Origin of the sequence: Nonlabens sp. Asnod3-A02 (assembly GCF_045063755.1) — a bacterium.
GTDB classification, from domain to species: domain Bacteria; phylum Bacteroidota; class Bacteroidia; order Flavobacteriales; family Flavobacteriaceae; genus Nonlabens; species Nonlabens xylanidelens.
This window is the reverse complement of the sequence record NZ_JBEFOC010000008.1, coordinates 579,217-636,887: the sequence shown is the minus strand read 5'-3', so window position 1 is coordinate 636,887 and position 57,671 is coordinate 579,217. Positions and strand designations below refer to the sequence as shown.

Sequence of the window (57,671 nt, the reverse complement as noted above, 5' to 3'; positions counted from 1 at the left end):
TCGTAAATCATTCTGAGACAGTATCTGAAGTAAAAGATGCCATTTTAGGAAGTGATGATGTAAAGGGAAATTTACTGGATAAAGTAAAAGACTTTGCAGACAAGTATAACATCAGCTCTGAGGACATCAAGAACCTGAGTATCGCAAACATTTTGAACAACCTACACGGTAAATCAAATGATGGTGATGAGAAAAACATGCTGAGCAACTTGTTGAACATGGCAAAAGGCATGGGACTTTCTGGTAAAAAGCTGGGAGATATCTAAACAACCAACCAGTAAGGGCGGATCGCATCCGCCCAATTACTGTAAAGACGCATGCGATGCGTCAACAACACGCATGCGATGCGTCAACAACACGCATGCGATGCGTCAACAACACGCATGCAATGCGTCAACAACGCACATACAATGGGTCGAACAAGCTAAGCTAGTATGAAGCAACATAATCGTAAATCAATACGTCTCAAAGGACATGACTACACATCAGTAGCAAGGTACTTTGTGACTATTGTAATACGTAATCGGTTGCATCTATTTGGAAAGGTAATTGATGGAAAAATGATACTCAATAAATTTGGAGAGATTGCGGCTAAAGAATGGCAGCAAACGCTAAATTTAAGAGACAACGTATCCCTGGGAGCATTCATGATCATGCCAGATCATATTCATTTTGTCATTCATATAGAACAACAAAGAATACAAAAGGAATATACTGCAGAAGAGTTGGAACGCAGAGCAAGAGCAGTTGCAGGAAAACACATGAATAAACCAGGTTCTTTAGGAGCAATAGTCAGAGGATATAAAGGTGCTGTGACCAGACAGGTTTTAAGTATCATATCAGAAAATCAGAATAATGAATCGACCTTGAAAAATAGCGAGCTTATGGACATCCATAATCGACTGAGAGCTGAAAAAACCATATGGGTACGCAACTATAACGAAGCTATCATCAGAACTCAAAGACACTATGACAATGTAACCAGATACATCAATGATAATCCAAAGAAGTGGGATGAAAATCTAAAACAGAAACTGGATCTAGACTGATGAAAAGGCGCATGCGCCGCAATGAAAGGGCACATGCGATGCACCCCAATACTGAGAAGGCGCATGCGATGCGCTACTAACTAGAAATCAATGGCAGAAAAAGATATAAAAGATACTACACAATTAGACTCAGGAACTTACGAGATCATCCAGAGCCGTTTGCTCAAGCAAAAGAATGACTTGCAGCAACGACTTAATGAGCTTAATGAAGAACGTAAAAAGGTCTTCGGTTCTCTAGAAACACGACTGATTGCAAACGACCGCGTGAATACAGAAAATAACTGTATCGCCCGTGACATCGTGACCATCGGTAAATACAGCATCTTTGGGTACAACGTGCATCTAGGATTGCGCACTGAGATGCAATTGAGTGATGTTTTTAGTATCTATGAGTTTGATCGTGACGGTGTGGATGGTGATGCGTTACGCTTTCGCGAAAGCGGGAACAAATTAAACCTCATCACAGATCCTATTTTTCAGACTGATTTTGAAAATCTGTACAAATACTATCGCAACACGATATTTTCCAAGTTTGCGATTATGGGGAATTACCTGCATATGGTATTTCAACTTAGTGATTCTGTTACGGATATCAAGACTTTTAAGTGGTTGATAACTGATGATGGTTTACAATATGTAGACAATCGTAGTGAGCATGAATATCGTTTTCCAGCTCAATATGGTTTCCAGTGGAAAGAAGCTGGACGCGATAATCAACGTGCTGGTGTGCATGGACATGTATCGATTCTAGACAAGGTTTTTGTAGAAACTATAGGTGGTGATTTAACCATAAAGGTTGAAGATAATACCGACGATGGTCAGGGAATTTATCGTGAAGATGTAGAACACCGCGACCAGACACTAGATGACGGGCAATATCGTTATGCCGATTTAGGCAATCTTATTGTTCTAGAAATAAAACCGTTTCAAGAAGAGCCTCGTTATTTTGTGTACAACCACAAGATTAAGGAAGTAGAACGCATCAATAGTATTGCAGAGGCTGCAGTATTGCTACCAGATGATCAAGGTATTATTTTCCCGAGTGGTTATTACTTGCAAACTGGAGAGTATAACGTATTCCCTAGCGATGCTGGTAAATTAAAATTTCAGCAAAGAATCGCATCACCTAATGGTGAAGATCATTTGTATGTATTTTATAATGCCGCACAGGGATTGTATGTACTCATGTCTTACAATGTGATTGATCAAACAGTAAAGACACCTATCGTTTGTAATGGATTTACGATTCTAGAACAAGGTGAGTTGTGTTATTTCCGCACAGAAGATGAACAGACCAAGCATCACATGATGCAAATATGGCAAACACCATATTTAAAAGGTAATATCATGCCGTCTGAGCATCAAGACACGATGTTATTTAAGATAGGTAACAAGGATATTGTTAAAGCCATGGCGCAGGCAAATGAGCTGCTCACGCTTCTTAATAAAGAAGATAGTTATGGTGGTTTATATGATGACATTGCACGTTCTTCAAAAGATATTCTAGATGCCTATTACTGGTTGCCTGAAGAGGAAACTAAACAAATTAATCTACCTCTTAACGAGATCAACAAAGCGTCTAACGCAGCAATTGACGAGTTTGAGAAAGTAAAACAGCTGCGCAAACAAGCAGCTGCAGATACTAGAGATATTTCTAAAAAGGCAGATGAGCTTTTTGGCAAAATAAAAAGCACCTCATTTAAGTCTATCAATGATTTTGTAGAGCTACTGACTCAGCTGCGCAGTTTGCGAGGTGAAGCCATAGGTCTTTATGAAATACGTTATGTAGATACCGATTTCATCAAAGGAATCGAGGAGCAAATCGTAGAACAAAATGAAGTAATTTCACGTCGTGCAGTTACTTTTTTACTCGATGATAAAGCACTCGCTCCTTATCACGATGCTGTTGCCGAAAAGCAAAAAGCACTAGACGACACAAAAAAAGTGATCGAGATTAAAAATCTTGAGAAAGAAGTGAATCAAATTGCTGAAGATCTCGAGCTTTTAATAGACATCGTTTCTAATCTGGAGATAGAAGACACTTCTCACTCTACTAAGATTATTGAGAACATATCGTTGATTTTTGCCACCATAAATCAGGTAAAAGCGGCGATTAAGAATAAAGTAAAAACCGTAGGTAAAAAAGAAGCGCAAGCAGATTTTGCCGCACAGTTAAAGCTGATTGACCAGAGTATTATCAATTATCTGGACATTGCAAACACACCAGAAAAGTGTGATGAATTTCTTACCAAAGTTTCTATACAACTAGAGGAGTTAGAAGGGAAATTTGCCGATTATGAAGAGTACATTACAGAGATTATAGGCAAGCGTGAAGAGGTTTACGCTGCTTTTGATAATCGTAAAAGTAGTCTGGTAGAAGCGCGCAATAAAAAGGCGATGGCATTTCAAAATGCTGCAGAGCGTATTCTAAAAGGTGTTCAAAAAAGAGCACAATCATTAGATAGCGTTACCGAAATCAACGGTTATTTTGCCAGTGATTTAATGATCAATAAAGTGCGCGACATCGTCGTGCAATTAAAAGATCTCGATGATGCCGGAAAAGCCGAAGCGATTGAAACAGCGCTTAAAGTGGCTCGTGAAGATGCTTTGAGAAAACTCAAGGATAAGAACGAACTTTATGAAGATGGTGATAACATCATCAAGCTAGGGAAACATAAATTTGGTGTTAATAAACAGCAGCTAGACCTGACCATTGTATTTAAGGATAATGCGCTGTTCTATCACCTAACAGGAACTGACTTTTATCAAGAATTGCATAATGAGATTCTCACACAATCTCAAGGAATATGGAATCAAGATTTAGTTTCTGAAAATAACCAAGTCTATCGATCTGCCTACCTCGCCTACTCTATTTTTAAATCTGGAGATAAAGAAGCTTTAAGAATAATGAGTCCGGCAGATTTGCTGACAACTGTTCAAGAAATCGCGAGTGGTAACTATTCTGGTGGTTATGTAAAAGGTGTTCATGACCATGACGCTGCTCAATATTTAAGTGTTTTATTACATAAACACCATGATCTGGGCTTACTCACTTATGACCCAAATACGAGAGCGCAAGCACAGTTTTACTGGAATGCACTAGATACCAAACATCAATCTAACCTCAACCGTATATTAAAAAGTGCTGGTGAGGTATTATCTGTTTTTCCAGATAGTAAGGAGTACGACTTTATAATAGAAGAACTAGCTGATGAGATTTTTAAAACTTCTGAGTCTGCTAATAGTTTATCTATCGCAAGTTACTTATTCAATGAACTTAAAGACAATGATCATTTCACAGTAAGCACGAGCGCTATTCAATTAAAAGAAGCTTTTGAAAAGAAAATAAAATCTCAAAATGCCGATTTAAAATTTAAGAAAAGTCTAGAAGCTTGTGAGGACGAGAAGTCTAAAGTGGAACTGGTGAGACATTGGGTTTCCGCTTTCGCGAAAGCGGACTCAAAACAATCTTTACTGACATATGTAAACGAATGTGTGGCAAACATACTTTATGGAGAGCTGACAGCTGATAAAACAGTTGCCATCTCACCTAGTGAAAACATCAATGGATTAAAAGGGTCGCACCAGACGATTGAAGAAGGTGTGTTTGTGTTTAATTATCATGAGTTTGTACATACACTAGAGCACTTTACAACGATAAAAGTACCTGCTTATGAAACCTTTAGAAAAGCAAAGCAAGAGGTAACTGAAGAGTTAAAAGAGTCCTTGCGATTAGAAGAATTTAAACCACGTGTATTGAGTTCTTTTGTCCGTAATAAATTGATCGATCAAGTATATTTCCCACTAATAGGTGATAATCTTGCCAAACAATTAGGTACGGTAGGTGATACAAAACGTACCGATCGCATGGGATTATTGCTACTCATATCACCACCAGGTTATGGTAAAACAACCTTGATGGAATATGTAGCAAACCGATTAGGCTTGATATTTATGAAAATAAATGGTCCAGCGATAGGTCATGAGATTACATCAGTCGATCCTGAAGCAGCAACTAATGCAGCAACGAGAGAAGAGCTTAAAAAGCTGAATCTTGCTTTTGAAATGGGTGATAATGTGATGTTATATCTAGATGATATTCAACACTGTAATCCTGAGTTTTTACAGAAGTTCATCAGCCTGTCTGATGGAACACGTAAGATTGAAGGAGTTTATAATGGAAAGCCGAAGACCTATGATTTACGTAGTAAGAAATTTTGCGTGATTATGGCTGGTAACCCATATACTGAAAGTGGAGATAAGTTCCAGATTCCAGATATGCTTGCTAACCGTGCCGATATTTATAATCTAGGTGATATTATAGGTGATACAGCTCATTTATTTGAATTGAGTCTCGTAGAAAATGCACTGACTAGTAATCCTGTATTGCAACAATTGAGTAACAAGCATTTTGATGATGTGTATGCGCTTATAGATCGTGTTCAAAACGGAGCAAGTGATAATGAGTTGAAAGGAAACCACAGCAATCAAGAAATAGCAGATTATATAGCTGTACTTGAGAAGGTATTAAAAATACGTGATACCGTTCTTAAAGTGAACCAGACCTACATCGCAAGCGCAGGAATGGAAGACACTTACCGTACTGAGCCTAGTTTTAAACTACAAGGTTCTTACCGTGATATGAATAAACTGGTCGCTAAGGTAGTTCCTATAATGGACGATAAAGAGTTGCAAACGCTCTTATTATCACATTATGAAAGTGAATCACAAACCTTAACTAGTGCTGCTGAAGCCAACCTGTTGAAGTATAAAGAACTCGTCAACACCATCACTACAGAAGAGCAACAACGATGGGAAGACATCAAAGGGATTTTTGCCAAGAACAATAAGCTTAGCGGTCTAGGTGGACAAAACCAGATGTCTCAAGTCCTGAGTCAAATGATGGATTTTACCGAGAATCTAGAAGGCATTAAAGAAGTGTTGAGGAAAGGGCTTAGTAAGTAATATATATGAAGCTAAGACCACTTAAAGTATTGTTTTATAGCCTGTAATCAATAATTTACGAATGATTGATAATAGAAATGCTAAGAGAATAAAAACCTCTTAGCATTTTTTTTTGCTTTAAATATTCTTGAATAGCATATGTTAAAGGTGTAATTTTCGCAAAAATATCAATTCATTGAAGAAAACATTACTTTGCTATTCTATCCTATGTACAGCTTTTATTAAACTAGGTTATAGCCAGACCAAGACACCAACAACGTCTCAAAAAATTGATACTGTTTACATTAAGTCTGCACGTATTTCTACTACAGCACAAAAATTACCTGCAGCGGTATCTGTTTATCAAGCAACAGATGATGATGCAACAAGACAGCAACTTTCTCTACAAGAATACACACAACAGACTCCAGGTGTTTTTACTCAAAATGCCAATAATTTTGCTCAAGATTTAAGGGTTTCTATGCGTGGATTCGGTGCGAGATCTGCTTTTGGGATACGTGGAATAAAATTAATAGTAGATGGGATTCCTGAAACTACACCAGATGGTCAAGGACAATTAGACAATCTTAACTTGGGAATTATAGACCGTATAGAGGTTTTAAAAGGACCTAGTTCTAGTTTATACGGTAATGCTTCAGGTGGTGTTATCTCTATTCAAACTATAGATCAGATAGAAAAGCCTTTCTCTACCTGGAAAGTAACTGCCGGATCTTATGGATTTCAAAATTTACAAGCTACAGCTGGAATTAATGCCGGAAAAGCAACCTATATATTCCATGGTAATTATGTAAAGTCAGACGGATACAGAGATCAAAGTGGTTTTGAACAGTATAATGCTAACGTAAAAGCTAATTTTAAATTAAGCGAGAAGTTTACTTTAAAGGCTTTACTTAATTATAGTGATTCTCCACAAGCTGATGATGCAGGTGGTATCAATTTAGCCTCAGTAGAAGAAGACCGAAGACAAGCAAGAGACCGAAATGTACTTTTTCAAACAGGAGAAACGATACAACAATTTAAAGCTGGACTAAGTGCGATCTGGAATATCAATACAAATACCACTGCAGAAGGTTATTTGTTTTATAACAATAGACAGTTTGAAGGGCGATTGCCTTTTGAATTTGGAGGTCTGATCGATTTAGGAAGGGATTATGTAGGGCAAGGTGCAAACATCACTTATTCAAAAGGGAAAAACACTTTAAAAGCAGGATATGATTTTGGATATCAAAATGACGATAGACAACGTTTCAGAAATCTAGAAGGTATAAAAGGTGAGCAAACTCTTGATCAAAAAGAGCGTTTTACAAGCCTAGGTATATACGTTACCGACCATTTAGAGCTTGATAAATGGTATCTTACTGGAGGAATTCGTTTAGATTATAACAAACTTACTGCAGTAGATGAGTTTTTAGACAATGGTGACGATTCTGGTGACATCACATTAAATTCTTTAAATCCTAGTATAGGTGCTAGTTACGCTTTCGCGAAAGCGCACAACGTATATGCAAACATTGCTACAAGTTTTGAAACTCCTGCATTATCAGAGTTATCTGCAAATCCTACTGGTGATCAAGGGTTCAATGAAAACATAGAAGCGCAAAAAGCTATTAATTATGAAGTAGGTATCAAAGGAAAATTAGCAAAAGGATTAAGTTATCAAACGGCTATTTTTTACATCGATACAGAAGATGATTTAGTCCCATTTGAATTGGCTGCTTTTCCAGATCGTACTTTTTATAGAAATGCAGGAAAAACTACACGTAAAGGTATAGAAGTTGAAGGAGCATATGCTTTTACAAAAGCATGGTCACTTACTGCTGCTTACACATTTTCTGAATTTAAATACAGTGACTTTGTGGTAGATGATGTAAACTTTGATGGTAATTTATTACCTGGTATTCCAAAACACTTAACAAACATAGGATTACAATATCAGTCTGAAAAAGGCTTCTTTGCTACCGTCCAAGCATCACTAGTAGGTAAGCAATATGCAAATGATAGTAATGAAGCTACTGTTGATGGATATGAAAATATCAATTTTAGAACTAGCTATAGTTTTACCTATAAGAAGATTGGGATAAAACCTTATGCTGGTTTAAACAATATACTTGATCAAGAATATACAGATAACGTAAGGATTAATGCTTTTGGCTCACGTTTTTATGAGCCTGCTCCAGGTATTAATGGTTATGGAGGGATAGAGGTACGATTTTAAGTAAATTTCCCATATCTTATTTTAAATTGAAAAATGCCAAGAGAATGAGATTCACTTGGCATTTTTAATACGACTTATTTCTATAAACTATTTAAAGAGCTTCTATTTGTTGTGTAGCTTTTGCAATACTTTCTTCTCTATTTACATTAGAAAGATCTGCTTCAATGAAAGTGACATCTGTAATGCCTAAAAAGCCTAAGAAAGTTCTAAGGTATGGAGTTACAAAGTCTACCTCACTTCCTACAGGAGTACCACCAGTAGAAACGACTACGTATGCTTTTTTATCTTTTAATAGACCTACAGGACCTTCTGGAAGGTAGTTGAAACTAATTCCTGCTCGAGAAATTAAATCGATATAAGTTTTTAAACCTGCCGTAACACCAAAGTTATACATAGGTGCTGCGATAATGTAAGCATCTGCTGCGGCAAATTCTAGTGCTAGTTCATTACTACCTGCGACTGCTGCTTTTTGAGCTTCTGACTGTTGATCTGCCGGTGTGAAATAACCCATGTAACGGTCTTGGCTACCTAAGGTAACTTTATCGTCATAGTAAAGATCTCTTTTACTAGTTATTTCATGTCCTTGAGATTCTAATTTATTTTGCAACACATCAAGTAGTCCACGACTTACACTCGCTTCTTTTAACGGACTGCTATCTATTCTAAGTATATTCATAATGTTGTAGGTATAATATTTGTATGTACAAATAAAAGAATTAATGATTAAAACAAAAAGAAAATGTTTGTTAAAAATTAACGGTAATAGATTTCTAAAACAACTATTTCCCTCTATGAGTTCTCATTTGCTGATAGAGGGAAGAGATTCTTTTTAGACAGCTTTCAACATATTTAAAAGATCATTTTCTGTATCTTTTCCCTTGTTCTTGTTGTACCAGTTTTGTAATTCTTCTTTGAATTCTGGAGAGAGAACACCTTTTGCTGCTTTTTCATCTGCAACTAATTGTGTAGCCGTAGTAGGTCGTGGTCCCCATGTAGTAACTGGTAAACCTGTCTCTTTATTTATTAAAATAAGCTTTGCTATAGAACGACCTCCATTAGTTAGAAACTCATCCATTAAATCTAGATTATCATCCCTTAAAACGACTCTTAGATCTACACCTGCAGCTTGCGCTACTTTATTCATCATGGGCATCGTTTGTGCAGCATCACCACACCAGCTTTCTGTAATGATTAAAAAATATACCTCTTTATCAAATGCCGTTAAAAATTCTTGATTTTCGGGAAGAATCTTCATGGTCTTATCCAGACGTTTCATACGCTGGTTGTTAAGCATCGTATAATTAGCTAGTGCTTCAGTAACCTCAGCACCTGTGTTGGTATTGTTCTCGGTATGTGTTGCTACTAGATCACGATATTCTTGATAAGAAATTGAGTTATCTGTAGCTGTTTTTATGATTTGTTGTAATTCCATAGTACAAAAGTAAGGCGGCAAGTAGTTTAAAAAAGGTGACAAAAGTCACAAGCTATGTTACATTATTCCCTGAGACTATATCTAGTAATTTAATTTACAAGTTCTAACGTAGCGTTGTAAATGCTTTTATTTTCCATTTTTGCTTTAAGATAAGCATAGAAACTCATGATAAAAATATCTTCTCGATCTACTGTTTTATAGGTAAATGCAGCAGTGACTTTATTTTTAAAAGAATCTTCTGTAATATGAAAAGGATGTTCAAAGTATAAACGTAATAAACTCATAAACGTCAGCACACGATCTTCTTCTAAATCGAGCAAACGCGATCTAAATTTCTTTTTAAAACTACGCATCTTGGACTCAACTAAATCTGGCTGATTGAGTTCCATATAAATCAATATTTCTAAAACATTTTTCTTGAGCACCCACAATAGATTTTCCTTTTTTTCATAAAACACATCGCTATGCATAAATGAATTTATAACACGTCTCGCCTCCTGAGGTTGCCCTTGTTGAAATAAAAATGTTGCATGTGCCAGTCGTATTCTTAAAGATATTTTTTTAAAGCTACTCACCTCTTCTATCGCCTTTGCGGCATTACCTGTATAATTATAATTGAGTGCTTTGAGAAGCAATACACGCTCTTCAAATTGTTTTTTGTACTTCCCTTTTTGTTTTATGATCTCTAGATCTAACTCCTTTATTAATAATTGAGATCTATTAAAATCTTTGTTTCTAAAACAAGAACCTGCCATGAGGTATAATATCTCACAATGGTAATACAAATGCTTTGCCGCCTGCTGCTTTTTCAACTCTACTATATCATAGATGTGATTTATAAAAATATAAACCCCAGCATAGTCAGACTTTAAAGTTGCCGCTTCTGTAGCGATATTCATTAATTGATATAGAGATTTAAAAGAAAGGTGTTGATCTATAGAAATTTGGAAAAGATCTAACTGTGTTTTAATGACCTTATAAACATTTACAGGATGTGTCTTTAATGCTTTTTGCACCGTTGCATAGGCCATCACCAGTCTAGATTCTGCTAGATATCGTTTTTCATTTTCTTGATAAGCTTTTATCGTTTCTTCTAACGACATCACATCATTTAAATGCGCATATTGAACCTGAGTATAATAAATCTCTTGCAGGACTACATAAGATTCTAACGCAATAGCCATAGAAACGGCCTTTTTAAGCGTTTTAAAACCTAATTTATACTGTTCACGCTCTAAGAATATACGAGCTGCTAGCACCAGTTTAAAAAGCTGCATCTCTTCTTGTGACTCACTGGCAAAACCATTTATAGCTATAAAATCTATAAGGCTCTCTTTTAAACGGTTTTTGAGAGCGTGCAGGGCGTTTTTATTAGGTTTTCCATAGATTTTTATATCGAGATCTACTCTTGCACCTTGTTGTATGAATTGGAATAATGCTATGTTCTTTACATCGGTACGTTGGTTTCTCGCTTTCGCGAAAGCGAGAAAAGCACTCACCTCATCGCTATTAAATGAATTAATAAGCCTAATTAAATCGTTCATATAAAAAACTTAATCTGTTGTTTTACTGCAATATATGCTTAACTAAATACTTTTCAATCGTATGAATTAGGCAAAAGTAGGTTATTTACAAGTACGAACTCATCACATATTTGCAGCATCAAAACAAAACAACATGGAAAATCAAGTTAATTACAACACCGAAAAAAAAGAAGTTAAAACAACAGAAGCATTTACTGGTAAACCGACAGCAGCATTTATAGCCGCATCTTGGACAGCACTGTTAGTAGGAATGGTTTCTTATTGTATAGGATTATGGAATGCAGAGATGTTGCTCAATGAAAAAGGGTACTATTTTGTGATCCTGCTCTTCGGTTTATTCTCTGTAATATCAGTGCAAAAAGCCGTGAGAGATAAACAAGAAGGCCTGGCCGTGACCGATATCTACTACGGCATCAGCTGGTTTGTGACTATCGCATCTATCGTTTTATTAATCATCGGACTTTGGAACGCCGACTTACTTTTAAGTGAAAAAGGATTTTACGGTATGTCATTTTTATTGAGTCTTTTTGCAGCCATAGCCGTGCAAAAAAACACGAGAGATGTCAAGTTTATTGATGAGAACTGGGCTTCTAACTAGTTATAAATTCAGAGTTAATTGAGAATAAAAATCTAAAAATATTATTTCTAGTAAATATTATAAGAATGGAATTATGAGGCATTTGAAAATTTCTAATAAAAAATCAATATTATTTGCGACACTAGTGATAGTTTTAAATCTTCTAATTGGACATTTCTTCGCTCCTAATGGTATTATCTTAACACCAATAACATTGATTATATCAACAGCAATAATAGTATTCTATTCTGAGCATCTCAGGCCGAAAAATTTGATCCTAATAATTTTAGGTTTGATTATTTTGCACGACGTTGGAATGAAACTATACTCTGGCGGTATACACGATAGACAAGGATACGGCTTGTTACATTTTTTCTTATTTATTGGGCTTGTACCAACCTACATAATGACGATAGTTGGGATATTTAATAATAGACAAGCTCAACTGCCCGAAAAGATCATATCACTACTAATTTTTCCTTTGATCATAACTGGATATATATATCTTTTTAGTGACTTAGGGTTGGGGCGACAATATTAGTATGATGGCAACTATAATGGCAAAATACATCACCACAACATATGACGAGATTAAAAACATTATTAGTTGCTAGCATCTTAAACGCGCTATTCTTTATCTGGGTTTACATGACCCACGTCTTTGAGATTAAATGGACTATTTCAGGAGTCATTCATGAGCTGCTCATGATACCTATGCTATTGCTGGCACCGGTTTTAGTTCTTCTCTCTGGGATTCAGATCTATAAAAATGGAAGATCTACTTATAATGTGATTGCGTTGAGTATTTCAACAATCGTACTCTTAGGAATCATTGCTTTGTTCTTAAAGGAATTTATGTAACAGAACCGGCTCGTGTCTAATAACGAGCCTGTTTTGATGACAGGAACGACCTTTTCTTATGGAGAGGTCGTTTTTTATTATAGATATAGTCAACCTCACAGGTTTTAAAAACCTATGAGGTTTGGCGGTGATTAGATTTCCAGTATTGGTTTTTACTCATGCACCAGCCACTATGTACTATAGATATTTCCCAAAAGGTGAAATCGTAATTTATTTAATACGATTAAATATATTATCTAACAGCTCATCTATAAATTAGACAATGCCAAGACAAACACTTGGCATGTCAATTTTAAAAAGCTTTAATTCGTAATACCATAGAGCGATTTTAGTGTTACTATTTCGCTGGAGTTGTTTAGATCTACAAAATAATCCAGCTGCCATTTTTGAGTACGTATGGCAGTGGCATTTAATGGGGTATCCCAAATAGGATATACACGTATGGCTCGTTTGCCTTCTTTTTTACTTGTCGATATAATTCCCTTTTTAATAAGAACAGATTTAGGGAAGACAAACTGACCTAATTTATTTTCAATTCTTACATTGACCACAAAATAATCAAAAGAGTCTGTGTCATCAAATGGTGCTATAGGTCCAGCTCCTTGACGTTTCCAGAAGGTCACAAACTGACCTGTTTTTTTAGGAGTGATTTTAGAACTTCTGGAAATAATCTTTAATTCGTTAAGTTGAAAGGTACAGGCTTCGTATTCTTTGCTTTCTTTCTCTTCTTGATAATGGGATAGCTTGAGACCGCAATTATCGTAGATGTCTTCTTTAATTTGTTTGAAATTTTTATTCAATCTAATTGTATTTATCTATTCATAGGTGCGGACTTAAGTCCTCACCTATCAAAAAAATTTCTCTTTTTATACCAGTTGAAATCGCTTTCCAGGCAAAGGTTTAACGACACCTTTTAACTCCATGCTCATGAGTAAAGAGGCTACTTTATGGACTGGTTGTTTAATGTTTAGAGCAATTAAATCTAGTAATTCTTCTTTGTGTTCTTTCAGGTAGCGGTAGATCAATTTTTCGTCTTCAGTAAGTTCTACAAAGAGCTGTTTTTGCACCGCTACATCGCGTTCCTTCCATCCTAGAATATAGGGAACATCGGCTGTTTTTGTGAGCATGTGTGCTTTAGACTGTTTTATCAACTCGTTACAACCTATGGCATATTTATCATTCACACGACCTGGAACTGCAAACACCTCTCGATTGTAACCGCAAGCAAGGTCTGCAGTGACTAGTGAGCCGCCTTTTGAAGCGCTTTCTATAACCACAGTCGCCTCACTCATTCCTGCGATGATTCTATTTCTACCCAAGAAATTCTTGCGATCAAAGTTATCTGTATGCCAAAAATCGGTAATAAAACCACCGTTTTGCAACATCTCTTCATTGTGCGCGGCATGATTGCGTGGATAGGTTTGATTTAATCCATGTGCCATTACCGCAATGGTTTGTAAACCGTGCTCTATCGCCATTTTGTGCGCTAGAATATCGACTCCATAAGCATAACCACTAATTATGATAGGTTTTAAAGGTGCTATCTCTGCAATAAATTTTTCTAAAAATGCAGCTCCATTACTCGTAATTTGTCGTGTACCGACTATACTCAGCGTGTATGGATTATCGAGGTTTATGTTTCCTTTTTCAAAGTAAATGATAGGCCCATCTACACAATATTTTAAACGCTCTGGATAATCTTCATTATAATAAACACGGTACTTAATTTTATTCTCTTCTATGAATTCCAGCTCCTTTGCTGCTTTTGCAAACAGACCGTCTTTGTTTCTTATAAATTGAGCCTTCTTCTCTCCTATTCCTTCTACGGCAGCAATGTCTTTGTATTGCTGTTCAAAAACTCCAGTCGCATTACCAAAGGTTCTGATCAATCTTTTGGCCATAATATCACCTATTAACGGTGCTTTTTTGAGTGCTAGTAGAGAAAGAAGTTCTTGTTGGTCCATGATAAAAGTAAATTTAAATCTAAGCTAAAATTTAAAAATCACAGCATTAGATGCGATAAATGAAATTGAATTTAATGTTATTTATGCTTTCAAGTATAGAACAGACATCTTCAGCCTTTCCGACCAAAATTCGTTTCACTCATTTTGCCCACCTTTCCTTTTCTAAGGAAAGGAGTTTTTATTTAGTAAATAATTTATAAAATCTATCTCTATAATTGAGAAAGTTTATGAACCCAATTATTCAAAATCTCTTTACGAGAAAAGTGCTTTACAACATATTCTCTCGCTTCTTTTCCCATGGATTTTCTCAAATCAGGATCAAGTCGCCATTTTTCTAATTGATCTACTGCAGTTTGTACATCTGGTTTAGAAAAATAAAGTCCTGCATTTGCATTTTCCATTACTGTTTTTACTTCGCTTGCTTTGTTTCCAAGAATTAATGACGGTTTTTCACTCGCCATCATGCCTAACAATTTTGAGGGCATTACGGTATCTAGCACTTCTGTTTTTTGGAATAGAAAATGGGCATCTGCACTGCACAATAAATCTGATAAATCCTCAAAAGGAACTGGATCGTAAAAATCGATGTTTTCTTGTTGAATGCTTTCTTTTAATTGCTGGTATTTTGCTCCAGCACCTACAATTATAATCTCATAAGATTGTTGTGGTAACGCTTTCGCGAAAGCGAGAAAATAATCCCAATCCTGTTTATCACCGACGTTACCGCTATAAAGAAGTTTAAATTTATTACTTTTTAAGTAATCATGTTGCTTTGCCGTAGCTGGATTTACCTGACTCTCATCAATCCAGTTGGGTAAATAATAAGTAGGCTGGCTAGTTTTGGACTTTAACTTATCAATCATGTTATGACTGATCGTGCTTATAACATTTGCTTTATTGAAAATGCGACGTTCAATACCAAATAAAAAATTAAAAATAAACTTTTTACCACCACTAGAAAGTCCTGATTGCAATGCTGCGTCAAATTCAAAATCCTGAATATGAATCCAGTTTTGAGCCTTGTGTTTTCTAGCATGGTAATTACCTAACCAGGCGCTAGCTGTAAACGGCACGATAGAAATTACAAGGTCTGTATGCTTAATCTTTCTCAGGTTGAAGAAACTCCCTTTAGTAAAACTTAAAATATGAATTACACGCTTTAAAAAAGTAGGTTGTTCTGGAACGTACTGTTTGTAACGATACAATTTTGCTCCTTTATGATCTTCTTGAATGTAGTTAGGCCTATCTCGATATTCCTGAGCGATTTTCCATTGTGGATAATAAGGAAAGGCTGTAACAACGTTTACTTGCGCGCCAGTATCAATTAGTGCTTCTACCATTTGAGTAGAATACAAACCGATGGCAGTATCTTCTGGTGCATAGTTAAGACCTATGAATGTGATGTGTTTTTCTTTCAAGGTTATCTATCTTTTATCACTTGAGCTGGAGTGCCCAAACATATTTTACCAGATGGTAAATTTTTAAAAACACTACTGCGTGCGCCTACTAATGTGCCTCTGCCTATGGTAATCCCTGGAGCAACATAAACATCTGTAGCGATCCAGCATTGATCTTCTATAATTATTTTATGACCGTAAATATCAAAGTTTACAGCTTGTGGATCATGTGTTCCTGTGCAGATGTAAGATTTTTGAGAGATAACCACATGGTTTCCTATTTCTATTTCACCAAGACTATAAAGAACCACATCATCACCTATCCAGCTGTGATCTCCTATGCTTACTTTCCATGGAAACTGTGTTCTTACAGTAGGTCTAATAATGACGTTTTTACCAATTTTTGCTCCAAAAGCTTTTAATAAAAATCTACGCCAGCCATACATAAACTGCGGTGACCAAGCAAAAAGTGTATTTTGAACAAGCCACCATAATTGTACAGTAATCGCACCGCGACCACGGAAGTTGGGCGGTAATTGAAATTGGTCTAGCTGCTGGTAGTTTTTCAATATTGATTTGTTATGTTACAAATGTAAGTGATTGCTTAAGATTCTTTATATATCGCTTTGATGAAATGCTCCATTAAGATCCATTCTAGAACTCGTTTTCCATTATCATCAGGGTGGATTCCATCCCTTAATAGATCTTGTGGTTGAACTTGCTTATTCAAATCTAAAAACCGACGCCATTCTCCTCTTAAATCAATAAATCCAAAATTATATTCCATCGCGAGATCTTGCATTTTCAAGGATGTTCTATCTTCTAGATCAGTTAATTTTTTATTCTGTACCTCATCTTCAGGAAAAGAAAGGTGATGATTAAAAATGATCACGTCTCCATTAAAATTGTTTTTTAAGCCTTCAAAATACTCTTTTAGTTCACCAGTATCTGTGCCACCATAGGCATAGAAAAAAAGAAGATTTGCTGGTGAAGTGTAAATGTCTTCTTCAATAAATGGAAGTAATTGAGGAACTTGTATACCACCACGAGCAGTGTTTATAATCTCAAAATCTACATTAGGAAACTCATCTTTTAATTTGGACTTTACTCTTTTGTCATTAATCGTTTTAATAATAGACTGTCCATGAAACTGGATTTTAAATGATTTTTCTTCTCGTTAATCTTTTGTACTTAATAAAGCAGATCGTGTCGCATCGAGCTCTTGTGTTAAGCTCTGTGATGGTGAAATTTCAAACAACTGAAAATCCTCAGGCATAGAATCTGCACAGCCATGAAGTAACAAAACTAAAAGAGCTAAATACTTGAGGTATTTCATAGCATGGAGTTGTAAAGCGCTTCCCATTTAGGAAGATTAACTTTCCAAGAATACTGCTCTATGACAAAATTTCTTAGATTATTACCTCGATCATCACGTTGTGCTTCTGACCAGTTACTACTTTCTATTAAGACGTTTTTGAGTTCTTCAAAATTAGGATTGATTAAACTGCCGCCTCGATCATTCCACTCTTTTAACAATCCAGTCTGATAGGTAGTAATTACAGGAGTAGCCATCATCGCTGCTTCTAGATTTACCATTCCTACCACTTCAGAATAGCTGGGTGCAATAAATGCATGTGCATTTCTATACAATTGTTGCTTTTCTGCTCCTCTTACAGCTCCTAAAAATGAAATGCGAGCGTCTGTTTTTGCAAGTTCTTGTAATTGTAGGCTGTGGTCGTTTTCTGGACCAGCTATTTTTAATTCAAAATCTAAGTCTAGTAATGACTGAAATACGTTTATAAGAAGTTCTACGCCCTTTTTAGGGTGAATACGTCCTATGAATAAAAAGTAAGCCTTTGCGGTTTTTGAACGCGTTACAGGTTTCTCTATAGAAATAGCATTAGGAATACAGACTACTTCTGTTTTAGGAAATAATTGTTGCAGGTTCTTCTGCTCGTCTCGTGTTATGGCATGTATGTATCTCGCTTTCGCGAAAGCAGAACTAGCCAATATTTTAAAATACAATTTCTTTTTAAGTGCGCCTTCCTTCCACAACCATGGCTCGTACATACCGTGTGGACTTATTATGAACGGAATGTTTCTTTTTGCAGCAACTTTTGCAGCTGTATATTGAGCATGCATCCAGACACCATGTAGATGAAAAATAGAGTTTTCTGGAACTTCTGCAAGAAATTTTGTTAAACTGGAGGCGTGTAACCATGGTCCTTTTTTATCAAAAACTTTTACTTCACTATCGTCCACATCTGCTTCTGTGGCTAAAATCAGTGCTTCAGGAAACTTGCTATGAATATCTTTAACAACGGTGCGTACTCCACCACTCGCTCTAGAAATATCTTCTGTTATGTGAATCAGGTTTTTCAAAAGCTTATAATTTTATCAACCTTCTGAGGCCTTCTTTTTTCATAGTTATAATCTAGCATCAAAAATAAATTGATGAAAAAAGCAAAGAATAAAACACCATTTTCCCTTTCTAGTATGTTTTCAGAAAACATGACAACACAGTAAAAAAGTAGAATAGCTATGAAGAGATAATTTTTCCTTGAAAAGGCTCTTACAATATGGTATAATAGAAATGATGAGAAAAGAAGCAATCCTAAATATCCTACATAAAGAATAATCCCTGTATATTGATTATGAGAATTGTACCTATTATCTGCAAGAAATTTAGAATCTTCTTGATAGCAATTAATCAATTGATTTTTACCATCGCCTATTCCAAAACCGGTTATTCCAGCGTGTGGAATGACGCTAGAAACACATTTATAAATGGAGTACCTGATGTTAGTAGAATTAGTCATGGAAGCATCAGTATCTTGAACTTGTAACAACTCTGAGAAGCGTTCATTCACTTTAGGGTTGAAGATAATTACAGATACTAACCCTATTACACCAAGTCCAAAAACGATATATAACTTTATATTTTTGAACATTAAAACTAGATAAGCGGCAACTAGAATCAGTGCTATGATAGGACCTTTCTTGATCATTATTAATAGAAAAGCAATAAACACCAAATTCATAATAACTAAGACTAAAAGTTTTTTCCAGTTTAATCCTTTATGAACTAAGAAAAGAGAGAATATAATCGATACACATATGTGCATACTCAAATAAATAGGATGGATTTTCCATCCTGAAATATCTGATCTTATAATATTTACAAAATGCCGGATAACTTCATCAAAGCTATAATGTTGACTAAAAATAATGAAAGCTCCTATATTTAAAATGAGTGTAGCAATGATGTATAACCACATCAAATCATATCTTTTTGATAAAATATAGGTAATGGATCTCTTGCTCATACAGGCTATCACTAGAGGAAAAATAAGCAATGTAACTCCAGTAGATAATTTGCGCATACCATATGAAATGTCTTCTGTGTATGATAGACTTACTATATACATCAAAAATAAACTGGAATTAAGTAAGAAATAACCCCATTTAAACGGCTCTTTGTCCATAATCTTACTACAAACAGCTCCTATGGCATAAAAAGCAATGAACACAGGTCTTACTCCACGAGGAATTACGGGCATAAGAAACATAACCATAGTCAGGTAATATAATAACTGCGGTAATTTTGCTTTTAGCTTTTCTTTGAAACCCATACTTTCTGTTCAAAAATAAAATTAGATAGATTGATAATCATTTTAGGTATGACGTACAAACCTATTAAAGTTCCTATAAAGTAGGAATACCCATTTGTAAAATCTCCTCTTAGGAGGAATAACATATGCATTGCAAAATAGAAGGCTACGGCTTTTTTTAAATAATCAGAACTGTTTAACCATGTTAAGAAAAAAACTATGGAAATCGCTAAAATAAAAGCCATAAAAACAACCCCTAAAAGTCCAAAGTTCATATATCCTTCTGCCACTACTGGATTAGATAGATTTGCAAAGTAATAATCATATTTTTCAATTAAATGATCACCTACTATTATTCCTGAAGAATCTGGTTTTCCTTCCCAAATACTTCTCGGTATGAAAAATAACAAAGCGCTTAATAGCTGGAATCCGTAAAAAAGTCCATCTTCTTCTACTATTTCAATGACGATACCCATATTACAAAAAGCGTCGTAATTAAGCGACATAAAGCCCTTGCTTAAAGAACCTTTATCTATCACATTAGAAAATAAACTTGGGTTTTCAAGCATTTCTGAAATTCCATAATCCGAATGCGTAATAATCTGAGCCAAAGGGAAAAACACAATCATAATAACAAACAATGTTAAACTCATTTTTACATTGCTATTAAATAATCGTGGGAAAAACAAAAATAATAATAAGAGATAAATAGGTCCTAAAGCATTTCTTTTCTCTACTAATGGGTTTTTAAAGTATAATAATAATAATAACAGTATTCCTGTCAAAACCAAATTTATAATCCAAGTTTGCGTAGAAATCGCTTTTCGATCAAATACATATTTGCAAAGCACTATTCCAGCGAGAGGAATTATAAATAGAATCTTTTTTTGGATGAGTTGGGCACCTGGAGAAAAACTAGAGGGGATATACTCTGGCCTGGCAAGCTCTTCAATTATAAATGAAAAGGATATTGGAATAATTATGATCGAAATTAATATAATCAGTAAGATGTTCCTAAAGGACCTAATGACATTAGGTTCCAAAGGTTGATACAATACCTTTTTCTTCCTGATATAGCCTTTTGTTCCTACATAGAACAAAAAAAACGATGTATGGAAAATAGCGACTAAACCATTTGCCTTTAAGAATAGATGCTCTTTGTAAGGAAAGTAATGATCAAATATTCCATTTTCTAAAGGAGCAAGTATATTTGCCTGAGTGACAGGTGCTACTAAGAAAAAAAGAAAGCTAAAAACTATGTAGGCACTTAAGAAAGGACTGTAAGATTTTTCAATAAAAATATGGTAATATGTAATAAAAGTCAGTAATACTGCATTACCAAAAAACGCAAACCAGAGCTCAAGAGTAGCTTCAAAAGTTGCAAATAACAAAACCGTTATAAATAGATAAACAAATATGAATATATTTCTTAAAATCATTGGTGCAAGTTATGGCTAAGATAAAGATAAAACCTTCACCTTATCTCTATGTTTTAGAAATCTGTTTTAAATCTTTATAATAAAAATAGATCGCCATTAATAACATTACAAATTCAGTGCAAATCGCAGTTATCACTGTTCCTTGAAGTCCTAAATATGGCACTATTGAAAATCCTAAGGCGAGATTAAAAATGGTTCCTATGACCATCACATTCATTCTGTCTTTGAACAATTTCCTGGAAGGAGCGTAAAGATTAGTAAACAAAAGGGTTAGCCCAGTAAAAAAAGCAATCAATCCCATCCATTGTAATAAATTCACATTGTTATAAATTTCAGGATCTTTAAAAAGAAAATCAACAACCCAACCTCCTAAAAATACAATCCCTAGTAAACCTACTAAACCTATTGCCAATATTGATGGAATTAGCTTTTTCATCATTTTATTTTTCTGCAACAAATTTTTTCTAGACATGTAAGGATACATGGCTTGATAAAAAGGAAGATACATTTTTTTTGCAGCGATCATTAATCTATCAAAAGCACTAAATATTCCCACAACTGAATCTCCTACAAACAATCCCAAAACTAAACCATTAGCAGCAAATGTTAATTGAGATGAAATATCTGAAATGAATATTTGAAAGCTCTCTTTATAAAACTCTTTTGAGTCTTTGAAATTAGGCCATTGCCAGCTTACATAATTTAGACTAATGGTAAACATGGTAATTCCAGCTACCAAAAAACCTATGGAGTTAAAAAGTGGAACATAAGAATAATCTTCTGGAGAGGAAATAAAAACAAATAACAATACCGTAAATAGAATTTTTGCAACTGCATTTATGATAGTGAGAAGTTGCATTCTTTCTATTCCTTGAAAAAACCAGTCTGCTAGGATCGTCTGACCTATAACTACACCATAACTTAACAAATAAATATGCCATTCTACTCTAAATCTAGGTATAGCAAACACGAAAACGCACAACAATATAAATACAGCTATTAATAGAATCATTCTAGCCCAAAAAACTTTAAAATAAATGATAGAATAATCTCCTTTTCCCTCTTTAATTAAGGAAATTTCTCTGGTAGCGGTAGTACTAAAACCAAAATCTGCAAAAGCAATACAAAACGCCATTAAATATTGCGCTAGCATTACTAAGCCAAAACGCTCCAGCCCAAGATTACGTTCTAAAAATGGAATAATTAAGAAAGGTAGTATGTAATTAAGCGCTTGTAAAACTGTAAGAGCTCCATAGTTCTTAGCCACGGTTATTTCTTCTCCAGAAAGTTTTTTAGAAAGCTTACTCATGTAATGGTTGGGGTTACCTCTATAAACGCTAAAATAGCCTTTTTAGTGCGCTTACGAGTTCAAATAAGCCTCATACATCATCTCCACACCTTTTTCAAGGTCTATCTCATGCTTCCAGCCTAAATCATGTAGTTTTGAAACATCAGTAAGCTTGCGTGGAGTACCGTCTGGTTTTGAGCTGTCCCAATTGAGATTTCCTTGATAACCTACAGTAGATTTAATCATCTCAGCGAGGTCATTTATGGCTATATCTTCTCCTGTACCTATGTTAAGGTGCGTATTTCTTACTTCTTTATCATCACCTTTTACATGTGCAAAATCTTTGTTTTCCATAAGATAAACGCAGGCTTTTGCCATATCATGCGACCATAAGAATTCACGTTTAGGAGAACCGGTTCCCCATAGTGCGATGCCATTTTCTTTGATGCCGTGTTTTTGTAATTCCGCTTTCGCGAAAGCGAAACTATCACAACCTAAATCCTCCATTAAAGCTTGCTCATTTCCTTCCATAAGCAATTTACCTAGGTGCATTTTTCTAATCAATGCAGGAAGAACATGAGATTTTTCAAGATCAAAATTATCATTAGGTCCATATAAATTAGTAGGCATTACAGATATAAAATTGGTGCCGTACTGTAAATTATAACTCTCGCACATTTTAATACCAGCGATTTTGGCAACCGCATAAGGCTCGTTTGTGTATTCTAACGGTCCAGTAAGTAAACTGTCTTCTGGCATGGGTTGTGGCGCCATTTTAGGATATATACAGGTACTTCCTAAGAACAACAGCTTCTTCACTCCATTCAAATAACTGTGATGTATCACGTTATTCTGAATCATGAGGTTTTTATAAATAAAGTCTGCTCGGTAGGTATTATTAGCAATTATTCCACCTACACTGGCTGCTGCAAGAAACACATATTCTGGCTTTTCAATAGTGAAAAAATCGGCAGTGGCTTGTTGATTTGTTAGATCTAGTTCTTTGTGAGTGCGCAGGATAAAATTAGTGTAACCCAGTTCTTTTAACTCAGTTACAATAGCACTTCCTACTAGACCACGATGTCCAGCGACGTATATTTTAGAGTCTTTATTCATTTTTATTAGCTTACCTTAAAATCTTACTTGTTAACAAGAATTCTGATAATTTTTAAGAGAGAAACATGCCTGTGTCACACCCATCCCGACCTTCCCTCAAGGGAAGGAGTTTATTCAAAATAGTTATTGATGCGGTATCCGCCACTTTTTAAATATTCTTCTCGAGACATGAGGTGTAAATCACTCTCCATCATTTCATTCACTAATTCTTGAAGTGCGATTTCTGGAACCCAACCTAGTTTTTCTTTGGCCTTAGAAGGATCTCCTATCAATAAATCTACCTCTGTAGGACGGAAATATCGTGGATCTACTGCTACTACTTCCTGACCAATTTCTAATTGGTAGTCTGGATTTGAGCAGGATTTAATTGTTCCTTTTTCATCTACACCTACACCAGTAAATTCTAGTTCAATACCTATGTATTGAAAAGACATGCGTACAAAATCACGCACGCTGGTTGTAGTACCGGTTGCGATAACCCAATCCTCTGGTTGATTATGTTGCAAGATCATCCACATCATGCGTACATAATCCTTAGCATGACCCCAATCACGTTTGGCATCTAGATTTCCTAAATACAATTTATCTTGAAGTCCTTTTACTATTTTAGAAGTTGCACGAGTAATTTTTCTAGTTACAAATGTCTCACCACGTACTGGAGATTCATGGTTAAAAAGAATACCGTTACAAGCAAACATGCCGTAAGCCTCACGATAATTTACCGTTGCCCAATAGGCATACATTTTTGCTACTGCATATGGACTGCGTGGATAGAACGGTGTCGTTTCTGATTGTGGAATTTCTTGAACCTTACCATACAACTCTGACGTAGAGGCTTGGTAAACCTTCGTCTTTTTTTCCATCCCTAACAAACGCACCGATTCTAGAATACGTAAAGCTCCTATTCCGTCAGCATTTGCCGTGTATTCTGGCATTTCAAAAGAAACTTGAACGTGTGACATAGCCGCAAGGTTATAAATCTCGTCTGGTTGTGTTTCTTTGATGATTCTAGTCAGGTTAGTCGTGTCTGTTAAATCACCGTAGTGCAATTTAAACTTCACATCAGTCTCATGTGGGTCTTGATATAAATGATCAATACGATCTGTATTGAATAGAGAAGCACGACGTTTAATACCGTGTACTTCATATCCTTTTTTTAATAAAAACTCACTTAAATAAGCACCATCCTGACCGGTTACTCCAGTGATTAATGCTACTTTATGATTATTCTCAGACATATTCTAGTTGTAAATCTGTAAAAATACGGTTTCCTTAGGGATTGTAAATGCGCACCACCTCATGAAGTCCTTCCTCGACAGTAGGGATTTGATAATTAAAAACCTTGATCGTATTGCTACCATCAATAACGCTGTAAGTAGGGCGTTTTGCAGCGCTTTCGAAAGTAGTTACGGGATGAATGATTTTATCGAGATTTAATTTTTTATTTATCGCAACGGCAAATTCAAACCAGGTCATCGCACCTTGATTTGTAAAATGATAAACACCATACGTCTCTGGATCATTTTTAACGAGGTGTTTTATAAAAGAAGAAACATCAAGTGCGCTAGTAGGAGAACCTTTCTGAGAATCTACTATTTTGAGCTCTTTCATGTCTGTGCCAGCCATCCATTTAAAGAAGTTCTTTCCATGTGGTGCATACAACCACGATATTCTAAAAATATAGTGCTTACCATTAACCTGCGTGATGGATTTCTCACCTGCCAGTTTACTAGCGCCATAAACATTTATAGGATCTGTTTCTTGTAATGGTAAATAGGGCTGTGTTGCTGTTCCATTAAACACGTAATCTGTAGAAAAATGAATTAATGTAGCCTGATACTGATTTGCCACTTGTGCCATTTTTTGAACGGCAAGAGCATTTATTTTAAAAGCTTTTTCTTGATCCGTTTCTGCTAGGTCTACTGCTGTGTAAGCCGCGCAATTAATAATATAATCTGGCTTTATGCTTTTTACTATTTGATCTAGTTTAAAACTACAAGTAATATCTAAGTCTTTACTAGAATAACCATACAAATCGTGTCCTTGCAACGCACTTGTAATAGCTGTTCCTAACATGCCCGTTGCTCCTGTAATGATAATTTTTTTCAAGCTATGTGATTTTAATTGACCTACAGATTAAGAGGTGTTTTTATTTAATCCACGTATGGCAAAAACTTATAATGTGATAAATCCTAGTTTCTCATCCTTTTCAGAAAGAATAATATCTTCTTTAGGTAATTTCCAGTCTATATGAAGTTTTGGATCATCATAACGTATTCCATACTCTGTCTCTGGCTGGTACGTATTATCAATTTGATAATTTACGATAGCAGTTTCTGACAGTACAGAAAAGCCATGTAAAAAACCTCTAGGGACTAACAATTGTTTATTGTTTTCTCCTGTGAGTTCAATGGAAAAATGCTCTAAATAAGTAGGAGACTCTGGTCTAAAATCTACTGCAACATCTAGTATTTTACCCTGTATACAACGCACTAATTTTGCTTGTGCGGCGTCTCCTTTTTGTAAGTGTAAACCTCTAAGAACTCCATAAGTAGAGGTGCTCTCGTTTATGGTAATGAAAGGTTTCTGATTGGGTAACGCTTTCGCGAAAGCGAAACTATCAAAAGCAATACAGAATTTGCCACGAGCATCTGTAAAAACCGCAGGTTCTATAATTTTACAGTCTAATAATGGTGTATCAATTATATTCACTTGATGTTTTTCTTTTGATATTGATTTAAATACCTTATGATAATAGGTAATAACGCAGTAAGTAAACCTAAGCCTAAAAAGATAAAAGCAACCTTAAGCGTTAAATGCTCATTTTCAATAGTTCCTCTTTTAACATAGAAAGAACTGATATTTATCGTATTATCGATAGTATATTTTTCAATTCTTTCCTCTTTTAATCTCTCTAAAATAGAGGTTCTTTGATAATATAAGTCGTTAAAAGTGTTAGCGTTTTTTTCATTTCCCATATAAACATTTGTACTAGCAGTACTTTCTGTATTTGAGGATTTGATAGCTATTTGATAAGCTCCAATTAAAGAATCTATATTTGCTAACTGATATTCTAAGTTTTTAATATTGAAATTTACTGTTTCACCAGTAGATAATCGTAATCCTTTTATTACCGAATTATCTTTTACTTGAATCGCAAGTGGCGCAGTTTTATTTAAAGAAAATCTACTAGACCCTGAAATTAAGACCTTATAAAATTCATAGTCCATATCTCGTTTTGACTCCTTGAATCCCTCAAATGTAAAATTATCTAACGCCATGGTGTCTGCAGCTCGAGCGAGTTCATCATATTCCTTTAGCAATTCGGTATCGTTGAAATCAGGTTCTATCTCAAAGCTTTTCAATTTTGCAGCTTCAGAAGGAGTTATCCCTATCTCTTTGGCAAGAGCAACACTATCTTCCTGATCAGCCAAAGAGTTATAATATTCTAAATTAGAAATAAGCTGCGCTGCACTCCCAAAGTTAGGTTGTATCCTCATTTGTGCTGTAAAAATATTTTTAGATTGTCTACTTAGATAATTACCTAATCCAGCTCCTAAAACAAATAGAATACCTAATAGAATAATATTGTTTTTAATAAAGATTAAAAACAATATTAAAAAATGCCCTAACCCTTTAAAAAAACCTCCTATAGCATTAAATAGGTTTTTAAAACCGTTGCTTATCCAGACAAATACTGGTACTAGATCTACTTCTTGTTCTTGGTTATTATTAGGCTGGTTATCCATGAATTTTGTATTGTATAGTTTTCAAATATAATTGAAGTATAGCAATTATAAAGGCGCGATGTTTAAAGTAAGTTTATAGATCTTCTAATTGATCTATTTCTTGCTCTTCTACTTCTTCTACTTTGATACTATTTTCCATGATTTGCTCAAGAATTTTTTCAGTAATCACATATACTGGCTTTACACCTATTAAACCTAGTCCACCACTAGCTAGTGTATGTCCTGTTTTTAATGGGTTATCACTTGCATAATAGGCATATCTTACTTTTACCTTTTTGCGTATGCTGCGTCTTACTTTAGATGCTGCCTGTATGGCTTTTTGATAATGTGCACCTTCCATTTCTAGGCCTATTACTCTCCAACTAGAATTATAGAAGAATTCTAAAAGGTCTTTATTTTGTAACGATGTTCCTAAAACGGTAACCATAGAACCGGTTACTACTTTAATATCCTCACATTCTAGATCTTTTTTAGACAGTCGGTTCTTAAACGGATAATTATCTGCAGTACCTTCAAATACGTGAGCATCTGGCACCATGATATCACCCTTATCACCTTCTAGAATACCTGCTTTACCCATTACATTAATGGAGTGCATATTCATCTGGTGTATTTTACCCTGGTCATCTTTAAATGGCTTAAGTAACTCATCCATAGTTTCATATGCTTGCTCGCCAAAGGCATAATCCATTACGATAAGAACTGGTTTTGTATCAGTATCGCTATTGCGAAAGCGTGCATCGCAAAAACCTATGTTATCAAAATCACAGGCTGCTAGATCAAAAATTTGCACATCGATATTAGTACCACTAGTATCTTTGAGCTCTGTCATACCATTTGCTAGAGCATGCTTCTTAATAAGATCACGGTTTTTCTTACCGCTATCGTTACTCAAGTCTGCAAAGATTTCCATGCGACTCTTTTTGGCCATTTGAGCAGCAAGTGCCTTAGGTCCATAAAGCGAGTTCATAACACTGTGCAGGTTTGCGCTAATAATGTGCAATGGTCTATCAAAAAGCCCTTTTTCTACTAGGTGTTCTTTAATGCGATATGCCCATCTATCTCCATGAATATGGTGACCTAATCGCTCTCTTAGTACAGGAGAAAAAGTTACTAGTCTTTTTTCTTCGTCTAAGATTTCTTGTTTTGCTAGTCTACCTAGGTGATATATGACACTTAAGAAACGGTTAGGGTTTTCTTTAGTAGCAAAATCTGGATATACAGATTTCACCTCGTCAAAGGTTCTGCCTAAAATGTTTGCTACATGAGTGATAGCAACTTCTTTCTCTTCTTGAGTTAATTTTTTCTTTGAAATAGCATTTTCTAAGCATTTCCAGTCTCTAGATGTATTACCGTTATCACCTACTATAACTTGTTTCATGATCTTGTGGGACTCGATCATTAAAAATGTAAGGTGCGTAAGAATATCATAGATTTCAGAACGTCCACGAGTCACCTCTATGTTCATTTGCTCGCGATCTATGCGATAGCAATTGCGACGTCTCTTAGAAGGAATAATAGCTTTAAAATGAGAACCTTCATAACCTTCATCACTAGTCAGATTGATGTAAGTACATTCTTCTATACCTACTGGTAATCTATCCATTACGTATAGTAAACCACTCAGTTCTATCTTTTCTTCGGCGATGGAACCATAAATTTCTGGTCTTAGTGTAAGAAGAGATTCTCTTAACGATTCACCACTTACACCCATAGGTTTATAAAAGCCTCTATTAAATAGATGTCGCATTGTGATATAAATGCGCTCTATGGCGTTAGTACTTTCTTGAGCTCTGGTACGTGGTTCTACGTTAATTATTGGCATATATGTTATTTCGTAGCAAAGGTAAGTTTTCTTGTAGGCAATTTACGATTTAATCCAAATTCTGGTAAATAGTATTTTAAAAGTCAATCTTCTATATGATAACTTTTAAACAACTTTTAATTACAGAGACCTCATATGGAGATGTCAATTTTATGGGTTCTCCATCTAATTGAGCTGGACAATTCTCGTTAGTTTTAATATTTATATTTTCGAATCGTTGCGCGTAGTTCTTTTTAAATAATATGGAGCTGCTTAACTTTGCAGCGAGATTACCTCTAGACTTAGCACATACTAAATCTAAAGAACCGTTATCTACTTGAGCTTGTGGTGTGAGGGATAATCCATATCCCATAAATTTTGTGTTAGAAATAAGTACGCAATAAAGAGGTGTGTTAGAATTTTCTAAAACTATGCTGTTTTCATTTCTACTAAAAAAAGAATTAATACTGTGGGATGTATAAGTAACCAAACCTCTTTTAGGATCACTATCGTAACGATTTATAACATCTGCAGGATAGCCTAGCGCAAAATTTGAGAAAAAGTAGCGTCCATTTACAATACCACAATCTATTGCTATAGTTTTACATGAAATAATTGATTTACACACCTTTTCTAACGACTTAGAAATTCCTAAGTGACTAGCGAGACCATTTCCAGAACCGCGAGGTAAAATGGCAAGTTTAATATCTGAATTGATTAAAAATTTTGCAACCGTATTTACAGTTCCATCACCACCAGAAGCAACAATAATATGGTAATGATGCGAAATACATTCTTGAGTTAGCTCTTCCAGGTGTTTTTTAGAAGAAGAATACTTTATTTCTATAGCATATTTAGATGTATCAAAAAAGGAATTGATTTGTTTAAATTCTAATTTATTACCCTTTTTTCCAGAAATAGGGTTAACTAAAAATGCGACTTTAATCACTGATTATTCTTCTTTAAGGTTCCAATCATCAGCATACATTCCGTAAACTGTTCCTAATTCATAATCTACAACATACTTCTCATCTTTTCCAGACTGAAAATTAACATGATAGACGTAAGAATGAATTCCTTCCTTTTTAAGTATACTTAATAACTCTCTATTTCTCATGATAGAAGCTCTTGAAAGAACTATATACTTGACCTTATTTTTCTTTGCAAAATCTAAGATGTTTTCTTTAAAATTATTAATTATATTTTCAGAAAGCATAGGTTCTATCCCTAAATTCAATGCTTTTTCTGCATCTGGCAATGTAAACACTTCCATTCTCAGTCGATTCTTGTCGATAAATTGATTTCCAAAACCAGAAATATCTCTAGTTTTATCTGTTACTAATATAGCGTCTCGATGAGTTTTAAACCAATTATTAATCATCACCATATCAAGTGTGGAGTAGAGATTATGGACTTTATACCTCTGGAATTCTTCTAATGTTACAGGTGTTTCTCCAGTAAATCCTGTTTGCTCTTTCCATATATTCCAATCATGAGCAGCAACAAATTTACCGTCAGAAGTTTTTATAATATCCAATTCAAAAAGTCTGAAGCCCTTTTCATAACTCAAATTAAGCGCTTCTAAACTATTTGTATATATTTTCCCATCTATCTTTCCACCAGCGTGCGCAATAAACCGATTATTATCCACACTATATTTTTTAACAAGAGCTGCAGAGTTTTTTAACGGTTTTACTTCAGAGTAAGGAATTTTAAATTGCTTCTCTAAGAGTAGATCATCCACTAATTCTATATTAGAATTATTTTTAATTTGAGCAATATAGGCTTGTCTGTTTTTTAATCCTTTTAATTTTTGCAATCTTAATACATCAAGATCATTTCCATAATTATTAAAGTTTTCTCCAGCAGTGTCATGAGCTATAAGAAAAGATATGTATTTATCTTTCTTAGCAGTTTTAATAGCTTTAATTAATTCTGTTATACTTTGAGGGTTTGAGTAGGTATCAAAAATATGTGCTGTCATTTTTCCTTTATCATCAAAAGTGATTAAATTGATACCACGATCGAGAAGAGTCTGGTTGTCTTTGATTTTGAACCAACTCCTTTTTTTAGAATTAAAACTAGCACTTTTGATAGTTATGATCGCCTCGTCTGCAGCAGTGCTTATTAATTCTTTTTCTTCAAGATGGTCTATACTGCTTAATTTACTTTGTACTTCATCGTATGAGTAAGTAATCAAGTCTCCTTTTTTGTAAGAAACTATTCCATCTACATCTGTAAAAAATGATTTTAATATGTCTGCATCTTCTACAATGATGTGTAAAGTTTTAGGCTCTTTAAGGCTCTCTTTTAAATTCTGAAAAGGTATCCTGTTCTTAGAACTAATTCTTAATTTATGATCTAATTGTACTTGAAGAATAACTGATTCATTATCATTCACAATGAATTTTTCTAAAGATAAATTATCTTTTAATTGGTTAATTGAGATGATGCTATCTGATTTTATAATGTTAAATCCGTCAGCAAAATTGGCGGTTTTAAGGGCAGCAATATTTATATCTCGTAAAGCTTGTTTATTATTATCAATAAAATCATTTTTATTATTATTTAATACATCTGTTAAGAATTTTACGTTGCTTTCTATTCCTGCGAGGCTTAAAATTGTTCTAGGCATTGAAATTTGATTTAACGTAGATCGATCTTTTACAGAGTTACCAGCCGTAGATAACACGAACAAACTTCTCTCTTTAAATCTATCAACTGTTTCATGTTTTGCCATAAAAAGATGATCCGGCACCATTATTACAACTGTATCTTCTAGAATATTTTCACTCTTTAAGACCTTTATTAGTTCTCCTATGTAATAATCAACAGACGCGACCATGAATTCTAGATTTGAATTTTTAGGCTCAATAATACTTTCCATGCGCTTGTCATACAATCCATCTGGAAAATGAGTAGAAACCGTACTTGCAAATAATGCAAAAGGTTGATCTTGATTACTTTTTAAAAGAACTTCTTTTTTTATTTCTTCAAATAAATCTTTATCGTGCAAACCCCAAGGAATTCGTTCATAGGACGTTTCAAAATCAATTTCTGATTTGACCCTAAAATGAAATGTTTCTAGCATTTCTCTAATTCCAGAAAAATCTTTATTAGCTAATAAATAAGTAAGTTCATAACCTGCGGTCTGTAAAACGTCTCCTAAGGTATTCAACTTAAAATCTCTAGAACCTTGAAAAACGTCGTTTCCTTCTGAGCCAAAAAAAGCTGGCATACCAGTCATAGTCATGTAAGCAGAAGCGCTAGTCCAGCCACCTCCAGTAGTAGGGTTCATTGTTTTGAAAGAACCATTTTTAATTAATCTATTCAAGTTAGGAGTGAGATCTGGTCGCTCTGTAATAAATCCTTTTTCAAAAGATTCTAAAGATAGAAATATGATGTTTTTACCTGGTATTGCATCAATATCACTTTTTGCAATAGCATTAATATCTGGTACGTCTAATTTTGCTAAAGCTGTGTTTAAAGAATAAGCGTTTTCCTTTTTTAATGAATAAGTCTCATAAATATTATGAACCATATGATTATTTAAACTAAGAAAGATCATTCCTAACGCTATAATTCCAGCTGGAACCATTTTTTTAACTTTCTGTAAACTCATAGAAAGCAAAAACAGCAGAATAAGAACAACCACTAAAACAATAAATAATAGTAATGCATCAAATAGAAATTCTTCATAAATATTAGAGACCACGTTCCACTCTAGGTGCTCATAGAATTTATAATCTGCAATAGAGCCTGTTAAAAAAACCGATGCTGACTGCAGCATTACAAATGCAGCAAAAACAAAAGAAACAATAGCTTTTACAATTTTATTCTTCATGAATATTAAAACACTTAGGCAAATTAAAAATAATATAGTAAGTTGTAAATAAGCCATAGAAGTGATAGTCTTTGGGGTAAATATATTAAATACTGAAATAGTAATTTTTGATTCTACTATTTTGCAATAATCTTCTCGAGTACCTCAGCAATTTTTCTATCATTAGAAAGACGTGGTAATTTATTCTGACCGCCTAGTTTACCTATGGTTTTCATGTATTCTTTAAAGCCATTTTCTGGTACTGAAGTGATAATTAATGGTTGTAGAATCTTACCGGTGATTAAATCGTCATAATAAGAGTTTTGTTCTCTCATTTGAATATCAAGTACTTGTGCCAGTTTATGAAGATCTACATTTGTAGCATCACCCAATTCTACAAACCACTCATGATATGGCAATTCATTATTTGCTGGGCTTAATTGTGGTGCGACAGTAAATTCATTGATTACAATACTCAATTTATTTGAGGCTGCTTTCATAGCCTCTTCTACTTCTTTACCTATAACATGTTCTCCACTAGCGCTTATGTAATGTTTTATACGACCTGTAACCACCACTCTATATGGTGCCGTACTAGTAAATGCAATGGTATCACCTATGTTATAGGCCCATAATCCTGCTGTAGTAGAAATGATCATGACATAATTAACGCCTGTTTCCACCTCGCCTATGGTTAATCTAGGTGCGTTTTTATCATGAAACTGATCTGCTGGTATAAATTCATAGAAAATACCTGCGTCTAGAAGCAAAAGCATTCCTTTTTCATCTTGTTTATCTTGATAGGCAAAAAAACCTTCACTAGCAGGAAAAAGTTCGATACTATCTACTTTACGACCTATAAGTTGATCAAATTTTGCTCTATAAGGCTCAAAATTAACACCGCCGTAAATGAATAGATTAAAATCTGGAAATACCTCACCTACTTTTTTACCAGTACGTTGCACGATGCGTTCAAAATACATCTGTACCCAACTTGGGATTCCAGAAATAACGCTCATATTTTCTGGTAGAGTCTCATCAATAACTGCTTCTACCTTAGTTTCCCAGTCTTCTATACAGTTGGTTTCCATAGAAGGTAACCTATTCTTTTGTAAATAATTAGGTACGTAATGAGCAACAATACCACTTAATCTACCTAGTTGAATTCCATTTTTAGATTCCATCTCTGGACTTCCTTGTAGGAAAATCATTTTACCATCTACAAATTGTGATTTTCCAGTTTCATGAACATAACTTAAAATCGCATTACGAGCCGCTTTTATGTGCTCGGGCATCGACTCTTTGGTAATCGGAATATATTTTGCACCACTAGTCGTACCAGATGTTTTTGCAAAATAAAGAGGTTTTCCTGGCCATAAGATATCACTCTCACCAGCTACTACTCTATCTACAAAGGGTCTTAATTCTTCATAATCACGCACTGGTACTTGTGATACAAAGTCTTTATGTGTTTTTATGTTGGAAAAGGAGTGCGCTTTCGCGAAAGCGGTATTACCAGCAGTCTTAATTAAATTATGAAACACTTTTTCCTGAGAGGCTACCGGTTTAGAAGCCCAACTTTTAGTTTTTCTATCGATGATGGTAGCAAAAACTTTTGCACCGAGTGACTTTAACGACATCTATTCAAAGTTGATAAAATTAGTAGGATCTAGTGGGTAACCATCGCTCCATATCTCAAAATGTAGATGTGGACCAGTTGTTAACTCTCCTGTATTACCTACGGTAGCAATTACTTCACCAGCTAGTACCTGATCATTTTGTTCTTTAAGCAAATTACCTGCGTGTTTATATACTGTAATAAGTCCATAAGGATGCTCGATAAGCATGGTATATCCTGTTTCTGAACTCCAGCTAGCAAAAACCACTGTACCGTCTGCAGCGGCTTTTATAGGTGTTCCTACGGTAGTAACAACATCTACGGCATAGTGTTTTATCTCTGTATCATAATTACTAGAAATAGTTCCTTTAACTGGCGGGAAGAAGACAAAATTAGTTTTTGCTTTTGCACCGGCGATAACACTGTAACGGTCTGCTTGTGCTACCTCTTCTCTTAATAGACTATCTTCTTTAATAGGTGTAAGATCTGGAATCTCGGTACTGGTTTCAACTTTTGCAATGCTGTCTATACGTTCATACTCTTCTGTAGTGATGTCACCATTGAGAAGCATTTTTATACGCCCATAAAACTGATCGTTACTTCTTATCGCTATTTCTAATGAGTCTGTTCTCTTTGCCAGTTCTATATTATCGCGACGCATACTCACGTCTGCATAACCAGGAATGTACTCTCTAATAGGTGTAAAGGCTATAAGTGCCGTGGTTAATCCTATTAATAAAATAGCGCTTATTACGGTCACTACAAATACATTAAGTCTGGTGAGTTTGAGACTAAAACGTTCTTCAAAAGTGTCGTCGTTGAGCACGACCATGCGGTAATGGTGTGTCCATTTGCTCTTTTGGTTTCTATTTTTTTTCTTCTTTGCCATGCGATCTTAACGTGTAACAAATATAAATAGTTTTTCTAGGTATAGGGTGATTAGGTCTTGGGTATTTAGGTGTTAGACAGCTAGGTGATTAAACGATAGCTATGTAAAATAAAAGCATGACTAATTAGAGTGTAAATATGCTTTTGCTAAACTCGTATTGAGAATAGTACCTGATTTTATTGATATCAACTGAGTATCTCAAAAACAAGTTTTTAGCGTTTTGGGTTTTCAAATAAGCTTTATTAAAGATTAACAGCCTAAAATCTTGTGATTATACCGCTTGTTGTATCTTTGTATCATAAAATCATTAAGCGATGTTATCAAATTATATATTATTAGGAATGCCTGGTGTAGGAACGTGGGTTGTAATCGTGGTTGCTATATTAATTCTTTTTGGAGGTAAAAAAATACCAGAATTGATGCGCGGTATAGGTGGCGGAATCAAAGAATTTAAGGATGCTACTAAAGAAGAAAACGATGTAAAGAAAGACGATAAAACTAATCTAGATAGGTAGTATATAATCTCAAAAACACAAAACCCCATCATTTTTTAAATGATGGGGTTTTTTTATATAGAAATACATTAATGTTAGTTATTAAAAAAACACGGCATTGTTAAAATCTTCTTCAGTGAATTTCCATGATAGATTGAAAGTGTTCCCGACCTGTTCTAAGTCATATTCATTACCATCAAAAATAGGGTCTGGATTTTGACCTGATCGAAATAAATAGGTTAGTTTTTTTGTGTTATTAAATTTCACAACTATCGAATCAAATCTATAAAGATTTGTAGGTCCAGGAACATCTCTCTCAGTTTTACATCTTTCTACAATTAAGCCGTTTTCTTGAAGAGAAAAAGTTCCTATTTCAGTTATAAATTGTCCACTATTATAATCATACATTTCCAATACAATATCTTGATTAGAGTTGTTTATATAAGAATAGCAGGTTGTTCGATCTTCTTGATCTGGATCACAAGATGCAAGAATTAACAAAATTAATATTGATAATTTTTTCATTTTACCAGTTGTTAAATAATTGTAAAACGTCAGCTGGATTATCTTTGCCTAGAGCATCTAAGTTTGCTCTATAATCGTCAAGGTCAGTAGCATTTTTTAAAGCTTCTTGAACCTCTCTAACGGTAAAATTTTCGGCATTGTCTGTCGGTAAAACACAAGCAAATGGGCCTACTCCTTGATTTTGAGTATCTGTTAAATCGTAAACTAAAGTTGTATAATATGGTTCAGTACTTATCGTTTGATCTTGCAAGTTTTGACCTTCATATCTATAGGCAGGTTCTCCCAGCCTGTCATAAAACTCATCCATATCAGTAATTTCAATATGCGTAGCATAAGACTCCATCAGTCTTCTGTTATCGTCTCGCTCACCATTTGCCGTAAATGATGGGATGTAGGCATTATGAATCCAGATTAGTATAAGCCAGCCAGTTAAGCTTCATAATATCTTTTGTTTTTGATGAGTTAGTTTGATACTAAGATAATGATATTCAACTTACTGTCTGTAAAAAAAATATTAGTTGCCACTCTCCTTTTGCGGCTCTATAAACTTTAAGCTCTTTAAAATAGCCTCTATTTCAAATAAATAATTACGCTGTGCACTAGCCGGTGCACTCACGTATCCTTCTATAATTAACCAGTTATCTTTTTCTTTATTGTAAATAGCATAATTAACAAATGGTCCTGCCATAAACATATTCTTTACTTCCCAAGTTCCCTTAGTCTCATAGGCAAATTTACCGTCTATCTGACTTTCATTAAGAAAAGGTGAGAATGCAGGTTCCGTCTGGAATGGTCCACCATCTGTAAGAATTTTTATGGCACCTATAGAATCACGTACTTTTACAATATCCAGCACAGTACTATCACTACGTTTTATTCTATTGCGCTCTACTTCATAGATCATAAGATCCATAGTCCCTTCTTTAATACTTCTACGTAACCAGAAAAAATCGTTGTCGATCTCTCCATTATAAGTAGCAAAATGATAAGCTCGAGGTACAATAAGTTCTATACCAAAACGGTCTGTAATCCTATCTGTATTTAAGGCCACCTTATCCATAAGGTATTGCTTGCGCTTTACTTCTCCTTTATTAAATACAGCTATCATATCGTCTGCATTATCAGAGATTACCTTTGCTATATCTACCTTATCTGTACCACGTACCACTATACCTAATTGCGGATTTGCGTACAGGTCCTTTTTAATACTCACTCCACTACTATCTGACTGTTTAATGATCAAATAATTACGTGATTTTTTAAGCATTCCAGTGAAGGCAGCAGGTTTTACATGATTTAATGTAAACATAGGCTCTTCTCTTACTATGCCATCTAGTGGTCTAGCAAACTCTTTTCTAATCGTATCACCTAGCGGTCCATCCCAATCGTTATTTCCTATAACTACGAGTATATCATTGAGTCTACCGGCACTATCTTGCACTACAATAGCCTTATCATCACAGCTTATAAAAGCTAGACATACTGCAAGTATTACATATAATTTTTTCATTTTACTTTAATTTAAGGGTGGCACCTACCTTAAGGTCGTCAGATGTGGTAGGATTCAATTTACGTATGCTAGCAATAGATATGCCATATTTATTGGCTATTTTCCATAAACTGTCTCCACTTTTAATTTTATAAGTGGCTGGCGCTTTTGAAGAGCTAGATTTAGAAGTAGTTACTGGTTTTCTAGAGTGTATATATAACTTTTGTCCTATTCTCAAATTATTACTTCTCAAGTTATTCCAGCGTTTTAATTGGCTAACTTTTACGTTATACTTATTAGCTATTTTACCTAGGTAATCACCATTTTTCACTCGATATACAGATCGGCTTTCTGCAACTAGCAATTCTGGAAGAGGTTTTTCTATTTTGTCAAATTCCGCTTTCGCGAAAGCGTACACAGCAGCCTCATTACTAACAAATTTTGCGGCATCTCTAACAGGAAGTCTCAGGTTATGATTTTTACCCTTTACAAAAGGAATAATATCTAGTTTATAAGAAGGGTTATGAAACTGTATTACCTCAAGATCTTGGTCTGTAAATTGCGACACATGTTCTAGAGATATCATTCTTTTAACTCTTATCGTGTCTGTTGCAATAGTTTTATAAATAGTCTGTTGCGGCTGGAATCCATGTTCTGGAGCGTAAGTGAAGAGATACATCATCGCCTGAAAAGCTGGTACATAACCGGCCGTCTCACGTGGCAAATATGGTCTAATATTCCAGTAGTTTTTATAACCACCACTGCGACGTATCGCTTTATTTACATTACCTGGCCCAGAATTATAAGCCGCGAGAACTAGATCCCAATCTCCATAAATTTTATATAAGCTACTCATGAATTTACACGCAGCAACTGTAGATTTTATAGGATCCATGCGCTCATCTACATAAGAATTTACTTCTAGATCATAATTGCGACCTGTGGTAAACATAAATTGCCATAATCCAGTGGCACCTACTCTACTCTTAATACGTGGGTCTAAGGCACTTTCTACTATAGCCAGGTACTTCATCTCTAATGGAATATCGTACTGATCTAAGTAAGGCTCAAATAAGGGAAAATAATAATCACTTAACGTCATCAATCGTTCCATGTAAACACGTTTGTAACTGAGTTTTTTATTGATCAGTTTTTCTAGCACCGGATTGTAATCTATCTGAAAAGGCGTGCTTTCATTAATCGCTGCTAGTCTAGCTTTAAGTGTGTCAGTAGGTAAGGTTTGATTTACCGTCTCACTATAATCCATTTGTACAATCTCTTTGTACATATACTCATATAAATCATTGTTATACAATTCATTGAGTAGTTTTTCATCCAGATCATCTACCTCAGGATGCACGATAAGTGGCGTACCTGCAACGGTAGTATCCATCATTATTTCTTGAACAGGTATTTCTCTAGATAATATAGTACCAGATTCTATAGAATCATTTTGAGCTTGTTGTCTTTTATACTCTTCATAAGAAATGACTTTGCCCGTAGTAGCTGTAGAATCTTGTTCTACTTGTGCCGCTAGTGGTGTAAAGACTACTGAAGATAGTAATAGTAAAAGGTATTTGTTCATGAATTGTTTCTGTAATTACTGTGAAATAACATTTTCTATTTGATGAGTTTAGATATACAAATAGTAAAAGTGTGAGAATTTTTTAGACAATAACGTCTAACTATATTTATACTGAATAAGCTTTGCACAAACATATGAGATTATGCAAAGCCAGAAATTAGTTTGTTTTTAAAATATGGGGTTATCCCTTAATAGCAGCTATACCAGGAAGTGTTTTCCCTTCTAACATTTCTAGCATGGCGCCACCACCAGTAGAGACATAGCTTACTTGATCTGCAAAACCAAATTGTTTTACCGCAGCTACACTATCACCACCACCTACTAACGAGAATGCACCATTTTTTGTTGCCATTGCAACAGACTTACCTAAAGCGATAGTACCATTTGCAAACGGTTCCATTTCAAAAACACCAGCAGGTCCATTCCATAGAATAGTTTTGGCACTTTGTAACACTTCATGAAATAGCTCTCTAGATTTCTCTCCTACATCGAGTCCCATCCAGCCATCAGGAATTTGATCTATGGCAGCTTTATCCATAGTAGCAAGTTCAGAAAAAGAATTTGCAATTACAACATCTACCGGTAAGTGAATTCTGGTATTCGTTTCTTTAGCTTTAGCAAGAATTTCTAGCGCTAGGCTTTGTTTATCATCTTCTACTAGAGAATCACCTATTTTACCACCTTGTGCTTTGATAAACGTATAAGCCATACCACCAGCTATAATTAAGTCATCCACTTTAGTTAGAATATTCTCAATAACCGTGATTTTAGAAGACACCTTAGCACCACCTAAAATAGCAACTAGTGGTCTTTCTGGGGTTTCCATTACTTTATCTAGACTATCGATCTCACGATTCATAAGTAGTCCAAAACATTTCTCTTCAAAATATTGTGCTATTACAGCAGTACTAGCATGAGCCCTGTGAGCAGTTCCAAAAGCATCGTTTATATATACGTCGCCTAATTGTGATAACGCTTTCGCGAAAGCGGAATCTCCAGCAGTCTCTTCACTATAATATCTCAGGTTTTCTAGAAGTAAAACCTCACCAGGTTGTAAATCTTGAGCAGCTTTTTGAGCTATTTCTCCTATACAATCTTCTACAAATTTAACCTGAACACCGAGAATATCACTGGCTGTATCAACCACATGACGTAAAGAGAAATCATTTTCTTTATTCTTAGGACGACCTAAATGTGACATCAATATAACAGAACCACCTTTTTCTAAAACATGAATAATCGTGTCCTTTGCTGCCTGAATTCTAGTAGCATCAGTAACCTTAAAATTCTCGTCTAGAGGTACATTAAAATCAACTCTTATAAGTGCTTTTTTATTCTCAAAATTAATCTGGTCTATAGTCATCTTATTATATTCAAAATTGTTTAAAAACAAATATAACGGTTCTCGATCTACAATATCGTTGTAGGGAATGGAAAAAGGTGTAAGTTGTTTACTCTCGAGGGAAAACAGTAATATCTACCTATGTGAAACAGGTTGTTAAATTCATAAAGTAACATCTTCTCTTAAAGGAAGACTAGAGATGGATGTATTCCCATCTTTACCATCATCCACTTATATTTGCACTATGCAATATCAAGATGTTTTAGGACTTACTCATATAAAAAGCCACTTACAGTCTACTGTAAAAAATGGCCGTATAGCACATGCTCAAATGCTGGTAGGACCTACCGGTAGTGGTGTTTTACCACTTGCAATTGCCTATGCTAGAGATATATTATGTGGAGAGCATAATGAGAGTTGTCATGCACAACTTAATAATCTAGCGCATCCAGATTTACATTTTTCTTTTCCAATGCCATCGTCTGCAGGAAGTAGTAGTACAAAAGCAACCTCAGATATTTTTTTAAAAGAATGGCGTGTTTTTTTAAAAGAGAACTCTTATGGTAGTCTACCGGACTGGTACAAGGCCATCGATATAGAAAAAAAGAATGCCGAAATACGTGTAGCCGAAGCGCAACTTATCATGAAAAAGTTGAGCCTTAAATCTTATGAAGGTGGCTACAAAGTACTCATTATATGGGGTGCAGATAAAATGAATACAGAGGCAGCAAATAAGCTACTTAAACTTATAGAAGAACCGCCTAGTAAAACCATTATTTTACTCGTTGCAGAATCTGAAGATAAAATCATAAATACTATTAAATCTAGGTGTCAGATTATACATGTACCAAAACTTAATGCCGCTGTAATAGCCGAAGGATTACAAAAAAACCTTCAATTAACTGAAAGTCAAAGCTCTATAATTGCTAGGCAGGCAGATGGAGATTATAGAAAAGCGGTACAATTTTCACAAAATAATGCCGAAGATTTACAATTTGAACAGTGGTTTGTGCAGTGGGTACGCACCGCATTTGTCGCAAAGACTAAGATAACTGCGATTAACGAGCTTATGGATTGGGCGACAACTATAGCTAGTGTTAATCGTGAAACACAGATAAGATTTTTAAATTACTGTATTGAATTTTTTAGACAGGCTATGCTTAAAAACTATAAGGCAGAGAGCGCTGTATATCTAGCTCCGCAAAGCGGTTTTGACCTAAGTAAATTTGCTCCTTTCGTCGATGGAAATAGAATGATAGAAGTGCAAAAACAACTTCAAGAAGCTATTTATCACATAGAACGTAATGCAAATGGAAAAATAGTGCTTACCGATTTAAGTATCGGAATGACGCGTATATTACATTCAAAAGCCTAGAAATAAGGATAAACTACCATCTTTAAGTACTTTATCGATTAAAAAGCAGTAGTATTTAAAAGGATAGTATAATTGTAATACAATACAAAAGCCATGCTACTTACCTATTCCGGTATTATACTACTTCTCATCTTCTTACTTGTTACTTACCTCATTTCTTCTTTTGAAAAAATATTTGCTTGGAAACAGACCTATAAGGACTTTTGCGGCTTATTTAAAGATGCTCTAAGCCCTTTTGTAGTTTTGATAAGTACTATAGTAATTCTAGGTATAGAAATTACGACTAGCACGATAATAGGAATTGCATTATTTAATATAGTCACAGAAGAAAGTTTACTTTATGCTCAATATGCATTTATACTATCCAGTATTCTTCTTTTGATTTTATTAGTAGGTCTTAGAATTGTAAAAGATTTTGCTGGCGCATCTAGATTAGGAATTTACTTCATAGTCAGTGTTGCAGGCCTATTTTGGTCTCAATATATATAATCTATCTGAAAATTAATAATGATAGGTACATCTTATTGATATTGACTTCAAATAATGAGTTTTAAGCGGTTTTAAATAAATCGTATACATATGTCATAACAAAATGAAAAAGCGCTTTTAAAACTAATTAAAAGCGCTTTTTGAGTACATAAGTGATAGAACTGGGCTCCTTATTAAATAAAGCTACACAATTTGATAGCAAGCCTATAATTATTCCTTTTATAAAAGGAGAAAATGATTTTTCATATCTCGATGATAAAATAGAAACATAAAAACTATCAAACCACATAGGTTTCATTTTTACGATTTCAAATTCTTTATCAAATAAACTTTTTACTGCTTTTTTATTAAAATGGAATAAGTGCCTTGGGACATCGTAGCCAGCCCAATACTTTCCATAAAATCGTGCATCATAAGATTTATAATTAGGTAAAGCTAGTATTAAAATGCCATGAGATTTTAGTAACGCAAGTATTTCCTGTTTTTGTCTTTCGACATCTGTTACATGTTCTAAAACATGATACATAGAAATAACGTCAAAACTATTTTCCTTAAAAGATTCTAAATTGGGTTTTAAAACAATTCCTTTTTCTCCTGCTATTTTTCTGGCTTTTGGACTAGGTTCAAATCCAGTTGCTGTAATTCCTTTTTTTTGTAATGCGTTTACAAGGTCTCCTACTCCAGCACCTATATCTAATACTTTTCCATTTTTAATAAATCTACCTATGAGCGAAGTCTTAGATTTAAGATTAAAGGATTTTGCAAAATTATAGCAAAACGCAAAAAATGATTTTTGAGTATCATCGTGAGATAGGTAATCTTCACTCTCATAATAAAGATCTAATTGCTCTGGTTGAGGAATAGTCTTTATCAATTCTGTTTCTGGATCTAGATATAATTCGAACTTTTCTTGAGTTAGAAAGTAATCCTTAAGTTCTAAAAAAGGTTTTGAAAATTTAAAATTCATATAATTGTTTCACGTGAAACTATCGACCCATATGGACTAATAATACAGAAATATCACTAGGTGAAACACCAGAAATACGACTAGCCTGAGAAACAGTTACCGGTTGAATTTTTATTAGTTTCTCTCTAGCCTCAAAAGAAAGCGATTTGATACTTTTAAAATCATAGTTAGGTGGAATCTTTACATTCTCTAATCGATGTAGCTTATCTGCATTATCTTTTTCCTTTGCTATATAACCTGCATATTTTACATGTACTTCTACCTGTTCTAAAATATCATTATCAAGGTCGTTATCTTCTAAATAAGTTTTAACCTGAGAAATGGTTTTAATATCTTCTAAATCAATTTGAGGTCTAGAAAACACTTTAAACAATTTATCATTTTGAGTAACCTCTTTACTTCCCTTTGCGACAAGTAAATTATTCATCTCTTTAAAATCATAACTTGTATCACGTAAGAACTGAACCATTTTTTCAGATTCTGTTGCTTTACGATCAACTCTTTTAAGAGCCTCATCGGTAATAATACCTAACTCAACCGCTCGTGGTGTTAACCTTAAATCGGCATTATCTTGTCTTAACAAGGTTCTATATTCTGCACGAGAAGTAAACATTCTATAAGGCTCTTCTGTACCTTTAGTAATAAGATCATCTACAAGAACTCCTATATATGCTTCGTCTCGTTTTAATATGAAAGGTTCCTCTTCTCTAATTTTACGCACCGCATTAATACCAGCCATTAAACCTTGAGATGCTGCCTCTTCATAACCAGTAGTACCATTAATTTGACCTGCAAAATAAAGACCGTCTACTAATTTTGTTTCTAACGTATGCTTTAATTGTGTAGGTGGAAAATAGTCATATTCTATAGCATAACCAGGTCTGAAAAATTTGACTTTTTCAAAACCAACTACACTACGTAATGCTTTAAATTGTACATCTTCTGGCAATGAAGTGCTAAATCCGTTTACATAAACCTCACAAGTATTCCATCCTTCTGGTTCAACAAACAATTGATGACGATCTTTGTCTGCAAAACGATCAATTTTATCTTCTATACTAGGACAATAACGTGGCCCTAAAGACTGTATTCTACCATTAAACATAGGAGAACGATCAAAGCCTTCACGTAATAAATTATGCACCTCAGGACTCGTATAAGTCATGTGACAATCTCTTTGCTGCTTTAAAGAAGATGTAAGATTACTGTAGCTAAACTTAGAAGTATCTACATCTCCAGGTTGCGGCTCCATCTTTGAATAATCTAAAGAACGACCATCTACACGAGGTGGAGTTCCCGTTTTCATTCTACCAGATTCAAAACCTAATCCCACTAACTGACCAGTGATTCCTGTAGAGGCTCTTTCACCAGCTCTACCACCACCGAACTGTTTATCTCCTATATGAATAAGTCCATTTAAAAACGTACCATTTGTAAGTACAACAGATTTAGATCTAATTTCAATCCCTAAAGAAGTACGTACACCTACTGCCTTACCATTCTCTACGATTAAACCAGAAACCATTTCCTGATAAAAATCCAATAGAGGGATTGCCTCTAACTGCAATCTCCATTCTTCAGAAAAACGCATGCGGTCATTCTGTGTTCTAGGAGACCACATAGCAGGTCCTTTAGACTTATTAAGCATCTTAAACTGTATTGCACTCTTATCAGACACAATACCGCTTAGTCCACCTAAAGCATCTATCTCACGAACTATCTGTCCTTTTGCAATACCACCCATGGCCGGATTACAAGACATCTGTCCTATCGTTTCTAGATTCATGGTTACAAGTAACGTACTAGCTCCCATATTTGCAGAAACAGCAGCAGCTTCTCCACCAGCGTGGCCAGCTCCTACTACTATAACATCGTATTCTTTATCAAACATTGCTTATTGTTTCACGTGAAACATCACGATTTTCTCATTCTCTTTTTCACGCATAATACGTGCTTCTTCATCACTCTTGTCTCCATAACCACATAAATGCAATACACCATGTGCCATGACGCGATGCAATTCATTTATCTCGCTTTCGCGAAAGCTAACAGCATTTTCCTTAACCCTATCTGTACTTATATAAACCTCACCATTTATTAAACCGTCTAGACAGTAATCAAAAGTTATAATATCTGTATAGGTATCATGATCTAAATGATCTTGATTAATTTTCAAAAGATACTCGTCTGAACAAAAAACAAAGGACAATTCTCCTATAGTTTTACCCTCAGAAATGACTATGGATTCTAACCATTTTGAGTAGACAACCTCATCGAGTTGCGCAAAATTATTCTGGTAATTTAATTCAATCATTAGCTTTAAAATACTCCTTTACCTTATTGCGGTATTGGGGCTGCAAAGGTAATACTTGTCTATTTAAAATCTCTTTGTTATTAAAGTACTTAGAAGCATCAGGAATTTCGGCTTTTGTATTGTTATTAAAATCTCTAACATTGGTTGTGGCTTCTCGTTGATTCTCCTCGCCTTGTTCTAAACCGGCATCTTTTAATTTTAATAAATCGTGCTGTATATCCATCATGCGTTGTTGCACTTCTCTATTGAAACCTTGATCCAATAGTTTACGCTCAACAGCTTTCATTTTATCTGTTATATCACCTACTTTACCTTCCAATCCTTCACGACGTATCATATCTTCTAGCTGATTACGTAACTCCTGTTGTTGTTTATAAATATCATAAATACGAGCAGCCTCCTGTTCACTTTCTCTATAACCTTGTTGTTCCCCATCTTCACCACCAGATCCTTCTCCATTACCAGAACCATTATTGCCGCCTTTTCCAGAATCACCACCTTGGCCGCCTTGTCCACCTTGGCCACCATTACCAGATTCACCGCCTTGTCCACCTTCACCACCTTCACCTGACTCACCACTTTCTCCACTTTGTCCTGATTTACCAGACTCACCTCCTTGACCAGACTGACCATCCTTACCAGATTGTCCAGATTCACCACCTTCTCCACTCTCTCCGCCTTGACCGCTTTCTCCATCTTTACCACTTTCACCAGACTTACCAGATTCACCATCTTTACCTTCTTCTCCCGCCCCAGACTTAGATAAACTTTCTTGTTTTTTAATAATATTAGGTAATTGAAAGCCCTGACCAGATTCACCAGATTGCCCCATACCTGGCATGGGTATACTATTATTCATAGCGTCTAAAGACGCACTCAACATATTTGCCAAAGTGTTAGCACCTTTAAAAACAAATTGCTGCGATACCTGGCCCTTATTCATTTCAAATTCTGCAATTTGATCTAGAGATTTATCTAGGTAATAATAAATATCTGTAACCTCTTCATTAATCTCCTGACCTACTTTAGGGTTGCGAGTTGCTAGAGCAAATAAACTATCATCCACATGCTTAAAGGCGCTTTCTAAATCCTTTTGAAACTTTAATTTACTTCCCAGATTAGGACTTAATCTATTCATGTCACGCATAGATTCCATTAAACCCTCTTCCTCTTGAGAGAAAACAATCAAATTATCTAGAATTTGTCTCAAACTTTCAGCATCTTCCTTAATTTGATCAGCTGACATTTGAGCCATTTGAGAAGACATTTTCTGAGCTTGTTGCTGCATTTTTTGAGCAGCACTTTTCTGTTTCTTTTGCGCATCAGATGATTTTGAGTTTTCAAGATCTTGACTGGATTGCTCTTGTTCTTCGTGAATTTCTTCAGAATTTTCAGGTTCAAATTCTAAACTCATAGGATCTTTAAGACCATCATTCTCTTCTTCTAACTCTTTAAGTTGCTTCTCCCATTCTTTGTATTCTTCATTCAACTTATCCTGATCTTCCTTCTTATTATCTTCACCTTCCTTCTCTGATTGTTCCTTTTGTTTCTGTGCTATTTTTTGAAGCTCCTTACCTAATTGTTCAAACTTTTGCTCTACATAATAGCGCTTTGTTAATTCCAATAATTGCTCAAGATTACGTTGCTGCTTTTTAGAATTCTTCCTAGCTTTCTCCACTTTTTCCTTTAATTCTTCAGCGGAAAGTTTTTCTTGATACTCCTGTAATTCCTTTAATAATTCTTCATTCTTTTTAAGTTCCTCGGCACTTTTTTCCATACGATCTTCAAGAACATCTTTCATTTCATCTTCTTGTAGATTTGATTTTTGAAGATTTTGTTTCATTTTATCCAACTCCTGTCGCATTTTTTGCTCCTGCTTTTGTTGGTTTTTTAAAGCTTGTTCTAACTTGCGTTTATCATTAAAACTACGATTCTTCTTCTGGAATTGTTCTTGAGATAATTGATCCAGCTTTTCTTGTTGTTTCTGTTGTTCCTTAACAGCTTCTTCTAAATTTGATAAAGATTCTTTTTGTTGAGAGAGTTGCTTTTCCTGAAACTCATCAATAGACAATTTGCGATAAGAAAACACTTCTGACTTTGTAGATTTAAAACTATTCACAGCGTCATTATCGATAACTTCAAAATAAAATTGATAACTCTTACCTCCTTCTAATTTGACATTACCAGGAAAGGTTAGTAGAAATTGATCAAAAGTTCCACGATTAGAACCCAGATCATAATTTATAATTTTAGAAACATCGTCTGCTGGATAATAGACCAACTGCATTTTACGTATACCATAATCGTCGGACGCTTGACCTTTAAAATACATCAAATCAGAATCCACAGAATCCTTTTTCATCTCTAAATCTAGTTCTGGATATTCATCTTTTAAAACATCAATTTTAAAATTAAGAACTTCAAAATCTTTGATGTTAACGTTAGAGGTAGCAATCGAATATTTAAAAGGTTGTGATACCGCTTTCGCGAAAGCGAAACTATTATCATTCTTTTTAAACGGAAATCTTTCTTCTGGGGTTATAAAATCTACGTGGCTCGTCTTAGAAGTTTTTAATTTCCAAGTAATCTTAGTGCCTTGCGGTACAACTGTATTACCTGTACTAGCAAGGACATCATCCTTTTTACCAGTATGCGATGGATAATCCAAGAATAAATCAAAACCGTTTAAAACCGGAACGTCATCTACCTGAAGTGTATAATTAAGACTGTTAACTTCATTAGCCGACAGATAAAATTGAGTAGCTTGAGTAGGTTTGGAAAAAATAAAACTAAACTTACCTGGAGAATCTTGAGTTAAAAAATAGGTCTGGTCGTTATAATGAATACTCGCATTTTCTGGCAGTTTACGACCACTTACCTCTACATTGAGTTTAAAGTCCCGACGTTGTAAAGTGTTGAGATCTTCATTGAGAATGGTAAAAGTAAATGGCGCAGGTGGAATGTATTCATTATTAAAATCTGCAACACGTTTTGCACTATCCGTTAAAACTTCATTATTACCAGTAAAAAATAAACCAGCTATAATTACCAACGGAATAGCAAGATACGGTAGGTATTTTTTGTTTTTCTTGTAATCTATCGCAAGTGTAAATGGTATGGGTTTAAGACTCTCACTTTTTTGATTAATACTAGCCCATGTGAGCTCATCATCACCACCATTTTTATGAAGCTGTAAAACATTAATTAATTTATCTGACACTTCAGGAAAATGAGTACCTATCATAGAGCTCGCATCTCTAAAATCTATACCTCGAGATAACTTAAATAATCTTGCAAGTGGTAAAAGAACAAAACGAACTAATAGAAACAATTCCATCATTATAAACAGACCGAATAATACGGTTCTACCTACTGGACTTAACCACAGAAAAAATTCAATCACTACGGTAAACAAAAAATACAGTAATCCTAAGGCCAAAAATAAAATTATACCTCTTATCAATTCATTGCGGTAATATTTACTTATAAACCGCGTGAGCTTGAGCTCTATTATCTCAAAATTTGTCATTTTGTATAGTATCATGTGCTTACCGTAAATATAACGGATTACAGCGACGTTTAAATTATCAATATATCCTAGCCTTAAAAAATCTAGAAAGGCCTGTAAATAGCTATTAAAATCAACCGATTTTTAAGAGTTATTTGATTAAAATCTTAAAAACTATAAGATAATCTTATTATTAACAATACTACGAATTTTGTTAATAAACCTAGGTATTCTACAGGTGATAATATTTCTTAAAAAACGCAATAAAACTTTTTAAAAATATTGGTTTAAAAAAGAAATCCAAATCTAATACTGTTAAGAAATCATAGGGATAGAAGTGAAATCATCTTACTATCTTTGCCGCCACATTTAAAAATGCTAAGAAATGAGTACAGATGTACGTGTAAGATTTGCTCCTAGTCCTACAGGGCCACTTCATATAGGTGGTGTGAGAACAGCGCTTTTCAACTATCTATTTGCAAAGAAACATAATGGAACTTTTATACTACGTATAGAAGATACTGACCAGAACAGATATGTGGAAGGTGCAGAAGATTATATAATAGAAGCATTAAACTGGTGCAAGATTCCTTATGATGAAGGACCAGAAAAAGAAGGAAATTGTGGCCCATATCGTCAAAGCGAGCGCAAAGAAATGTACCGCGCCTATGCTGAAGAATTGATAGAAAAAGGAGCTGCATATTATGCATTTGATACTGCTGAAGAATTAACCCAAGCAAGAACAACTGCCGAGGCTGATAAAAAGACATTTATATACAACCACAACAATAGATTAAACTTTACCAATTCACTTACTCTAAGTGCAGACGAAGTAAAGGAAAGACTAGACCGTGGAGACGCTTACACCGTACGTTTTAAACCAGAATTGAAGACTTTAAACATGTACGACGAAATCCGTAAAGGAATAGAAATCGATACAAGTCTATTAGATGATAAAGTACTTTTTAAAAGTGATGGTATGCCTACCTATCACCTGGCAAATGTGGTAGATGACCATACTATGGAAATCTCTCATGTTATACGTGGTGAAGAATGGTTACCTAGTATGGCGTTACACGTGTTGTTGTATGAAAGCTTTGGTTGGAAACGTCCTAAATTTGCACATTTACCTCTTATTCTTAAACCTACTGGTAAAGGAAAATTAAGCAAGCGTGATGGAGATAAAATGGGCTTTTCTGTATTCCCGCTAGAATGGAAAGATCCTAAATCTGGAGAGCTTTCTACCGGTTTTAGAGAAGATGGTTTCTTACCAGAAGCTATGGTTAATATACTTGCTTTCTTAGGATGGAATCCAGGAACGGAGCAAGAAATCTTTAACTTAGAAGAACTGATCGCTGCATTTAGCCTTGAAAAAGTAAATAGCTCTGGTGCAAAATATGATCCAGAAAAAGCAAAATGGTTTCAACAACAGTGGTATGTGCAACAGGATGATGCTGTTATAGGTTCCGCTTTTGCGAAAGCGTTACAAGAACAAAATATCTCTTACGGTTCTGAAGATTATGTAAGCATGGTAGCAGGCATGGTCAAAGAACGCGCTGTTTTTACAGAAGATCTTTTTGAACTAGCAGGCTTCTTCTTTACAGCACCTTCTAGCTATGACGAGAAAAATGCAAAGAAAGCATGGAAGGAAGATACTAACGAGATCATGTCTCAAGTAGTTCAAATTATAAATGATACAGAAGATGATAGCGCCGCTGGATTAAGCACTGCTATTAAAGGCTGGATTACGGCTCAAGAAATGGGATTTGGTAAAGTAATGATGCCATTAAGACTAGCTCTAGTAGGAAGTCTTATGGGACCAGATGTTTTTGAAATAGCCTCTATGATAGGTAAAACAGAAACAGTAAATCGCATAGAAACTGCAATGGAGAAATTGGGATAATAAAATCTCTTTGTAATACTAAAAAAAAGCCTGCTAAAAATATTTTAGCAGGCTTTTACTTTATGATAATTATAGACTAGAAATATAGCCTAGCTCCTACACTTATAAAACTGAAGTTACCATCTATATTATCACCAGCAACAGTAGTACCAGCTAGTGCATCAATAAATGAATAGTGATAATGAGCAGTTACCCTAAAATTTCTCGCACCACCTGAAAAACCTATAATTCCATTAACATTTATAGGAGATGTTTCTTGAAAATCTTTTAAAATTACAGGATTTACTACACCACCAGTAAAAGAGTTTTCATAACGATCTTCATCATCTATTTTTAGTTCTCCATTGAGCTGTAACGCAGGCCCAGCTTCTATAGAAAAGAAATCACTTTGTGCTATTTTCCAAGCCAGTAAAAACTTAACCTCTGCTCCTATCACGCTCATGTCTATTTGATCATTGGTAATATTTTCATTTACAGAAAAATTATGATTGAAGATACCGATAGAATAAATCATATCAAAATCATCTCTAAAATCACCACGTGTTTCTAGAGAGGCAGACCATCCTGTTCCTTGTGTTACCTCAACAGCATCAGTATCTATATTAAAAAAAGTAGCATCACCACCTAGTCCTATGCGATTATTATAGGAATATTTACGAGTTGCAGGTGCATTGATAGTTAATTCTTCTACTATAAACACATCGTCATTTACAGACTCATTTACCTCAAAAATAGAGTGATCTAACGTAGAGAAATTATCAAATTGATCTTGTGCTAAAGCTTTATTCATAGCCAAAACAATGAGAAATAGTAAAAAGGAATTTTTCATAGAGGTTGTAACAAAGTACACAAACATACTACTAATCTATAGTAAGCTCATAATATGGCATTAAAATGTAACCTTACTGCCACTTTAACGATAAACTAGTTTACTTTTATAAATATCTATTTAATACTAACCATTAAAAAACAAAAATCATGGATTTAATTATTTATGCCATATTAGGCCTACTAGCAGTGGTAGTTCTATTAGGTACCTTTTTTACTGTAAAACAACAAACTGCTGCAGTAGTAGAGCGTTTTGGTAAATTTACCAGTATGCGACAGTCAGGATTACAGCTTAAAGTACCTATCATTGATAAGATAGCTGGAAGAATCAATTTAAAGATTCAACAGCTAGATGTAATCGTAGAGACTAAAACAAAAGATGATGTATTTGTGCGTCTCAAAATATCTGTACAGTTTCAAGTAAGAAGAGAAAAAGTATATGATGCTTACTACAGACTTCAAAATCCTCATGATCAGATTACCGCTTATGTATTTGATGTAGTACGTGCCGAAGTTCCTAAAATGAAACTGGACTACGTTTTTGAAAAGAAGGATGATATCGCAATCGCAGTAAAACGTGAATTGAACGAAGCAATGATGGATTATGGATATGACATCATTAAAACGCTTGTAACGGACATAGATCCAGATATACAGGTAAAGGCAGCCATGAACAGAATTAACGCTGCAGAGCGTGAGAAAACAGCTGCTGAGTATGAAGCAGAGGCTGACCGTATCAAGATAGTTGCAAAAGCACGTGCAGAGGCTGAATCTAAGCGTTTACAAGGTCAAGGTATCGCAGACCAGAGACGTGAAATAGCTCGTGGATTAGAAGAAAGTGTAGATGTACTTAATAATGTAGGTATCAATTCTCAAGAGGCAAGTGCTCTTATTGTTGTTACACAACACTATGATACATTACAGTCTATAGGTGAGGCAACACAGTCTAACCTGATCTTACTACCTAATTCACCACAAGCTGGTAGTGACATGTTAAATAACATGATCGCTAGTTTTACAGCAAGTGCACAAATAGGTGAGCAAATGAAGAAGACTAATGCTAATAAAGAAGAAAAGGTAAAACAGTCTTCTAGATCGCAAAGAGATAAAGAAAGTGGCTATGATGATGATGGTCTAGAAGATGGATGGATAGAATAATTTACGTCCATTTTTATAAACACAAAAACGCTATCATTACTGATAGCGTTTTTTTTATATCATTGCTTTTTTAAACAATTCACTTTACCACAAAATATTATTTCTTCCCTTTAAGACCTACTAGTTTATTTACAACCTTCAGGACCACAGCTTTCTTTGCGATGGAACTGACTACACTTGTTAAAATAGAAACGGCAGAGAAACTCTCTTTTACTTCATTTAACTCTAACTTCATCGTCTCTTGATGTATTTGTTGCTGTAATTTAAGATACCTTAAATCACGATCTATTTCATCAAAATTATTGTAAACCCTCATGTTGTTCTATTTTAATATCCTCATTATCGTTGAAAAATTGAGCACTAGCTTTTTTAACCAATATTTTTTCAAGAGTTTTTTTAAGAAATAAGGATAATACAATCATTAAAAGTATATAAAATACACCCATTATAAGATATCCTAATGCAATGTTATCTAAAACATTTCCTAGATAAATAGCCATGGCTACACTTAAAAAAATAAGCGCTATAAGGAAGAAAAAACCTAAAATAATCTGGTAACTACTAGATACCACACCCTTCATAACCTTCTTAAAAAGGTCTAGTTTGTGATAACTTATCGACGACTCGATGTAATCTTGAGTCGCCGTAGTAAATTCTCTAAAATTGTCGGTTAGTTGTTTTCCCAAATCCTAAGTTTATATATTAACTTTAGCTGATGCTGTTTTGATACCTTCTTTTACAGAATTAGGTTTCTGTAATTGAGAATTTTTCATACGTAATTGTTCTAGTTTTTCTTCTAGAGCAACAATCGCATCGTCTGCTTTATAGCTTGCACTAGAAAGAGCTGTTTCAATTCTATCACCTACAGTACCTCTCAATTCAGTAGCTCTAGAGTTTACTGTAGAAGAGATTTGAGATGCTTTTTCTGATACTTGAGCGTACGTTTTACGAGCCTGCGCATCGATATCTTTTTGAGCTTTTTTTGCTTGTTTCTTTAATTTTTTTCTTGTTTTCTCTCCACTATCTGGAGCATATAACATTCCTGCAGCAGCACCTATTGCAGCACCTGCTATTAAAGCGATTAAGGTATTAGTTGATTTAGACATTTTTTTTCTTTTTTTGTTCACTAACAAAGGTAAATCTAAACACATTTTAGTGTAGTTAATAGTGAGTTAAGCTTACACGAATTACTATTAAAAACATGCTAAAAACTTATATTTAATATTAAAATTAGTTAAAATAGTAGATACTTATTATCAATTATCAAAAAAGCCCACGATTAAGTGGGCTTTAAATTATTCTATATATGTAATGTAAATAGGTTTAAAGTGATCTCGCTTTCGCGAAAGCGGAACCTCTATCCTACGCTATCTAAGCATCTAACTTAGCCCATGTATCACGCAATGTAACGGTACGGTTAAAGACCATTTTATCATCTGTGGTGTCAGGATCTACGCAAAAGTACCCCATACGCTGAAACTGCACTGTTTCTCCTATAGAAAGGTTTTTCATTGCAGGCTCTGCCATAGCAGTGATCACCTCTAGAGAATCTGGATTAACAAATTCCATGAAGTCCTTTTCTTTATCTGTGTCTGGAGATGGTACGGTAAATAGGCGGTCATACAGTCTCACCTCTACTGGTAGGGCTTGTGCAGCACTTACCCAGTGTAATGTTCCTTTTATCTTGCGCATACTTGCTTCTGTACCGCTTCCACTCCTAGAATCTGGATCGTAAGTAGCATGAATCTCTGTAATATTACCGTCTTCATCTTTGATACAACCTTCACCTTTTATGATGTATGCATTTTTAAGACGTACTTCTTTACCATTCTTTAAACGGAAAAATTTCTTGTTAGCTTCTTCTCTGTAATCTTCACGTTCTATGAAGATCTCTCTAGAAAAAGGAACTTCTCTAAAACCTCTAGACTCATCTTCCTGACTATTTTCTGCCTGAAGCATTTCTACTTGATCTTCTGGATAGTTAGTAATAACAACTTTAATAGGATCTAGAACACACATCACACGGTCTGCGACTTTATTAAGATCATCTCGCAAGTGAAATTCTAGGTGATTCATGTCTACCAGATTATCACGTTTACCTATTCCTATAGACTCAGCAAAATTCTTAATAGATGCAGCGGTATAACCACGACGTCTTAAACCAGAAATAGTAGTCATGCGTGGGTCATCCCAGCCTGTAACAATATTTTGTTCTACTAGTTTTTGCAATTTACGTTTACTAGTAACAGTATGAGAAATGTTTCTACGTGCAAATTCACGTTGTTTAGGGCGTACTTTATCAGTATCTACTATTTGATCTAAGAACCAATTATAAAGCTCTCTATGAGGTTTAAATTCTAGTGTACAAAAAGAGTGAGAAATTTGTTCCATGTAATCACTTTCTCCATGAGTCCAGTCGTACATAGGATAGATTTTCCATGTATCACCGGTTCTATGATGATCGCGATTTACTACACGGTACATGATAGGATCACGCATGAGCATGTTGTTGGATTTCATATCGATTTTGGCACGTAGGATATGTTCACCTTCACCGAAATCTCCATTTTTCATTCCTTCAAAAAGAGTCAAATTCTCTTCTACCGATCTATTGCGGTAAGGTCCATCTACTCCAGGTTCTGTAGGAGTTCCTTTTTGAGCAGCCATTTCTTCACTAGATTGTGAATCTACATAGGCTTTTCCTTCTTTAATAAGTTGAATTGCCCAGTCATAAAGTTCTTGAAAATAATCTGATGCAAAACAAAGGTTATCCCATTTATAACCCAGCCATTCTACATCTTTCTTTATAGCATCTACGTATTTTGCTTCTTCCTTTGCAGGATTAGTATCATCAAAACGTAGATTTACTGGTTTATTAAACTTTTCTCCTAAACCAAAGTTTAAACATATAGCACTGGCGTGACCTATGTGCAGGTAACCATTAGGTTCTGGTGGAAAACGGAAACGTAATTTATCATTAGAGAGACCATTGTTTAAATCGTCTTCTATGATATCTTCTATAAAATTATTAGGCTTTTTCTCTTCGCTCATGATATTCTCTTTTACTAACACAAATTTACAGTTTATTTTACTCCTAACACTGTACGGCCTATCTTTGTTCTATGCATAAAATACAACTAGAAAACGTAAGGGTATATACCAACCATGGTTGCCTACATGAAGAGGACTTAATAGGTAGTGAATATCGTGTAGATTTAGAAATAACAGCAAACCTTTCTAAGAGTGCACAGTCAGATTTACTGGCAGATACAGTAGATTATGTATCACTGAATAAAATAATAGTAGAAGAAATGGCTATAAGGTCAGAACTTTTAGAGCATGTTGCACAGCGCATTCTTACTCGCATTTTTAAAGAAGAATCTCTAGTTCAAAATGCTGAAGTTAAGGTAGCTAAGATAAATCCACCTATAGGTGGTGATGTGCAAAGTGTAGTAATTATAATGAGTGAAGAGAGAAAATAACTTTTCAATTTTATCAATTTTAGATTTAATAAAGTAGGAATAGAGCAAATTATTGTTATTTTTGCCATCCATTATGGTACCATGGCCGAGCGGCTAGGCATGGGTCTGCAAAACCTAGTACAGCGGTTCGAATCCGCTTGGTACCTCTTAAATCCTCAATCTTCACTGATTGGGGATTTTTAAGTTTTAAGGCTGTGGATAATCTTTGTCTGCGTCTATTACAGGCATTACCTTTTCATTGAACTCTTCCATACCTTCTAGATCTGGATCTATAGGCTCTACTTGTTCTGGTAAGATGTGAAATTGATTCTCAATATTTTCTGTGGCACTAGGAAAAACACCTTTAAAAATTAAAACCGCTCCACTTATAAACATAATTACGGCGATTAAACGCTTTAACCAGAATATTCTAGAAGGAGTTAAATAACGGTTTAAACTCTTAGCAAGTATGATTTTACCTATATCAACAACAAAATAAGTAAGTAAAACGGTAGAGAAAAATATAGTTATACGCTCTCCATCATTTTCTAATTGCGGACTAAAAACTACGATCAATCCTAACCAAAAACCTAGTACACCTATGTTTATAAAATTGAGTAGAAAACCCTTTATAAATAAAGCGATGTAATTTTTCTTTTGAACTATGAGAACCTTAGTATCAACTTCTTTTAAATAGGATTTATCGGTCTTAACAAAGGATACAATACCATAAATACAGAGTATACTACCGCCAAATATGAATAGTCCTGGGTCATCTTTTAATTTTTCAAGAATACTAGAAGTCATAAAATATGCCGCTAGTAGAAAAATAATATCTGCAATGAGAACACCTGCATCTAATGCAATAGCCGCCCTAAATCCTTTTATAGCA

General features: G+C 34.7%; 50 protein-coding genes and 1 tRNA gene (2 of these 51 only partly in view). 13 read left to right on the top strand and 38 right to left on the bottom strand.

What is annotated here, in order from left to right:
• From ACJJVN_RS12870 to ACJJVN_RS12855, 4 genes are all read left to right on the top strand, one after another.
• Window positions 1–266 carry the final stretch of a flotillin family protein gene (locus tag ACJJVN_RS12870; RefSeq protein WP_104514262.1) on the top strand. Its footprint begins 1,807 nt before the window's first position, so 266 of the gene's 2,073 nt are visible here — the last part of the coding sequence; the start codon falls outside the window, past its left edge; the stop codon is at window positions 264–266.
• A gap of 168 nt (window positions 267–434) precedes the next feature.
• The gene (locus ACJJVN_RS12865; RefSeq protein ID WP_405378551.1) at window positions 435–1,049 is read left to right on the top strand and encodes a transposase; all 615 of its coding nucleotides are present in this window, start codon (window positions 435–437) and stop codon (window positions 1,047–1,049) included.
• 90 nt (window positions 1,050–1,139) lie between these two features.
• Window positions 1,140–6,014, top strand: coding sequence for a DNA repair ATPase (locus ACJJVN_RS12860; RefSeq protein ID WP_405378549.1), 4,875 nt, complete (start codon window positions 1,140–1,142; stop codon window positions 6,012–6,014).
• 175 nt (window positions 6,015–6,189) lie between these two features.
• Entirely contained in the window at window positions 6,190–8,229 is a 2,040-nt protein-coding gene (locus tag ACJJVN_RS12855; RefSeq protein WP_405378547.1) for a TonB-dependent receptor family protein, read from the top strand.
• Between the two features lie 91 nt (window positions 8,230–8,320).
• Here ACJJVN_RS12855 and ACJJVN_RS12850 read toward each other — a convergent pair whose 3' ends face one another.
• The 3 genes from ACJJVN_RS12850 to ACJJVN_RS12840 all read right to left on the bottom strand — a co-directional run bounded on the left by ACJJVN_RS12850 (window position 8,321) and on the right by ACJJVN_RS12840 (window position 11,205).
• A complete protein-coding gene (locus ACJJVN_RS12850) occupies window positions 8,321–8,905 on the bottom strand; it encodes an FMN-dependent NADH-azoreductase (protein WP_405378545.1) in 585 nt (194 codons plus the stop codon).
• 153 nt (window positions 8,906–9,058) lie between these two features.
• Window positions 9,059–9,661: a thioredoxin family protein gene (locus tag ACJJVN_RS12845; RefSeq protein WP_405378543.1), complete on the bottom strand. Its 603-nt coding sequence runs from the start codon at window positions 9,659–9,661 to the stop codon at window positions 9,059–9,061.
• Window positions 9,662–9,750: 89 nt separating this feature from the next.
• Entirely contained in the window at window positions 9,751–11,205 is a 1,455-nt protein-coding gene (locus tag ACJJVN_RS12840) for a hypothetical protein (protein ID WP_405378541.1), read from the bottom strand.
• A 133-nt stretch (window positions 11,206–11,338) separates the two neighbouring features.
• Here ACJJVN_RS12840 and yiaA point away from each other — a divergent pair, with 133 nt between their 5' ends.
• Window positions 11,339–11,803, top strand: coding sequence for an inner membrane protein YiaA (yiaA, locus tag ACJJVN_RS12835; protein WP_405378539.1), 465 nt, complete (start codon window positions 11,339–11,341; stop codon window positions 11,801–11,803).
• Between the two features lie 561 nt (window positions 11,804–12,364).
• The gene (locus ACJJVN_RS12830; RefSeq protein WP_405378537.1) at window positions 12,365–12,643 is read left to right on the top strand and encodes a hypothetical protein; all 279 of its coding nucleotides are present in this window, start codon (window positions 12,365–12,367) and stop codon (window positions 12,641–12,643) included.
• Window positions 12,644–12,945: 302 nt separating this feature from the next.
• Here ACJJVN_RS12830 and ACJJVN_RS12825 read toward each other — a convergent pair whose 3' ends face one another.
• The 20 genes from ACJJVN_RS12825 to ACJJVN_RS12730 form a co-directional block, all read right to left on the bottom strand.
• On the bottom strand, window positions 12,946–13,443 hold the full coding sequence (locus tag ACJJVN_RS12825; RefSeq protein ID WP_405378535.1) for a MepB family protein: 498 nt from the start codon (window positions 13,441–13,443) through the stop codon (window positions 12,946–12,948).
• A gap of 66 nt (window positions 13,444–13,509) precedes the next feature.
• Window positions 13,510–14,607, bottom strand: a complete 1,098-nt coding sequence (gene dprA / locus ACJJVN_RS12820; RefSeq protein WP_405378533.1) for a DNA-processing protein DprA — start codon at window positions 14,605–14,607, stop codon at window positions 13,510–13,512.
• A gap of 209 nt (window positions 14,608–14,816) precedes the next feature.
• The gene (locus ACJJVN_RS12815; RefSeq protein ID WP_405378531.1) at window positions 14,817–16,025 is read right to left on the bottom strand and encodes a WcaI family glycosyltransferase; all 1,209 of its coding nucleotides are present in this window, start codon (window positions 16,023–16,025) and stop codon (window positions 14,817–14,819) included.
• Window positions 16,026–16,027: 2 nt separating this feature from the next.
• A complete protein-coding gene (locus ACJJVN_RS12810) occupies window positions 16,028–16,573 on the bottom strand; it encodes a putative colanic acid biosynthesis acetyltransferase (protein WP_405378529.1) in 546 nt (181 codons plus the stop codon).
• Between the two features lie 35 nt (window positions 16,574–16,608).
• Complete coding sequence (locus ACJJVN_RS12805) at window positions 16,609–16,896, bottom strand: hypothetical protein (RefSeq protein ID WP_405378527.1); 288 nt, start codon at window positions 16,894–16,896, stop codon at window positions 16,609–16,611.
• A 285-nt stretch (window positions 16,897–17,181) separates the two neighbouring features.
• Window positions 17,182–17,340, bottom strand: coding sequence for a hypothetical protein (locus ACJJVN_RS12800; RefSeq protein ID WP_405378525.1), 159 nt, complete (start codon window positions 17,338–17,340; stop codon window positions 17,182–17,184).
• Window positions 17,337–18,386 carry a glycosyltransferase gene (locus tag ACJJVN_RS12795; protein ID WP_405378523.1) on the bottom strand — a complete coding sequence of 350 codons (1,050 nt, stop codon included), beginning with the start codon at window positions 18,384–18,386 and terminating at the stop codon, window positions 17,337–17,339. Before ACJJVN_RS12795 ends, ACJJVN_RS12800 begins: the two co-directional genes overlap by 4 nt.
• Window positions 18,383–19,636: an O-antigen ligase family protein gene (locus ACJJVN_RS12790; RefSeq protein WP_405378521.1), complete on the bottom strand. Its 1,254-nt coding sequence runs from the start codon at window positions 19,634–19,636 to the stop codon at window positions 18,383–18,385. The genes ACJJVN_RS12795 and ACJJVN_RS12790 overlap by 4 nt, the downstream gene beginning before the upstream one ends.
• Window positions 19,615–21,054 carry an O-antigen polysaccharide polymerase Wzy gene (locus tag ACJJVN_RS12785; RefSeq protein WP_405378519.1) on the bottom strand — a complete coding sequence of 480 codons (1,440 nt, stop codon included), beginning with the start codon at window positions 21,052–21,054 and terminating at the stop codon, window positions 19,615–19,617. The genes ACJJVN_RS12790 and ACJJVN_RS12785 overlap by 22 nt, the downstream gene beginning before the upstream one ends.
• A gap of 46 nt (window positions 21,055–21,100) precedes the next feature.
• On the bottom strand, window positions 21,101–22,363 hold the full coding sequence (locus ACJJVN_RS12780) for an oligosaccharide flippase family protein (RefSeq protein WP_405378517.1): 1,263 nt from the start codon (window positions 22,361–22,363) through the stop codon (window positions 21,101–21,103).
• A 51-nt stretch (window positions 22,364–22,414) separates the two neighbouring features.
• A complete protein-coding gene (locus ACJJVN_RS12775; protein ID WP_405378515.1) occupies window positions 22,415–23,458 on the bottom strand; it encodes a GDP-L-fucose synthase family protein in 1,044 nt (347 codons plus the stop codon).
• A gap of 110 nt (window positions 23,459–23,568) precedes the next feature.
• Window positions 23,569–24,696, bottom strand: a complete 1,128-nt coding sequence (gene gmd, locus ACJJVN_RS12770; protein ID WP_405378513.1) for a GDP-mannose 4,6-dehydratase — start codon at window positions 24,694–24,696, stop codon at window positions 23,569–23,571.
• Window positions 24,697–24,730: 34 nt separating this feature from the next.
• Complete coding sequence (gene rfbD, locus ACJJVN_RS12765) at window positions 24,731–25,567, bottom strand: dTDP-4-dehydrorhamnose reductase (protein WP_405378511.1); 837 nt, start codon at window positions 25,565–25,567, stop codon at window positions 24,731–24,733.
• Window positions 25,568–25,633: 66 nt separating this feature from the next.
• The gene (gene rfbC / locus ACJJVN_RS12760) at window positions 25,634–26,170 is read right to left on the bottom strand and encodes a dTDP-4-dehydrorhamnose 3,5-epimerase (protein ID WP_405370097.1); all 537 of its coding nucleotides are present in this window, start codon (window positions 26,168–26,170) and stop codon (window positions 25,634–25,636) included.
• On the bottom strand, window positions 26,167–27,207 hold the full coding sequence (locus ACJJVN_RS12755; protein WP_405378509.1) for a hypothetical protein: 1,041 nt from the start codon (window positions 27,205–27,207) through the stop codon (window positions 26,167–26,169). The genes rfbC and ACJJVN_RS12755 overlap by 4 nt, the downstream gene beginning before the upstream one ends.
• Before the next feature lie 73 nt (window positions 27,208–27,280).
• The gene (locus ACJJVN_RS12750) at window positions 27,281–29,032 is read right to left on the bottom strand and encodes a DUF6909 family protein (RefSeq protein WP_405378507.1); all 1,752 of its coding nucleotides are present in this window, start codon (window positions 29,030–29,032) and stop codon (window positions 27,281–27,283) included.
• A gap of 91 nt (window positions 29,033–29,123) precedes the next feature.
• On the bottom strand, window positions 29,124–29,960 hold the full coding sequence (locus ACJJVN_RS12745; RefSeq protein ID WP_405378505.1) for a diacylglycerol/lipid kinase family protein: 837 nt from the start codon (window positions 29,958–29,960) through the stop codon (window positions 29,124–29,126).
• A 3-nt stretch (window positions 29,961–29,963) separates the two neighbouring features.
• On the bottom strand, window positions 29,964–32,855 hold the full coding sequence (locus ACJJVN_RS12740; RefSeq protein ID WP_405378503.1) for a sulfatase-like hydrolase/transferase: 2,892 nt from the start codon (window positions 32,853–32,855) through the stop codon (window positions 29,964–29,966).
• A gap of 116 nt (window positions 32,856–32,971) precedes the next feature.
• Entirely contained in the window at window positions 32,972–34,474 is a 1,503-nt protein-coding gene (locus ACJJVN_RS12735) for a GH3 auxin-responsive promoter family protein (RefSeq protein ID WP_405378501.1), read from the bottom strand.
• Complete coding sequence (locus tag ACJJVN_RS12730) at window positions 34,475–35,341, bottom strand: M23 family metallopeptidase (protein WP_104514238.1); 867 nt, start codon at window positions 35,339–35,341, stop codon at window positions 34,475–34,477. It abuts the gene before it with no gap.
• Window positions 35,342–35,655: 314 nt separating this feature from the next.
• Here ACJJVN_RS12730 and ACJJVN_RS12725 point away from each other — a divergent pair, with 314 nt between their 5' ends.
• Window positions 35,656–35,856, top strand: coding sequence for a twin-arginine translocase TatA/TatE family subunit (locus tag ACJJVN_RS12725; RefSeq protein WP_405378499.1), 201 nt, complete (start codon window positions 35,656–35,658; stop codon window positions 35,854–35,856).
• 81 nt (window positions 35,857–35,937) lie between these two features.
• Here the strand turns inward: ACJJVN_RS12725 and ACJJVN_RS12720 are convergent, their stop codons facing one another.
• The 5 genes from ACJJVN_RS12720 to ACJJVN_RS12700 all read right to left on the bottom strand — a co-directional run bounded on the left by ACJJVN_RS12720 (window position 35,938) and on the right by ACJJVN_RS12700 (window position 40,797).
• Window positions 35,938–36,360, bottom strand: a complete 423-nt coding sequence (locus ACJJVN_RS12720; RefSeq protein WP_405378497.1) for a hypothetical protein — start codon at window positions 36,358–36,360, stop codon at window positions 35,938–35,940.
• Between the two features lies 1 nt (window position 36,361).
• Complete coding sequence (locus ACJJVN_RS12715; RefSeq protein ID WP_405378495.1) at window positions 36,362–36,703, bottom strand: hypothetical protein; 342 nt, start codon at window positions 36,701–36,703, stop codon at window positions 36,362–36,364.
• A 171-nt stretch (window positions 36,704–36,874) separates the two neighbouring features.
• Window positions 36,875–37,870 (bottom strand): DUF4837 family protein, encoded by a 996-nt coding sequence (locus ACJJVN_RS12710; protein ID WP_405378493.1) that lies wholly within the window; start codon window positions 37,868–37,870, stop codon window positions 36,875–36,877.
• Between the two features lies 1 nt (window position 37,871).
• Window positions 37,872–39,434, bottom strand: a complete 1,563-nt coding sequence (locus ACJJVN_RS12705) for a lytic transglycosylase domain-containing protein (RefSeq protein WP_104514235.1) — start codon at window positions 39,432–39,434, stop codon at window positions 37,872–37,874.
• A 181-nt stretch (window positions 39,435–39,615) separates the two neighbouring features.
• Window positions 39,616–40,797, bottom strand: coding sequence for a phosphoglycerate kinase (locus tag ACJJVN_RS12700; protein ID WP_405378491.1), 1,182 nt, complete (start codon window positions 40,795–40,797; stop codon window positions 39,616–39,618).
• Window positions 40,798–41,020: 223 nt separating this feature from the next.
• On the opposite strand from ACJJVN_RS12700, the gene ACJJVN_RS12695 reads away from it, so the two are divergent.
• Together ACJJVN_RS12695 and ACJJVN_RS12690 are read left to right on the top strand one after the other, a co-directional pair.
• Complete coding sequence (locus ACJJVN_RS12695) at window positions 41,021–42,151, top strand: ATP-binding protein (RefSeq protein ID WP_104514233.1); 1,131 nt, start codon at window positions 41,021–41,023, stop codon at window positions 42,149–42,151.
• Window positions 42,152–42,244: 93 nt separating this feature from the next.
• Entirely contained in the window at window positions 42,245–42,640 is a 396-nt protein-coding gene (locus ACJJVN_RS12690) for a hypothetical protein (RefSeq protein WP_104514232.1), read from the top strand.
• 127 nt (window positions 42,641–42,767) lie between these two features.
• Here ACJJVN_RS12690 and ACJJVN_RS12685 read toward each other — a convergent pair whose 3' ends face one another.
• Genes ACJJVN_RS12685 through ACJJVN_RS12670 form a run of 4 tightly spaced genes read right to left on the bottom strand, consistent with a single transcriptional unit; the run spans window position 42,768 to window position 49,324 of the window.
• A complete protein-coding gene (locus tag ACJJVN_RS12685; protein WP_405378489.1) occupies window positions 42,768–43,607 on the bottom strand; it encodes a class I SAM-dependent methyltransferase in 840 nt (279 codons plus the stop codon).
• A gap of 19 nt (window positions 43,608–43,626) precedes the next feature.
• Window positions 43,627–45,498: a tRNA uridine-5-carboxymethylaminomethyl(34) synthesis enzyme MnmG gene (mnmG, locus tag ACJJVN_RS12680; protein WP_405378487.1), complete on the bottom strand. Its 1,872-nt coding sequence runs from the start codon at window positions 45,496–45,498 to the stop codon at window positions 43,627–43,629.
• A 3-nt stretch (window positions 45,499–45,501) separates the two neighbouring features.
• Entirely contained in the window at window positions 45,502–45,921 is a 420-nt protein-coding gene (gene ybeY / locus ACJJVN_RS12675) for an rRNA maturation RNase YbeY (RefSeq protein ID WP_405378485.1), read from the bottom strand.
• On the bottom strand, window positions 45,914–49,324 hold the full coding sequence (locus tag ACJJVN_RS12670) for a DUF4175 family protein (RefSeq protein WP_405378483.1): 3,411 nt from the start codon (window positions 49,322–49,324) through the stop codon (window positions 45,914–45,916). Before ACJJVN_RS12670 ends, ybeY begins: the two co-directional genes overlap by 8 nt.
• A gap of 490 nt (window positions 49,325–49,814) precedes the next feature.
• On the opposite strand from ACJJVN_RS12670, the gene gltX reads away from it, so the two are divergent.
• Window positions 49,815–51,332: a glutamate--tRNA ligase gene (gltX, locus tag ACJJVN_RS12665; protein ID WP_405378481.1), complete on the top strand. Its 1,518-nt coding sequence runs from the start codon at window positions 49,815–49,817 to the stop codon at window positions 51,330–51,332.
• Between the two features lie 76 nt (window positions 51,333–51,408).
• Here gltX and ACJJVN_RS12660 read toward each other — a convergent pair whose 3' ends face one another.
• Complete coding sequence (locus ACJJVN_RS12660) at window positions 51,409–52,122, bottom strand: hypothetical protein (RefSeq protein WP_405378479.1); 714 nt, start codon at window positions 52,120–52,122, stop codon at window positions 51,409–51,411.
• A 188-nt stretch (window positions 52,123–52,310) separates the two neighbouring features.
• Between ACJJVN_RS12660 and ACJJVN_RS12655 the strand changes: the two genes are divergently transcribed.
• The gene (locus ACJJVN_RS12655) at window positions 52,311–53,318 is read left to right on the top strand and encodes an SPFH domain-containing protein (RefSeq protein WP_405370111.1); all 1,008 of its coding nucleotides are present in this window, start codon (window positions 52,311–52,313) and stop codon (window positions 53,316–53,318) included.
• A gap of 97 nt (window positions 53,319–53,415) precedes the next feature.
• Here the strand turns inward: ACJJVN_RS12655 and ACJJVN_RS12650 are convergent, their stop codons facing one another.
• From ACJJVN_RS12650 to ACJJVN_RS12635, 4 genes are all read right to left on the bottom strand, one after another.
• On the bottom strand, window positions 53,416–53,634 hold the full coding sequence (locus ACJJVN_RS12650; RefSeq protein ID WP_104514224.1) for a DUF6327 family protein: 219 nt from the start codon (window positions 53,632–53,634) through the stop codon (window positions 53,416–53,418).
• Window positions 53,618–54,004, bottom strand: coding sequence for a phage holin family protein (locus ACJJVN_RS12645; protein ID WP_405378477.1), 387 nt, complete (start codon window positions 54,002–54,004; stop codon window positions 53,618–53,620). Before ACJJVN_RS12645 ends, ACJJVN_RS12650 begins: the two co-directional genes overlap by 17 nt.
• A 9-nt stretch (window positions 54,005–54,013) precedes the next feature.
• Entirely contained in the window at window positions 54,014–54,424 is a 411-nt protein-coding gene (locus tag ACJJVN_RS12640) for a YtxH domain-containing protein (protein ID WP_104514719.1), read from the bottom strand.
• 265 nt (window positions 54,425–54,689) lie between these two features.
• Window positions 54,690–56,369: a glutamine--tRNA ligase/YqeY domain fusion protein gene (locus ACJJVN_RS12635; protein WP_405370113.1), complete on the bottom strand. Its 1,680-nt coding sequence runs from the start codon at window positions 56,367–56,369 to the stop codon at window positions 54,690–54,692.
• Window positions 56,370–56,440: 71 nt separating this feature from the next.
• Here ACJJVN_RS12635 and folB point away from each other — a divergent pair, with 71 nt between their 5' ends.
• Together folB and ACJJVN_RS12625 are read left to right on the top strand one after the other, a co-directional pair.
• Window positions 56,441–56,800 carry a dihydroneopterin aldolase gene (folB, locus tag ACJJVN_RS12630; RefSeq protein WP_104514221.1) on the top strand — a complete coding sequence of 120 codons (360 nt, stop codon included), beginning with the start codon at window positions 56,441–56,443 and terminating at the stop codon, window positions 56,798–56,800.
• A gap of 75 nt (window positions 56,801–56,875) precedes the next feature.
• Window positions 56,876–56,946 (top strand) — tRNA-Cys (locus ACJJVN_RS12625).
• A 40-nt stretch (window positions 56,947–56,986) separates the two neighbouring features.
• Here the strand turns inward: ACJJVN_RS12625 and ACJJVN_RS12620 are convergent.
• On the bottom strand, window positions 56,987–57,671 hold the 3' portion of the coding sequence (locus tag ACJJVN_RS12620; protein ID WP_405370114.1) for a LysE family translocator. Its footprint extends 89 nt past the window's final position; the window shows 685 of its 774 coding nt (coding positions 90–774); the start codon falls outside the window, past its right edge — the gene reads right to left on this strand; its stop codon occupies window positions 56,987–56,989.

Coding starts and splice junctions, on each gene's coding strand:
- ACJJVN_RS12865 (WP_405378551.1), top strand. CDS start 435: ATGAAGCAACATAATCGTAAATCAATACGTCTCAAAGGACATGACTAC.
- ACJJVN_RS12860 (WP_405378549.1), top strand. CDS start 1,140: ATGGCAGAAAAAGATATAAAAGATACTACACAATTAGACTCAGGAACT.
- ACJJVN_RS12850 (WP_405378545.1), bottom strand. CDS start 8,905: ATGAATATACTTAGAATAGATAGCAGTCCGTTAAAAGAAGCGAGTGTA.
- ACJJVN_RS12845 (WP_405378543.1), bottom strand. CDS start 9,661: ATGGAATTACAACAAATCATAAAAACAGCTACAGATAACTCAATTTCT.
- ACJJVN_RS12840 (WP_405378541.1), bottom strand. CDS start 11,205: ATGAACGATTTAATTAGGCTTATTAATTCATTTAATAGCGATGAGGTG.
- yiaA (WP_405378539.1), top strand. CDS start 11,339: ATGGAAAATCAAGTTAATTACAACACCGAAAAAAAAGAAGTTAAAACA.
- ACJJVN_RS12830 (WP_405378537.1), top strand. CDS start 12,365: ATGACGAGATTAAAAACATTATTAGTTGCTAGCATCTTAAACGCGCTA.
- dprA (WP_405378533.1), bottom strand. CDS start 14,607: ATGGACCAACAAGAACTTCTTTCTCTACTAGCACTCAAAAAAGCACCG.
- ACJJVN_RS12800 (WP_405378525.1), bottom strand. CDS start 17,340: ATGAAATACCTCAAGTATTTAGCTCTTTTAGTTTTGTTACTTCATGGC.
- ACJJVN_RS12790 (WP_405378521.1), bottom strand. CDS start 19,636: ATGGGTTTCAAAGAAAAGCTAAAAGCAAAATTACCGCAGTTATTATAT.
- ACJJVN_RS12785 (WP_405378519.1), bottom strand. CDS start 21,054: ATGATTTTAAGAAATATATTCATATTTGTTTATCTATTTATAACGGTT.
- ACJJVN_RS12780 (WP_405378517.1), bottom strand. CDS start 22,363: ATGAGTAAGCTTTCTAAAAAACTTTCTGGAGAAGAAATAACCGTGGCT.
- ACJJVN_RS12775 (WP_405378515.1), bottom strand. CDS start 23,458: ATGAATAAAGACTCTAAAATATACGTCGCTGGACATCGTGGTCTAGTA.
- gmd (WP_405378513.1), bottom strand. CDS start 24,696: ATGTCTGAGAATAATCATAAAGTAGCATTAATCACTGGAGTAACCGGT.
- ACJJVN_RS12755 (WP_405378509.1), bottom strand. CDS start 27,207: ATGGATAACCAGCCTAATAATAACCAAGAACAAGAAGTAGATCTAGTA.
- ACJJVN_RS12750 (WP_405378507.1), bottom strand. CDS start 29,032: ATGCCAATAATTAACGTAGAACCACGTACCAGAGCTCAAGAAAGTACT.
- ACJJVN_RS12740 (WP_405378503.1), bottom strand. CDS start 32,855: ATGAAGAATAAAATTGTAAAAGCTATTGTTTCTTTTGTTTTTGCTGCA.
- ACJJVN_RS12735 (WP_405378501.1), bottom strand. CDS start 34,474: ATGTCGTTAAAGTCACTCGGTGCAAAAGTTTTTGCTACCATCATCGAT.
- ACJJVN_RS12730 (WP_104514238.1), bottom strand. CDS start 35,341: ATGGCAAAGAAGAAAAAAAATAGAAACCAAAAGAGCAAATGGACACAC.
- ACJJVN_RS12725 (WP_405378499.1), top strand. CDS start 35,656: ATGTTATCAAATTATATATTATTAGGAATGCCTGGTGTAGGAACGTGG.
- ACJJVN_RS12720 (WP_405378497.1), bottom strand. CDS start 36,360: ATGAAAAAATTATCAATATTAATTTTGTTAATTCTTGCATCTTGTGAT.
- ACJJVN_RS12715 (WP_405378495.1), bottom strand. CDS start 36,703: ATGGAGTCTTATGCTACGCATATTGAAATTACTGATATGGATGAGTTT.
- ACJJVN_RS12710 (WP_405378493.1), bottom strand. CDS start 37,870: ATGAAAAAATTATATGTAATACTTGCAGTATGTCTAGCTTTTATAAGC.
- ACJJVN_RS12705 (WP_104514235.1), bottom strand. CDS start 39,434: ATGAACAAATACCTTTTACTATTACTATCTTCAGTAGTCTTTACACCA.
- ACJJVN_RS12700 (WP_405378491.1), bottom strand. CDS start 40,797: ATGACTATAGACCAGATTAATTTTGAGAATAAAAAAGCACTTATAAGA.
- ACJJVN_RS12695 (WP_104514233.1), top strand. CDS start 41,021: ATGCAATATCAAGATGTTTTAGGACTTACTCATATAAAAAGCCACTTA.
- ACJJVN_RS12690 (WP_104514232.1), top strand. CDS start 42,245: ATGCTACTTACCTATTCCGGTATTATACTACTTCTCATCTTCTTACTT.
- ACJJVN_RS12685 (WP_405378489.1), bottom strand. CDS start 43,607: ATGAATTTTAAATTTTCAAAACCTTTTTTAGAACTTAAGGATTACTTT.
- mnmG (WP_405378487.1), bottom strand. CDS start 45,498: ATGTTTGATAAAGAATACGATGTTATAGTAGTAGGAGCTGGCCACGCT.
- ybeY (WP_405378485.1), bottom strand. CDS start 45,921: ATGATTGAATTAAATTACCAGAATAATTTTGCGCAACTCGATGAGGTT.
- gltX (WP_405378481.1), top strand. CDS start 49,815: ATGAGTACAGATGTACGTGTAAGATTTGCTCCTAGTCCTACAGGGCCA.
- ACJJVN_RS12660 (WP_405378479.1), bottom strand. CDS start 52,122: ATGAATAAAGCTTTAGCACAAGATCAATTTGATAATTTCTCTACGTTA.
- ACJJVN_RS12655 (WP_405370111.1), top strand. CDS start 52,311: ATGGATTTAATTATTTATGCCATATTAGGCCTACTAGCAGTGGTAGTT.
- ACJJVN_RS12650 (WP_104514224.1), bottom strand. CDS start 53,634: ATGAGGGTTTACAATAATTTTGATGAAATAGATCGTGATTTAAGGTAT.
- ACJJVN_RS12640 (WP_104514719.1), bottom strand. CDS start 54,424: ATGTCTAAATCAACTAATACCTTAATCGCTTTAATAGCAGGTGCTGCA.
- ACJJVN_RS12635 (WP_405370113.1), bottom strand. CDS start 56,369: ATGAGCGAAGAGAAAAAGCCTAATAATTTTATAGAAGATATCATAGAA.
- folB (WP_104514221.1), top strand. CDS start 56,441: ATGCATAAAATACAACTAGAAAACGTAAGGGTATATACCAACCATGGT.